This window comes from Arthrobacter sp. P1_A5, assembly GCF_056406825.1.
This window is the reverse complement of sequence record NZ_JBFTZL010000012.1, coordinates 1-47,635: the sequence shown is the minus strand read 5'-3', so window position 1 is coordinate 47,635 and position 47,635 is coordinate 1. Positions and strand designations below refer to the sequence as shown.

Genomic DNA, 47,635 nt, shown 5'->3' with positions numbered 1-47,635 from the left:
AGCGGGAGGCGAGCAGCCAGGACTGCACGTCCTTGAGGTCCTGGCCGTCTTCCGCCAGGTGGTGGCGGGTCCATTCACCCTGCTTGTCCAAATGCCAACTCGCCGTTTCGGGCACCATGTAGCGGTTGAGCAAGTCCAGGACATAGCTCGTGTCGTCGCCGCTCGTCAGCTGCACGAGGGCTTCAACCCGGCGGTCGAGGTTGCGGTGCATCATGTCGGCCGAGCCGATGTAAACCACCGGGTCGCCGGCATTGGCGAACGCGAAGACGCGGGAGTGTTCCAGGAAGCGGCCCAGCACGGAGCGGACCGTGATGTTCTCGCTCAGGCCGGGAACGCCGGGCCGCAGGGAGCAGATGCCGCGGACAATGACATCCACCTGCACTCCGGCCTGGGACGCGCGGTACAGGGAATCGATGATGGCTTCGTCCACCATCGAATTGACCTTGATCTGGACGCGGGCGGGGATGCCGGCCCGGGCGTTCCTGATCTCGGTTTCGATCCTGTCGATCAGCCCGGAACGGACCGAGCGCGGCGCCACGAGCAGCCTCTTGAACGTGGACTTCGGCGCGTAGCCGGAGAGCTGGTTGAACAGCTTCGAAAGGTCTTCGCCGACCTGTTCGTTCGCCGTCAGCAGGCCCAGATCCTCGTAGTAGCGGGCCGTACGGGGGTGGTAGTTGCCAGTGCCGATGTGGCAGTAGCGGCGCAGGCCGTCCACTTCCTGGCGGACCACGAGGGAGAGCTTGCAGTGGGTCTTGAGCCCCACGATGCCGTACACCACATGGACGCCTGCCTGTTCCAGTTTCCGGGCCCAGGAGATGTTCGCCTGCTCGTCAAAGCGCGCCTTGATCTCCACGAGCGCCAGGACCTGCTTGCCGGCCTCGGCGGCGTCAATCAGGGCATCGACAATCGGGGAGTCACCGGACGTGCGGTACAGGGTCTGTTTGATGGCCTGGACTTTGGGGTCCGCGGCTGCCTGTTCCAGGAACGCCTGGACCGACGTGGAGAAGGAGTCGTACGGGTGGTGCAGGAGGATGTCCCGTCGCCGCATGGCGGCAAAGACGTTGGCCGCCTTGGACGTTTCCGATTCGTTGAGGTAGCGCGAGGTGTGCGGGACGTGCTTGGGGTAGTGCAGGTCCGCCCGGTCGATCCCGGCAATCACCGAGAGTCCGCGCAGGTCCAGCGGCGCCGGCACGGAGTAGACCTCGGATTCCTCGACGCCGAGCTCGCGGATCAGCAGGGCACGGATGTTCGGGTTGATGTCATTGGTGACCTCAAGGCGGACGGGCGGGCCGAACCGGCGGCGCAGGAGTTCCTTCTCCAAGGCCTGCAGCAGGTTTTCGGCGTCGTCCTCTTCGACCTCGACGTCCTCGTTGCGGGTCACGCGGAAGATGTGGTGTTCCAGGACCTCCATGCCGGCGAACAGCTGGTCCAGGTGCACGGCGATCACTTCTTCGAGCGCGATGAACCGTGCCACCCGTCCCGGGACGGAGCCGGCGCGGGCGCCGTCGATGGAGATCAGGCGCGGGAGCTGGTCAGGGACCTTGACACGGGCGAAGAGCTCCTTGTCGCTGACCGGGTTGCGGACCACCACGGCGAGGTTCAGGGACAGCCCGGAGATGTAGGGGAACGGGTGCGCCGGGTCCACGGCCAGCGGCGTCAGGATCGGGAAAACTTTTTCCGCGAACATGGCGCTGAGCTGGTCCTTGGCCTGCGAGTCGAGTTCCTCCCAGTGCATCAGGTGGATGTGCTCATAGGCCAGCGCCGGACGGATCTGTTCGGCGTAGACCCGGGCGTGGCGCTGCTGCAGCCGGTGGGCCTCCTCCCCGATCTGCTCCAGGACCTGCATGGGGCTCAGCCCGGCAGGGGAGGGGACGGCGAGCCCCGTGGCGATCCGCCGCTTCAGCCCGGCCACCCGGACCATGAAGAACTCGTCCAGGTTGGAGGCGAAGATGGACAGGAAGCTGACCCGCTCCAGCAGGTACAGGTTGGGGTCCTCGGCCAATTCCAGGACCCGCGCGTTGAACGCAAGCCAGCTCAGTTCCCGGTCCAGAAACCGGTCGGGGCGGATGTCGCCTTCCGGTTCCGGGTTCGGCGCGAACTCCGGAATATCGATCCGGTCCTGCGTGGCGCGCGAGGCCGGCACTTCGGAGGAGCCAAAGCGGGCACGTACCGGACGCGCCCCCTTTTCCGGCGTTGCTGGTTCAGACGTGGATGTCCGGGCGGTATCCCGTGGCATGGTGTCTCCTCAATGCTGGCGCGATGTAGCTTCAACCTTACAAGCAATCATGGCCGGATGACCCCAGGTTTCGGCCCGGGCCGGGACGGTTATCCGCCGACTTGACTAACGCCGTCCGGCGCGGGAGCGGCGGCCTGTGCTGGCTGCTGCGGCAACGGCGCGTACATCACATCGACATCCCAGCGGGTGAATCCGAGCCGGCGGTAGAGGGCGACGGCGGGGGTGTTGTCGGCATCGACGTAGAGCATGACGGCGCGGAGCCCCAAGCCCTGGAGATGCCTGATGCCGGCGACCGTGAGGGCCTTGCCGAGCCCGGACCCCTGGGCATCGGGGGTCACGCCCACCACGTAGACCTCGCCCATTGCGGGGTGGTCGCCGTGCCGGGGGTGCACCTTGGTCCAATGGAATCCCAGGATCCGGTCCGCCGGGTCGACGGCCAGCAGGAAGCCCGCGGGATCAAACCACGGTTCGGCCATCCGGGCGTCCAGATCGGCCCGCGTCATGTTGCCTTGCTCCGGGTGGTGTGCGAAAGCGGCCTTGTTTGCGTCCAGCCAGCCGTCCTCGTCCCGGCCGGGCACGAAGGTGCGGAGCTGTACGCCGTCCGGGAGGTGCGCCTCCGGCAGGGCCGCTGCCGCCGTCATCAACCGCATCTTCCACAGCTCACGCACGGCGCCGTAGCCGTAGCGGGCTGCGAGGTCGGCCGCGGCCTCGTGGTTTCCGTGGGACCAGGCTTTCAGGCCGGCGAAGCCGCGGACTGTCCTCAGTTCGCCCAGCAGGCGGTCGCCCACGCCCTGGTTGCGGTAGCTGGGATGGACGGCGACCTCGAGGATGCCGGTGCCGTCGGGTTCCTCGATGACGACGGCGACGCCGGCCAGGTCCTGCGCCGTCGCGGGATCCAACTTGTCGTCAGGGGCATAGAGGGCCAGGGCAAGCACCGAGTGCTCGCCCGTATCGCCGGCGCGCAGCGTGACAAGGGTCTGTTCGGACAGCGGCGGATTGCCGTCGGACTCTTCCGCCGCGGCGACAAGGGCGGCGACGTCCCGCAGCAGCGCGGCGTCCACGGTTCCTTTTTCAGTGTGTACGGGCCAGTTTTCCGGGTGCGCAGGGCTCATGGTGCAAGGCTATCGGGTGCATGGGGGTCAGCGGCCGATTTTGTCGAACTGCGGACGGCCCCGTATAGTCGTTATCTCGTCCGGCGTTGAGCCAGATGCGAGGGGGATCCACCACTGGGGTGGCCTCGATACGTTCGACCCGTATGTCCTCCACTGAGAAGTACTGCTAGATACTGAGAAGTTTGTGCCGATGGTTTGGTGCACCAAGAAGGCCCCGGACTCTGGATTCCAGAGTCCGGGGCCTTCTGCGTTCAGGGCTTGTGTACAGTGCCTGCGTACCGGCGCCGCCGCGTCGTGGCGGCCGTGGCGCTCAGGCCTCGGTCAGTTCGTCCTCGGGCTGGCGGACCAGGGTCAGGCGGTAGCCGACGTTGCGGACGGTGCTGATCAGGTTCTCGTGGTCGGCGCCCAGCTTGGCCCGCAGCCGCCGGACGTGGACATCCACGGTGCGCGTGCCGCCGTAGTAGTCGTAGCCCCAGACTTCGGTCAGCAGCTGCTGGCGGGTGAACACCCGGCCGGGGTGCTGGGCCAGGTATTTCAGCAGCTCAAATTCCTTGAAGGTCAGGTTGAGCGCGGCGCCGTTGACCCGTGCGGTGTAGCTGGCCTCGTCAATCACGACGCCGGCGGCCCGGATTTCGGTCGGCACGTCCTCCTTCTCCGGAACGGCGCGCGCGACGCCGAGCCGGATCCTGGCCTCGACTTCTGCCGGGCCCGCGGATTCCAGGAGGATGTCGTCCACGGCCCACGCCGAGGAGACCGCGGCCATGCCGCCCTCGGTGAGGATCAGCATCAACGGGGCGCTGAGGCCGGTGGCCTTGAGCAGCTGGGTGAGGGAACGTGCGCCGACCAGGTCCTTGCGGGCATCGAGCAGGACGATGTCGCAGGGGTCGGTCTCGAGCAGGGCAGTGGGCTCGGCCGGAAGGATATGCACCCGGTGGTTCAGCAGTTCCAGAGCAGGCAGGACGTCCACGGATGTTCCCGTGCTGTTCGTCAATAGCAGGATGTGCGACATTGTTCCTCCAAGGGGTGTCCGCGCATCGTTGGGCGTCTTGTTGCTGATGTTGAGTATACCTAAGGGCCCCATTCCGGCCATGGTCCCGTCACCTCCGGCGCCTCCTTTTGCGACACATACCGTTCACATAGGGCAGGATTGAACCGTCAGGGCCCGCGGCCCGTCGAAATTGAGCCGAGTCGAATTGGGGTCCGCAGTGAGCGAAGGTCTGGCCATGCTGGGTCTGCCGATGGCGAGCAGACAGTGAAGCCGTGGAGCGTCGGGATCATCGGCCTGGCCGGTCTCGCGGCGATTGTCGCCGGAGCCTATGCCTCGCCTGAGGTCCTCCTGGCCGTCGCGGCGCTCGCCGCCGCCGGCATCGGTATCGGCTGGCCCTACTTTCTCGGCATCCCCGCCAAGAAGACGCTCGCGGTCTTGATTGGCCTGCCCGGCGTCGGGTCGGCAGTGGCTGCGACCTATCTCCCGGCTCCGGGCTTCCTGGACTGGACGCCGTCGTTCTTGGCCGTCGGGGTCATGGCAATCTTCGTCATGCAGCTGATCCGGGGCACCGGTCAGGCCCAGCGCCTCGAATCCACCCTGGGCTCGTGCGCGGGTGTCCTGCTCTCCTGCCTCGGCGCCGGCTGGATTGCGAGTTCGCGCTTCAACGGGGTCCGCGAAATGATCCTCGTGGCGGCCATCAGTTCGGCGATCGCGCTGCTGGCGGGGCTGATCCGCTGGCCGGACCGGATCGTGGCGCCGCTGGGCATCGTGAGCGCCGGCCTTGCCGGGCCGCTCGCCGGCCTGGTGTTCTCCGACATTGCCGTGCTGCCGGCGGCCCTCGTCGGCGTCGTCGTGGGGGCGGTGCTGGTGAGTTTCCGCCGCCTCGTCATCCTCAACGGTGAGGGCCTAAATGTTTTGGCGGCCGTGGGCATGGGGCTCGGGCCGGTTTCTGCTGTCGGTTCACTGGCCTACTTCATAGACAAACTACTCATCTACTAAGCGTTAGGATGGCATCATGTCCGTACTTGCATATGAGATCTTTTTCCTTGTCCTGCTTGGCGTGGCCAGCCTGTCCATGGCGTGGTTTGCCGGCTTTGTCGTGTACCGCCTCTTCAAAGGCCAGAAGTAAGACGTTCCAGACCCCGTAGCTTCCAGAGGTAGATGCTGTGCCGATTGAAATCCCTACTGATCTGACCCCCGAAATCGTTCCGCTGTCCTGGCTCATTGGTGAGTGGGAGGGCAGCGGCCGGCTGGGGGCTGGAGACGAGGACTCCGAGCACTTCCTGCAACACGTCTCGTTTACGCACAACGGCCTGCCGTACCTGCAGTACCGTGCCGAGAGTTGGCTGACCGACGACGAGGGCACCAAACTGCGTCCCCTCACCGTCGAGACCGGCTTCTGGGCGCTGGAGCGTAAGCAGCGCGAGGAGGACGGCGGCCCCGGCCTGATCCCGGCGGACATCGTCCCGGTGCTCAAGAGCGCCGACGAGGTGGAGGCCCTGCGCAACAGCGACGGCGGCTTCGACATCTCGGTCTCCATCGCCCACCCCGGCGGGATCTCGGAGCTGTACTACGGCCAGATCAAGGGCCCCCAGATCCAGCTCAGCACCGACATGGTGATGCGCGGCAGCCACTCCAAGGAGTACACGGCGGCCACCCGGATCTTCGGGCTGGTGGAAGGAAACCTGCTGTGGCGCTGGGACGTGGCCACCGGCAAGAATTCGACGGCGGGCGGCGGCCTGGAGGCCCACGCATCGGCCATCCTCGCCAAAGTAGGCTAATTACGCGGTCTCACTGATTTTTCCGTTGTCACCATCGACCCAGGAGAAATGCCGTGAACGACACAGTCACCAGCTCAGCCGGCAGCACAGCACCCGGCAGCGCCAGCTACGCCGACCTCAAGGCCGTGTTCTTCAACGGCACGCTCAAGAAGTCCCCGGACGTGTCCAACACCCAGGGCCTGATCGAGGTCAGCCGCCGGATCATGGAGAAGCAGGGCGTCACCACCCGCGTGATCCGCACGGTGGACCACGACATCGCCAGCGGGGTCTACCCGGACATGCGCGAACACGGCTGGGCCACCGATGAGTGGCCGGAACTCTACCCGGCCGTCCAGGAAGCGGACATCGTCGTCGTCGCGGGGCCTATCTGGCTGGGGGACAACTCCTCGCAGACCAAGAAGCTCATCGAGCGCCTCTACGCCCACTCCGGGCAGCTGAACGCGAAGGGCCAGTGGGCCTACTATCCGAAGGTGGGCGGCTGCCTCATCACCGGCAATGAGGACGGCATCAAGCATTGCGCCATGAACGTCCTGTACAGCCTCCAGCACATCGGCTTCACCATCCCGCCGCAGGCCGACGCCGGCTGGATCGGTCCCGTCGGGCCGGGACCGAGCTACCTTGACCAGGGGTCCGGGGGGCCGGAGAGCGATTTCACCAACCGCAACACCACCTTCATGGCCTGGAACATGCTGCACCTGGCGCGCATGCTCAAGGATGCGGGCGGCATTCCCGCCTACGGAAACCTGCCCGATGCCTGGAAAGCGGGCACCCGTTTCGACTTTGAAAATCCGGAATACCGCTAGGACCGGCCTGCCCCACAGTCCGGCGGAGCCAGATTGTCCCTGCCGGGGCCGGAACCTGCCGGGCCCGGAATACGCACAGAGCTAAGGACGTTCCTTTCAATATGACTATCAAAAGCCCCCTGTTGTCGCGCCCGGCCGCGGTTGAGGCCGGCGGCGCCGATGCCGGCGTCGCCGCCCACTACGGCGAGCCTCTCCGGGAGCAGCGGGCGCTGGCCGCCGGCACCGCCGTCGTCGATCTCTCACACCGCGGTGTGGTGACGGTCAGCGGGCCGGACCGCCTGAGCTGGCTCAACACGTTGTCCTCCCAGCAGCTCACTTCGCTGGCCCCTGGCCAGTCCACCGAACTGCTGTTGCTGAGCGTGCAGGGCCGGATCGAATTCGACGCCAGGGTGGTGGACGACGGCGCCACGACCTGGCTGATCGTCGAGGCAGCCGAGGCGGCCCCGCTCGCCGAATGGCTCAACAAGATGAAGTTCATGCTCCGGGTCGAAATCGCGGACGTCTCCGCCGACTGGGCCGTACTCGGCTCCACACACCGCATCCCGGAATGGGAGGCGCTGCAGGCCTGGCAAGACCCGTGGCCGCACGTCGGCGCCGGCGGCTACTCCTACGCTGTGGTGGGCGAGGACGCCCATCCAGGACTGGAACGGCCCTGGTTTGAGTACCTGGTCCCCGCGGACGAGCTGGTCGCGACCGTGGGCGACCGTGCCCTCGCCGGCACCATGGCGTCCGAAGCGCTGCGGATTGCGGCGTGGCGGCCCCGCTGGGGCGCGGAAACGGACGACAAGACCATCCCGCATGAGCTCGACCTCCTCCGCACTGCCGTGCACCTGGCCAAGGGCTGCTACAAGGGCCAGGAGACGATCGCGCGAGTCCACAACCTGGGCCACCCGCCGCGCCGTCTCGTGTTCCTCCAGCTCGACGGTTCCCAGCACACCCTGCCCGCGGCCGGCAGCGAGGTGCGTGCGGGCGAGCGGAAGGTGGGCACCGTGACCTCCGTGGCGCAGCACTACGAGATGGGCCCCGTCGCCCTGGCCGTGATCAAACGCTCCGTCGCCCCGGACGAGGTCCTGACCGTCGTGGACGGGGACGAGCCGTACTCCGCGGCCCAGGAAGTCATTGTGGCCCCCGACGCCGGCCAGGTGGTAGGCCKCCAGACCGGCTTCCTGCGGGGCACCCGATGAGCGGCGAGTCCAAAGTGAACGAGCCGGGCGCCGCGCCCGACGACGAGACACTCGCGCTGGCGCACGCGCTCTTCGACGCCGCCCGCGAGGGCAACTCCGCTCTGCTGGGCAGCTACCTGGCCGCCGGCGCCCCGGCCACGCTGACCACCTCCTCCGGCGACTCGCTGGTGATGCTGGCGGCGTACCACGGCCACGCCGGCACTGTCCGGCTGATCCTGGACCACGGCGGCGACGCCAACACGCCGAACGACCGCGGCCAGACCCCGCTGGCCGGTGCTGTCTTCAAGGGCTACACGGACGTGGCCCGGGAACTGCTGGACGCCGGGGCCGACCCGGACGCCGGCACCCCCACCGCGCGGGCCGCTGCGCAGATGTTCGCCCGGACGGACATCCTGGCCCTCCTCGGCTGACCAATCGCACCTGGGGCCGGGGCGCGGCCGGCCCGGGTTTGGGAGGATTGCCCTCAAATACTCCACGTGGAATAATCTTTAGTGGAGTAACTGCCGTTTAGGCCGAAGAGAACACTGCTAAACCGAGAAGGACTGCACCATGGCCCGGGCAACCGCATTGACACCCCTAGGTGTCGCCGCACTTTCCCTGCTCGTGGAAGAGCCGATGCATCCCTACGAGATGTACCAGCTCCTGATCGCACGGCACGAGGACCGGCTGGTCAAGGTGCGGCCAGGAACGCTTTATCACGCCGTCGGGCGGCTCGAGGATCGGGGGCTGGTCACAGCCACGGGAACGGACCGGGGAGGCAACCGTCCGGAGCGCACCACCTACACGATCTCGGCTGCCGGCCGCGAAGCGTTCACGACGTGGCTGCAGGACATGCTCGCCGCCCCGGTCAACGAATACCCGGCCTTCCCGCTGGCCATCTCCGAGGCCTACAACCTGCCCGCCGGCGTCGTCGTGGAACTCCTCGACCGGCGTCTTCAGGCGTTGGAGGAACAGCTCGGCTTCCTGGTCTCCGGCGAGGACCTGCTCGCGAAGAAGGGCGTGGAGCGCAAGTACTGGATCGATGTCCAGTTCCAGCTGAGCACGCTGCGCGCCGAAATCGCCTGGATCCGCAGCCTTCAGGACCAGCTCCGCTCCGGCGAACTGCCGTGGTGAACTCCGCGCAGGACCGCGGCCGGGACCCGGCCGCCCCCACACACAGCCCATCCACCGTTTCACACCAGCCCCTAAGGAACCGCATGGAAAACGTAGCCCGGCCATGGCCGGCACTCTGGTCCCTGGTGATCGGCTTCTTCATGATCCTGATCGACACCACCATCGTCTCGGTGGCCAACCCCAGCATTATGGAGGGCCTCAACACTGACATTAACTCGGTGATCTGGGTCACCAGCGCCTACCTGCTCGCCTATGCCGTGCCGCTGCTGATCACGGGCCGGCTCGGGGACCGTTTCGGTCCGAAGAAGCTCTACCTCTCCGGACTCGTCGTCTTCACTGTGGCATCGCTGTGGTGCGGCCTCTCCGGCAGCGTCGAGATCCTCATCGCGGCCCGTGTGGTCCAGGGACTCGGCGCGGCCATGATGACGCCGCAGACCATGGCCGTCATTACCCGGATCTTCCCCCCGGACCGCCGCGGAGCGGCCATGGGCATCTGGGGTGCCACGGCCGGCGTCGCCACGCTGGTTGGCCCGATCCTCGGCGGCGTGCTGGTGGACGGCCTCGGCTGGGAATGGATCTTCTTCATCAACGTTCCCGTCGGGATTGTCGGCTTCATCCTCGCCCAGCGTTTCGTGCCCTCGCTGACAACCCACCCGCACAAGTTCGATATTCCCGGCGTGCTGCTCAGCGCCCTCGGCCTGTTCCTCCTGGTCTTCGGCATCCAAGAGGGCGCGACGTACGACTGGGGCACCATCGCCGGCCCCATCACCGTCTGGGGCCTGATCATCAGCGGCATCGCCGTGCTGGTGGTCTTCGTCCTGTGGCAGAAGTTCAACACGGGTGAACCGCTGCTGCCCCTGTCCCTTTTCAAGGACCGGAACTTCTCGCTCGCCAACATTGCGATCACCACGGTGGGCTTCACCGTCACCGCGTTCAGCCTGCCGCTGATCTTCTACTACCAGATCGTCCGCGGACTGACCCCGACCCAGTCGGCGCTCATGATGGTGCCGATGGCGCTGATCTCGGGCGGCCTCGCCCCCGTCGTCGGCCGGATCATCGACAAGGTCAACCCGAAATTCATCACCGCGACCGGCCTGGTCCTGATGTCCGTGGCGCTGTTCTGGAATGCCCTGCTCATGCACCCGGACACCCCCATCTGGCTGTTCCTCCTGCCGAGCGCAGTGCTGGGCTTCGCCAATGCAGGCATCTGGGCGCCGTTGAGTTCCACCGTCACACGCAACCTGCCGCCGCGGCAGGCGGGAGCCGGCTCAGGCGTCTACAACACGACCCGCCAGATCGGCGCCGTACTCGGCAGCGCCGCCATCGCCGTCCTGATCCAGTCGCGGCTTGCGGCCGAGCTCCCCGCCCGGCCCGGAGCAGGCGCAGACGCCAGCCCGATGGGCTTCGGCGGGGCCTTGCCGGCGGAACTTCATGAAGGGTTCTCGACGGCGATGGGCCAATCCATCCTGCTGCCGGCGGCGGTCATTCTGCTCGGTGCTGCCGTGGCGCTGTTCTTCGCCAAGCCCAAGCCGGTCCAGGGCTGGGGCGAACCAGATGCTGCCGCAGCCACAGCCGCAGCAGCCGCCGCGGACCAAGCGGACGCGGACGAAGCCGACGCGGACAGGGCCGCAGCGGAGCGCGGCTAGCCTGGCGGCATCCGGATCAGCCCAGCAGCACGCTGGTCTGGATGCCGCCCGCAGAAAATCCCAGGCTCCGGGCCAGCGCCAGCGACCCCTTGTTGCTAACTTCTGAACGCCACTGCAGCGTCAGCCCGGCGGCGAGGGCCTCGTGGGCGGCTACCGAGGCGGCCAGCTTGCCCAGGCCGTGGCGCCGCCATTCGGGCGAGACCAGCACGCCCATATGGGCCAGCAGCCCTTCCCATTCCGCATACGCCCCGCAGGCCACCGGCGTCCGCCGCCCGTCTTCCAGATGCAGGACGGTGAAGCGGTGTTCCAGGTCGGCGAGGCCCACCTCGTTGACGTCGTCGGGCGGGCAGAACGTCTCCAGTTCGATCGCTTCCGGGTTCCCGTGCGAGACCGTCAACTCCCCGGCAGGCTGCTGCAGGGGGAGGTCGTCGGCGAAGAAGAGTGCCGCGGCGCCGAGCCCGTGGCCGCCGTGCCCGCGGGTGATGGTCAGCAGCGTCACGTGCTGGGCCAGTTCCTCGTCCGAGAGACCCTCGGCGGCGTCCAGCGCCCACTGCGGGCCCACCAGGGCGGAATTGCCGAACAGGCGGACGAACTGCAGGGACCGGGCTGTCTCATCCGCCCGGGTGAGCCTCACGCCGGCGGCAGCCGCGAAGGCGCCGTCGTCGAACCCCAGGCGGCGCGCCCATGCGAGCTGGACAATTTCTGCGGAACCGGGCTCAAGAGTCATGAATCAACCCTACCCACCGCGGCCGGGCGTCCGGTTGCCCCCTGCCTGGCTGCGGCGCTGCCCGCCCGGCTCTTCCCGGCGGGCCGCGCCGAGCCGGACCCCGCCGGTGTTGTCCCGCTTAGCCGAAGAGGACTGCGGCCTCGTCGTAGCGGCTCTGCGGTACGGACTTGAGGTTGCCGAGTGCGGCGTCGAAACCGACATGCACAATATCCGTGCCGTGCAGCGACACCATGGTGCCCCAGCGCTTTTCCACTACCGAATCGATGGCGGCCATGCCCAGGCGGGTGGCCAGGACCCGGTCGAACGCCGTCGGGACGCCACCGCGCTGGATGTGGCCAAGGACCGTCGCACGGGTCTCGATGCCGGTGCGGGCCTCCAGTTCGGGGGCAAGCATTTCGGCGATGCCGCCGAGGCGGGGCCGGCCAAAGGTGTCGAGGCCGCGCTCCGAATGCGGGGACTCCTGGCCTTCGGGCACAAACCCCTCGGCGACGACGAGCAGCGGGGCGCGGCCACGGTCGTGGGCGGAGACGACCCACTCGGCGATCTGTTCCATGGAGGCCTTCTGTTCCGGGATCAGGATGGCGTGGGCGCCCGAGGCCATTCCGGCGTGCAAGGCGATCCAGCCCACATGCCGTCCCATGACTTCGGCAATCATGCAGCGGTGGTGGGACTCTCCGGTGGTGCGCAGCCGGTCGATTGCCTCGGTGGCGATTTCCACGGCCGTGTCGAAGCCGAAGGTGTAGTCCGTGGCGTCCAGGTCGTTGTCGACCGTCTTGGGCACGCCCACGATTTTGAGGCCGGCGTCGGTGAGCCGCTTTGCGGCGGCCAGGGTGCCTTCGCCGCCGATGGCGATGATGGCGTCGATCCCGAGCCGGTCMATGTTGGCTTTGATGACCTCGGGACCGCCGCCGTTCTCAAACGGGTTGGTTCGGGACGTGCCCAGGATGGTGCCGCCCTGCTTGGCGATGCCGCGGACCATGGTGCGGGGAATTTCCACGATGTCGCCCTCGACAACGCCGCGCCAGCCATCCTTGAATCCTACGAACTGCTGGCCGTGGACCGCGATTCCTTTGAGGACGGCGCCACGGATGACGGCGTTCAGGCCGGGGCAGTCTCCGCCGCTGGTGAGGATTCCAATTTTCATGTCTTGGCTCAAATCCTGGTTTGAAGGGGTACAGGCAGAGCGCCACGCTGAGCTCACCCTAGAGTCTAGTGGCGGGTGTGGGGCAGGACACAAACGGTTACAAAAGGTGCCCCCGCCATGATGGCGGGGGCACCTTTTCGTGGTGCGGGGCAGCTACCGGGGAAGGTTGCCGCCGGGCCGGCCCGGCCTGTGAGTGGCCGGCCTGTGATTGGACGGCCGGTGACGGATGTCAGGGCCGGGAGGAACGCTTCGAGAGGAAGCTTTGGAGGACGATTGCGTTGCGCTGGTCCGGGAGGAGGAGCCAGGCCGCGAGGTAGACCACGAACGCCGGGCCAGGGAGCAGGCTCAGGAGCAGATAGGCGATCCGGACATAGGCCACATCAACGTTCAGTTTGGCGGCAACCCCGCCGCAAACGCCGCCAACCCAGCGCTGCGGACCACGTTTCAGGCCGAGGCCCCGGATGGTGTCGAAGAATTTATCCATGGCTCAAGACTTCCCTGTAGTTGACTTATTGTCACGCCTGCGCGCCGAGACCAGGCCGCCCACGACCAGGGCGCCCCCTGCCCCGATCATCAGGCCGATCAGCACATAGGTGCCGTTGAGGGCCACGAGGCCGAGCCGGGAAATGATGATCAGTGCGGCCAATGCCACCACTGTCAGTCCCCAGACCACTGTGCCCACCCGGGCGGGCGAACCCGCTTCGGGGTCGTGCCCGGCGTCGGCCAGCGGCGAGTCGTCATAGCTGCTCATGTCAGTTGCCTTCCTTGATGGTCACGTTGCTGACGGTGCCGGAGATCTCCAGGACCAGCCGGGCGCCCGGTTTTGCGGTGTTGTAGTCGCTTTGCTGCGTCGTCATGCCGCCGCGGTCCTGGTTGCCGTCGTGGAGGTTGCCCATGGTCATGTCCGCCTGGACGTGCACCGGAACGGTGGCGGGGATGACGACTGTGAGGTTGCTGGCCGTCGCGTCGATCGGAACTACGACATCGGAGCCCAGGGGCGGATTCAGCGCCAGCTTGGTCAGGTCCACGGTTCCGGCGCCGCCGGTGATCTCGAAGCCGCCTTGGGCCTGCTGAATGCTCGCCGGAGCCCAGTCGGCGTTCTGGAAGCGGAACCGGTCCCCGTGGGGGACCACGCTGAAAATGGCGCCGATCAGCAGGGCCACGACTGAGAAGAAGCCCAGGATCCCGGAGGTCCGGCCCCGCAGCCCTGCAAACAGGATCCCGAGGCCCAGGATGGCCGCGCCGAAGGCCCAGACCAGCGCGTTGCCGGCATCGCCGAGATCGATCACGTTGGCTGCGTCGAGGGCCTTGATGCTCCCGCCCACCAGGAGGGCGGAGCCGACGGTGATGGCGACCGCCGGAGCGCCCGGGCCAAGGTTGCGCGCGGCCGGTGCGGGCGGTGTGGCGCCGGACCCCGGTCCGTAGCCGTCTGGGGGAACAGGGCCGGGCGGTACTGGGCCGGACGCAATGGGTCCCGACGGCGGGGGCGGACCCCAGTCCGGACCGGTGCCGGTGACTCGAGAGCTGTCAGCCAGGTCGCCATATGTCCGGCCGCTGCCCTGCGGGAAGCTGCCTGCCGATGGCGGCCCGGCGGCGGTGCGGGGGCTAGCCGCAAAAGCCGCGGCGCCGGCCGGGCTGCCGGAGTCGTAATGCGACGGCATGGCAGTGGCCCCGTCCCGGATCTTGTTGCGTTGGGTCAGGTAGTAGACGAGGTAGATGGCCCCGCCCACCCAGAAGACGGTCCAGACGAAGGCGCCAAAGCCGAAGCGGTCCCAGCCCCAGACCCCGGTGCCCAGGCTGGGGAAACCGATGACCGAGGTGATGAGCGCGCCGGTCATGCCGGCCGTCCACCGCCCTGCGGCGGCCTCMTGGACGTGAATGCGGCCGTCGGGTTCGGGCAGCAAGGCCCAGGCCAGGCCGTAGGCGAGAACGCCAATTCCGGCGAAGACGGTCAGGACGATCAGGACGCCGCGGATAATCAGCGGGTCGACGCCGAGCCGGTGGGCTATGCCGCTGGCCACGCCGCCGATCCAGCGGTCGCGTCCGCGGTAAATGCCCTGGCTGCGGATCCAGTCGAAGAAATTCTGGGTTTGCCGGCCGGGCAACGGCCCATTCGGATCGCCGGGCGGGTAAAGCCGCGGCGGCTCCGGCGGCGCGCCGCCCGGCCCGGAGAAGGCCGGAGCGGGCTGGCCCGTGCCTGGAAGTTCGGGGACGGAACGTTCCGTGTGCGGAAGGTCTGCGGCGGGGCGTTCGGGTTCGGTACGTTCCGGTTCTGGAAGTTCCGATTCTGGAAGTTCGGGGCGGGATAGATCCGTGGCCGGCCGGTCTGCGGAGGCCGGGCCTTCATCGGGGTGCGGAGTGTGCGGGTTCATACTTCGATCCTTCCCGTTCCCGATGCCGGCCTCTACTGGGGAACACCCTGAACGGTCCCTGAGTGGCCCCCGGTTGGGCCCTCAAACGCGTCCGGGAAACCCCGATCCGTGCTTGGATTGAGGCATGACAACCGCGCCCGCCCGCCCGCCGCTGGTCCGCAGCAGCGACCGCGTGATTGCCGGCGTGTGCGCGGGCCTCGCCAACCACCTGGGCTGGCCGGTGCGCATGGTCAGGATCGGCATGGCAGTGGCCGCGCTCGCCGGCGGGGCCGGGGTGGCCTTCTACGCCTGGCTTTGGATCATGGTCCCCACGGCGGATGAAAACGCCCGGCGCACCGCCCGCCGCCCGGCGTCGCCCATCGCTCCGGCAGTGAGCTTCCCGGACACCCCGGGCGTCGCAAACCTGTCCGACGCCCCCGGCATGCCGGGAGCTCCCGGAACCAGTGGAACGCCAACGAAGGCGGCGCCGGGGTCCTGGCGGTCCAAAGTCTCCGGCATGCCCTTCGGCAAGGAGATCCTGCTGGGCGCGGGCCTGTTGCTGGCCGCCGGGATCCTGATCGCCCGGCTCGTTGGGGTTGACGTGCCGCTGGGAACCCTGATCCCGGTCGCTGCGATCCTGGGCGGTGCCGCGATCGCCTGGATGCAACTGGACGAGACCCGCCGGGCGGGGCTCGTGGACAAGACCAAAGCGGACCAGGCCGGCGGCTGGGCCCGCCTCGCGGCCGGGCTCGCCCTCGTCGTGGCCGGGGTGCTGGTCATGGTGTCCGGCTCGGGGTCCTGGGAACAGACCTGGCTCGCCCTCCTGGCCTCGGTGGCCGTGCTCGGCGGCGTGGCCCTGGTGCTCCTGCCATGGGGGCTGAAGTTCTGGCGCGACCTGGAAACCGAGCGCGCGGGGCGGGTCCGCGCCACCGAGCGTGCCGAGATCGCCGCCCACCTCCATGACTCCGTGCTGCAGACCCTCGCCCTGATCCAACGCCGGGCCGCCAACGAGCACGATGTCATCAGGCTGGCCCGCGCGCAGGAGCGCGAGCTGCGTGGCTGGCTGTACCGGGACTCCGACAAGGAATCCGGCCAGCTGTCCGACGGCATCAAGGCCGCCGCAGCCGAGGTCGAGGACGCCCTGGGAAACGCCGTCGAGGTGGTCAGCGTGGGGGACTGCGCCATGACCCAACGCCACGAGGCCCTCGTCCAGGCATCCCGAGAGGCCATGCTGAACGCCGCCCGGCACGGCGGCGGCGCCGTGTCCGTGTACCTGGAAGTCACCGACGCCGCCGCGGAAGTTTTCGTCAAGGACCGGGGCCCGGGCTTCGATCCGGATTCCGTTCCCCCGGACAGGCTCGGCGTCAGGGAATCGATCATCGGCCGGATGAACCGCCACGGCGGCACCGCCGCGATCACCAGCAGCCCGGACGGCACCGAAGTGCGGCTCCGGCTGCCCATCGCCGCCGCCTCTGCCGGAACTGCCGCGGCCGCCGCCAACAACGCCAACGGAGAGGCCAAACCGTGACCAGCCCAACGTCAGGAAACCCTGTGCAACGAAACCCTGTGCAAGGAAGCCCCGCCCCGATTCGAGTGGTGATCGTGGACGACCACGCCATCTTCCGCTCCGGGTTGAAGGCGGACCTGGACCCGGACATCGTCGTCGCGGGGGAGGCCGGAACGGTGGAGGAGGCAATCGCCGTCATCGCAGTCCAGCGCCCCGACGTCGTGCTCCTTGACGTCCATCTTCCCGGCGGCCGGGGTGGCGGCGGACGCGAGGTCCTGGCCGGCTCGGCGCCCCTGCTGGGCACCACGCGGTTCCTGGCGCTGAGCGTCTCCGACGCGGCAGAAGATGTGGTGTCCGTGATCCGGGCCGGCGCGCGCGGCTATGTCACCAAGACCATCTCCGGCGCGGAGATCAGCGGCGCCGTCCGCCGCGTGGCCGGCGGCGACGCCGTCTTCTCACCCCGGCTGGCGGGCTTCGTCCTGGACGCGTTCGGCACGGCCCCCGCGGACATCGCCGACGACGAGCTCGACAAGCTCTCGGCGCGGGAACTCGAAGTGATGCGCCTTATCGCCCGCGGCTACAGCTACAAGGAGGTGGCCAAAGGACTGTTCATCTCGATCAAGACCGTTGAAACCCACGTCTCGGCCGTGCTGCGCAAACTCCAGCTCTCCAGCCGCCACGAGCTGACCCGCTGGGCCGCCGAGCGCCGCCTCCTTTAACGACAAACGCTCCCGCAAGTCCGGCGCCTAAAACCCGGACGCTCCCGCACGTCCGGCGCCTAAAACCAGGGCGCTCCCGCACTTCAGGCGCTTTTAGGCCCGACGCTTCCGCAGGTGGTGCGGTAATGCGGCGGGCGCTCGTCCGTTCTGCGGGAGCGTCGGGAATGTATGCTGCAGGACCTGCGGGAGCGTCAGTAGGAATGGTGCAGGACCTGCGGGAGCGTTTGGTAGGTTACTACTTCGCCTTGCCGAGGAAGTCCTGCAGGCGGGCGACGCCCGTGGCCAGGTCGTCGTCGCCGAGTGCATAGGACAGGCGCAGGTAGCCGGACGGGCCGAACGCCTCGCCGGGAACCACAGCCACCTCGACCTCGTCCAGGATCAGCGCCGCGAGTTCGGCAGAGGTGGCCGGCCGCACCGGGCCGTTCGCAGACGGGAACTCCTTGCCCAGCAGCGCGCGGACGTCCGCGTACACGTAGAACGCGCCCTTCGGCGTCGGGCAGTCAACGCCGTCAATCGCGTTCAGACCCGCGACGATCGCCTTGCGGCGGCGGTCGAATGCCACCTTCATCTCATCGACGGCGGTCAGCGGCCCGGACACAGCAGCGAGGGCGGCGACCTGGGGGATGTTGGASACGTTCGASGTSGCGTGCGACTGCAGGTTGGTGGCGGCYTTGATGACGTCCGCSGGSCCGATCATCCAGCCCACGCGCCAGCCGGTCATSGCRTARGTCTTGGCGACGCCGTTGAGGATGACCACCTTGTCGCCGAGCTCGGGCACCGCGGTGGCGATCGAGGTGAACGGCACGCCGTCGTAGGTCAGGTGTTCGTAGATCTCGTCGGTGACAACCCACAGGCCCTTGGACGCTGCCCACTGGCCGATCTCCTTGACCTGCTCCGGCGAGTACACGGCGCCGGTGGGGTTGGAAGGGGAGACGAAGAGCAGGATCTTGGTGCGCTCGGTAAGGGACGCTTCCAGCTGGTCCACGGTGACCAGGTAGCCCTGCTCCGGGCCAGCGAAGACCTCCACCGGCACGCCGCCGGCCAGCCGGATGGCCTCCGGGTACGTGGTCCAAAACGGGGTCGGAACAATGACCTCGTCGCCCGGATCCAGCAGGGTGGCGAAGGTGTTGTAGACGGCCTGCTTGCCGCCGTTGGTCACCAGCACCTGGGACGCCGCCGCCTGGTAGCCCGAATCCCGGAAGGTCTTGTCCGCGATGGCCTGCTTCAGTTCGGGGAGCCCGCCGGCGGGGGAGTAGCGGTGGTATTTCGGTTGGCTGGCGGCCTCGATGGCGGCCTGCACAATGTAGCCGGGGGTCGGGAAGTCGGGTTCCCCGGCACCGAAGCCAATGACCGGACGGCCGGCTGCCTTCAGCGCCTTCGCCTTGGCATCGACGGCCAGAGTGGCGGATTCGGCTATGGCGGAAATGCGCTGGGAAATGCGGGCAGCAGACATGGGCGGGTCCGTTCTTCGCTTGCAGCTGGAAGGCTGGATATGGGATTCGACGAAATCTACTCTATGCTGTTCAGCGGATCCCCCGGGGTGCCTGAACCCGAATGTGACTGACGGCTGTCAGTTGGTTTTCGCAGGCACGCAGGGGTCCGGAAGAGGGCCGGTTCGACGTAGGCGCAGTTGTTGCGTAGACTGGTTCTCCGGTGTTGAAAACACGATGATGGCCTGCGCCTCAGGGAAGCCTGTGGGACGCATCGGCCGGAGCGGTTTTTCTCCCCGAAGGGTAGTGGCGCAATTGGTAGCGCAGCGGTCTCCAAAACCGCAGGTTGCAGGTTCGAGTCCTGTCTGCCCTGCGCATGCTGTTCCGGATTATCCGGAACCAGCGCAGCAACCATGGTTCAGTTCAGAGCCGGGTATCCGATCATTGCGAGGATGAGTGAGGACCAGGTGACCGAAACAGCTGCCAGCAGCTCCAAAGGCCGCCCCGCCAAGAATGCCGCCAAGCCCGGCTTCTTCGCTCGTATCGCGATCTTCATCCGCCAGGTCATTGGCGAACTGAAGAAGGTCGTCGCACCGACCCGTAAAGAACTGATCAACTACACGCTCGTGGTACTGGTGTTCGTGACCATCATGATGGTGATCGTCACCTTGCTGGACCTGGCCTTTGGGACCGCGGTCAGCTGGGTCTTCGGCGGCAGCGCCCCCACGGACAGCTAAGGCGACCGGTCCGCAGACTGCGTGGATGCCCCGGGAAACCGGAGATTCCGCGGGGTGTGCGGAATTGAGTCATTTAAATAGGCATGTTAGGCAATGAGGAAGCAGGAGACCAAGTGTCTGAGCAGGAGCTCGAGGTAACTGAGACTGAGCTGGATAAGAGCCAGGACGCCGCGGTGGAAGCCGCGGAAGAGTCCGAGGCTGTGTCTGCTGCGCCCGAATYCGACGTCACTGACGAGGCCGTAGCCACGGAAGAAGAAGCGGCAGACGACGCCGACGCTGATGCAGCCGACGCTGATGAGGCTGACACCGACACTGATGAGGCTGACGCCGACGCGCTGGCAGCGGCGGCCGCCAAGGCCGACGTCGACCCCGCGGACGAGTTCAAAGCCAAGCTGCGCCGCCAGGAGGGTGACTGGTACGTCATTCACTCCTACGCAGGCTACGAGAACCGCGTCAAGGCCAACCTTGAGACCCGCATCCAGACCCTGGACATGGAAGATTACATCTTCGAAATCCAGGTTCCGATGGAGGAAGTCGTTGAGATCAAGAACGCCCAGCGCAAGGTCATCAACCGTGTCCGCATCCCCGGTTATGTCCTGGTCCGCATGGACCTGACCGACGCTTCCTGGGGCGCCGTCCGCCACACCCCCGGTGTCACCGGCTTCGTGGGCAACGCCCACAACCCGGTCCCGCTCCGCCTCGATGAGGTCTTCTCCATGCTCGCGCCGGTCTTCGAAGAAGAGCAGGCCGAGAAGGGAAAGCCGGTCAAGCACGCCGCCGCACAGGTCGACGTCGACTTCGAGGTTGGCGAGTCGGTCATCGTCAAGGAAGGCCCGTTCGAGACCCTCCCCGCCACGATCTCCGAGATCAAGATCGATTCCCAGACCCTCGTGGTGCTGGTGTCCATCTTCGAGCGCGAGACTCCGGTCACCCTGGCGTTCAACCAGGTCAGCAAGATCTAGCTGTTCCCTAAGAATTCGCCCCGGGCTGCCCGCTTAGCAGCCACGGAGCGGCCGGCCGCCTTGCCATGGCGGCCACCAACCTGAGGCACGCTCCTGTGCCCCAGGACGTATTTGAGAGAAGGACCTACATTGGCTCCCAAGAAGAAGGTCACCGGCCTCATCAAGCTGCAGATCCAGGCAGGTGCCGCTAACCCGGCCCCGCCGATCGGTCCTGCGCTCGGCCAGCACGGTGTCAACATCATGGAATTCTGCAAGGCGTACAACGCTGCGACGGAAGCCCAGCGCGGCAACGTTATCCCCGTGGAAATCACGGTCTACGAGGACCGTTCCTTCACGTTCATCACCAAGACCCCGCCGGCTGCAGAGCTCATCAAAAAGGCTGCAGGCGTCGCCAAGGGTTCGGCTACCCCGCACACCGTCAAGGTTGCCAAGCTGACCCAGGCCCAGGTCAACGAGATCGCCACCACCAAGATGGAAGACCTCAACGCCACCAGCCTCGAAGGCGCAGCGAAGATCATCGCCGGCACCGCCCGCTCCATGGGTATCACCGTCGAGGGTTAATTCCCCACCGCTGATGCGCCGGGATCGGGAAACCGGTCACGACGCCGTCAGCACCGCCGGCCAGCCGGCACCACCTAAACAATGAACAGCGGAATTCCGGAACGGATACACCAGCCGGAATGCCGCCTGTGGCAGGGCCCAGCGCGGTCCGCAGACCACAACTGCACAAGGAGAAATAAGCAGCATGGCAAAGCGCAGCAAAGCATATGAGGCAGCCGCGGCCAAGATCGACGCGGAGAAGTTCTACGCGCCGTTCGAGGCAGTGACGCTCGCCAAGGACACCAACCCGTCCAAGTTCGACGCCACCGTTGAGGTCGCTTTCCGCCTCGGCGTTGACCCGCGTAAGGCCGACCAGATGGTCCGCGGCACCGTCAACCTGCCGCACGGCACCGGTAAGGTCGCCCGCGTCCTCGTCTTCGCAACGGGCGACAAGGCTGAGGCTGCAATCGCGGCCGGCGCCGACTTCGTTGGTTCCGATGACCTGATCGAAAAGATCGCCGCCGGCTGGACCGACTTCGATGCCGCCGTCGCCACCCCTGACCTCATGGGCAAGGTTGGCCGCCTCGGTAAGGTCCTGGGTCCGCGTAACCTGATGCCGAACCCGAAGACCGGCACCGTGACCGCTGACGTCGCCAAGGCCGTCAACGACATCAAGGGCGGCAAGATCGACTTCCGCGTCGACAAGCACTCAAACCTGCACTTCATCATCGGCAAGGTTTCGTTCGACGCCATCAAGCTGGCCGAGAACTACGCAGCCGCACTGGAAGAGGTCCTCCGCCTCAAGCCGTCCGCTTCCAAGGGCCGCTACATCCAGAAGGCCACCGTGGCGACCACGTTCGGCCCGGGCATCTCGGTTGACCCCAACGTCACCAAGGTCCTGACCGAGGTCTAGTCCTCACCGGATCCACGGAACTGCGGCGTCGCTGACGTCGCCGGTTCCAGCCAAAGGCCGTCCCGCAACTGCGGGGCGGCCTTTTGCCGTCCTGCGCCGGGACCCGTGGCGTGCGCAAAGCTTGGCATCCGGGACCCTTGGTGCCGCCGGACTTGCCGGTTAGGCTGTCCCGGTGACTACGCCGTCGTACCTCATCGAGGAACTCTCCCTGCCCGCCAGCCTTGATGCCGCTGACACCGATGCCGCTGACACGGCGGAGTTCCTCGAATTCATGGAACTCTGCGATGAGCTCATCCTGCAGACCTGGGGCAACCTGGACCGGGCATCGTCCGCGGCGGCCCGCCTGCAGTACTGGCGGGACACGGCGTACACCCGGCTGCGGCTCTTCTTCGTCCGCGTCGACGGGCGCATGGCGGCCAACTCCTGGGTCCGCTGTGAACTGCAGGAGAATCTGGGCAGTGCACTGCTGCACGTGGGCGTCCTGGATGCCTTCGCCGGGCGGGGGATCGGCCGGGCACTGCTGGTGCACGCCGAGGCGCTGGCCGCCGCCGACGGGCGGCCCATCCTGCAGACCTTCACGGAGCACCCGGCCGATTTCGACGTCGATGGCACCAACCTCATCAAGCCCGCCACGGGGACCGGAGCGCTGCCCGCCGGCGCGCCGGGTGTCCGTTTCGCCGGAAAAGCCGGCTACCGCCTGGAGCAGGTCGAACGGTTCAGTTCGCTCGACGTCCCGACCGCCGCGGACCTCGACGCCCTGGAACGGGACGCCCTGGCCCGCGCGGGGGACTATGAACTGCTGCACTGGACCGACTCCTGCCCGGAGGAACATGCCGCCCAGCTCGCGGTGCTCATGTCCCGCATGAGCACCGACGCCCCCTCCGGAGCGCTGAGCTACGAGGCGGAAATCTGGGACGTCGCCCGCGTCCGCCACGTCGAGGACACCTGGCGGCGCGCCGGCCAGTCCGCCCTCGTGGTGGCGGCACAGCACCGGGCCAGCGGCGAACTGGCCGCCTATACCGTCCTGCAGACAACAGCCGACAAGCCATGGCTGGCCAACCAGGACGACACCCTCGTCGCGGTGGGCCACCGCGGCCACCGGCTTGGCATGCTCATCAAGATCCGCAACCTGCGCCTGCTGCGGGAGTCGTACCCCGCGGTCCGGCGCGTCCTGACATACAACGCCGCCGAAAACGACCACATGCTCGGCATCAACRTSGCGCTGGGCTTCAAGCCGGCGGGCTACGACGGCGAGTGGCAGCGGACCGCTGCCGCCGCGGGCGCAGCCACCGGCAGTGAGATCCGGAACTGACCGGGCGCCGGCTGGGGCAGAAGCTGCAGGGCGCCGGCTGGAGCGGAAACTGCCCGGCGTCACCAATGGAACAGCGGCCCAAACCAGCATATGCTGGCGGTTGAAAGCCCGGTTTGAGCCGGGCCGTACCGATGGTGGGTGGCACAACGGCTGGGAAGATGCCCTCTATGGCAAACGATGTACGGATTGAGCAGCTGTGGATCCCCGATTCCCTTGACGCGCCCGATGCCGCCGACTTTCTCGCCGCGATCGAGGTGGGGCGCAGGGTCCGGATGCAGACCTGGGKCACCGACGACCTCGCCTACGCGCCGCAGGAAAAGCTGCTTGAGATGGCGGACCCCTACGAACGTCAGGTGATCCTCGTCGCCAAGATCGACGGCGTGATTGTCGGGACGGCGGACATCGCCCTGCCGCTCGTGGACAACCTCGATCTCGCCGAATTCACGCTCGACATCCTGCCGGAATTCCGGCGCCAGGGCGTGGGGAGGCAGCTGCTGGCGGCCGCCGAACATTTCGCCCGGGACGAGGGCCGACACACGATCCTGATCGACACCAACCACCCGGGATCAACCCTGACGGACCCGGAGGCCGAACAGCTCGTGCCCGGCAGCGGCGTCGGGTTCGTCCCGTTGGGCAGCCGTGACGTGGAATTTGCCCGCCATACCGGCTACACCCTGCAGCACATAGAGCAGTTCAGCTCCTGTGCGTTGCCGCTGGACACCAAGCTCGTCGCCGACCTCGAGGCCGAGGCCGAGGAAGCCAATGCCGGCCGCTACCGTCTGCACCACTGGACGGACCGGTGTCCTGACCAGTGGCTCGAGGCCGTCGCCGCGCTGGAAAACCAGGCAGGCGAGGACGAAGTGCCGGGGCCGGATGCCCAGGAAATGGTGTTCGACGGCGGCATCCTCCGGGAAGCGGAGGAAGTCACCATAGCCCAGGGCCGCCGGACGGTGGTCACCGCCGTCGAGCACATCGCCAGCGGAACGCTCGTGGGCCTGACCACCATCAGTGTCCTGGCCCTGCGCCCGGACGTCGTCTTCCAGGACGACACGGTGGTGCTGCAGGAACACCGCGGCAACAAGCTCGGGCTGCTGATCAAGGTCGCCAATATGGAACGGCTCAGCGAACAGTTCCCGGACGCCCGGGTCCTGTACACGTGGAACGCTCCGGAGAACCGCTACCTGCTGAAGGTCAACCAGCAGCTCGGCTTCACGACGGCGGGAGTGACGGGTCTCTGGCAAAAAGAACTCCCCAACTTCGGACCGGCTGTCAGCTGAGGTCCCGGGCCGACGTCGGGCGCTGAAGTCTTTCGCTGAAGTCCTGCGCTGCCCCTGCCCGCCGGGCCCGATTTGGAACACGCGCGCCGTGTCCCGTAAGCTTGGAGGACCAAAGACCGTCGGTTGTTGGAAATCCACTCTCCCAAGCAAGACTCACTTCTGCAGTCGCGCCGGGAGAGCGCAGTGGATTTCCGGACGAAGGACCCTGAACATAGGGCGGCCGGCGCAGGTGAACGAAGCAAAGCTCCGCGGTCATGGACCGCGTCGAGACAAGCCCCGTGCATCTGCGCGGGGCGTTTTTTAGTTTTAGCTCTTTTGAGCGGGGACCCGGACGTACCGGCACTATCCCCGGAAGGAGGGTTATGGCAACGCCTAGCAAGGTTTCAGCAGTAGCTGAGATCACTAACGATTTCAAGGAATCGAACGCCGCTGTCCTGACCGAATACCGCGGGCTCACCGTTGCACAGCTCAAGCAGCTGCGTGTCTCTCTCGGCCAGGAAACCAAGTTCTCGGTCGTCAAGAACACCCTGACCGCCATTGCAGCCAAGGAAGCTGGTGTCGAAGCATTCGACGGTCAGCTCGCCGGCCCCACTGCAATCGCGTTCATCAAGGGTGACGCAGTTGCAGCTGCCAAGAGCCTGACGGATTTTGCCAAGGCCAACAAGCAGCTGGTCATCAAGACCGGTTACTTCGAGGGCAAGGCACTGAACGCCAGCGAAGTAGCTGCCCTGGCAGCACTCGAGTCCCGTGAGCTGCAGCTCGCCAAGGTTGCAGGGATCCTCAAGGCTCCTGCTGCCGCTGCTGTACGCATCATCGACGCACTGCGCCTCAAGCTTGAAGAAGAGAACGGTGCCCCGGCAGCAGCCGAAGCACCCGCCGCTGAAGAAGCTCCCGCAGCAGATGCAGCAGCCGAGGCCGAAGCACCGGCCGAAGCCGCAGCCCCCGAAGAGAACTAGTCCTCTTCTCCATAAGACTCCGGTGTCACAGCGAGCCTCAGGGCCGCCGCGCACCATTATAGGAAGGACGCCACACCATGGCGAAGCTCACCAACGAAGAGCTCATTGAAGCTTTCAAGGAACTGACCATCATCGAGCTCTCCGAGTTCGTCAAGCTCTTCGAAGAGACCTTCGAAGTTACTGCTGCTGCTGTTGCCGTTGCCGGCCCCGCCGCTGCTGCAGAAGAAGCTGAAGAGAAGACTGACTTCGACGTCATCCTCGAAGCTGCTGGCGACAAGAAGATCGCAGTGATCAAGGAAGTYCGCGCCATCACCKSCCTGGGCCTCAAGGAAGCCAAGGACCTGGTTGACAGCGCTCCCAAGGCTGTTCTCGAAGGCGCCACCAAGGAAGCTGCCGAGAAGGCAAAGGCTCAGCTCGAAGAAGCTGGCGCCCGCGTTACCCTCAAGTAATACCCGCCGTCCGGATCAATCGCGGTCCGCACTGCTCAAAGGAAACCCCGTCCACTCAGTGGGCGGGGTTTCCTGCGTTCCCGGACCGGAAACCCGAATCGCCCGGGCCGGAAGCCGGCGCCGGTGAACGATACCCAAGGATTCGGCAAAGTTTTTCTGATACCCCTGTCGCACTTGATGGCGCGACCCTAGACTTTGGATTTGTGCCCACCGGCCCCCAACGCTCAGGAGTTCACCCACAATGACGGACCCGAACACTTCCCCCTCCCGCCGCGCCATGCTCGCCGCAGCCCTCGTGGGTGGCGGCGCGGCCGCCGCCGCGCTGGCCGGAGCCCCGGCGGCGCAGGCCGTCGCCGGCGAAGCCAGTGGCAGGGCGACTGCCAAGAATCAGTTCACCCTGACGGTGCTCGGCACCACGGATCTGCACAACAACGTCTTCAACTGGGACTACTTCAAGAACGTCCCCTATGCCGACGCCGCCGGGAACAAGATCGGGATTGCCCAGGCCGCGACCCTGATCAACGCCATGCGGGCCGAGCGCGGCGCGGCCAGCACCCTGACCATAGACGCCGGCGACACCATCCAGGGCACGCCCCTGGCCTACTACTTCGCCAAGATCTACCCCATCTCGGCAACCGTGAAACACCCCATGGCGCTGGCCATGAACGCGATCGGCTACGACGCCGTGGGGCTGGGCAACCACGAGTTCAACTACGGCATTGGGCTTCTGCGCACCTGGGAGCGGCAGCTGGACTTCCCGCTGTTGGGCGCCAATGTGCACGACGCCGTGTCGGGCGGGCGAGCCTTCACCCCCTACGTCCTGAAGCGGATCAAGACGGACAGCGGCTGGCTGACGGTCGGCCTCGTCGGCCTGGTGACGCCGGGCTGCGCACTCTGGGACCGGGACAACGTCGAGGGCAAGCTCGATTTCAACGGCATCGTAGAAGAGGCCAGAACCGTCATCCCGCAGGTGAAAGCATCTGGGGCCGACGTCGTGATCGTCACGAGCCATTCGGGGGCGACTCCAGGGTCCTCCTACGGTGACGCCCTGCCCTTTCCCGAGAACGCGTCCACCCAGCTGGCAGAGGAAGTCCCGGGCATCGACGCCATCCTCGTCGGGCACGCCCACCTGGAGATCCCCGAGCGCTTCGTCACGAACAAGGCCACGGGCAAGCAGGTGCTCCTGACCGAGCCGCTCAAGTGGGGCATGCGCGTCTCCGTCATGGACCTCGAACTCGTCAAGGAAAAAGGGCAGTGGACCGTCACCGCGGCGCATTCGCTCCTTTTGGACGCCAAGACCGTCGCCCCCGATCCCGCYGTCGTCCGGGCCGTTCAGGCCGGGCACGAGGCCACGGTGAACTACGTCAACGAGGTCATCGGAACTTCCACGGCGCCGCTCAGCACGGCCACCGCCTGCTGGGAGGACTCCGCCGCGATCGACGCCATTAATTACGTCCAGGCCAGCACAGTCAAGGCCGAGCTGGCCAACACTCCCGCGGCAGGGCTGCCCGTATTGTCCATTGCGGCGGCGTTCTCCCGTGCTGTGGACGTCAAGGCCGGGCCGCTGACCATCCGCGATGTCGCAGGACTTTACATCTTCGACAACACGCTGCTCGCCATCAAGGTCACCGGCGCGCAGGTCAAGGCATACCTGGAGTGGTCCGCCCAGTACTTCAAACCGGTGACCGCCACCACGGCCAGGGCCCAGGACGTCACCAACGCTGTGACGGCTACGGCCCCGAACGGCACGCCCGACTACAACTACGACGTCGTCTACGGACTGGACGCACCGCTGAACTATGAGATCGACCTCGCCCGGCCGGCGGGGGACCGGATCGCCAAGCTCAGCTACGGCGGCCAGCCGCTGGCGCCCGAGCAGGAATTTGCTTTGGCCATCAACAACTACCGGCAGAGCGGCGGAGGCAACTTCCCGGCCGTGAAGAACGCGCCGGTGCTCTCGAACAGCCAGCAGGAGATCCGGCAGCGCATCATCGACTATGTCGTGGACCGCGGCACCCTGGACGTCGCCGTGTTCAGCCAGGCCAACTGGCGGCTCACCGTCAACGGGACGCCACTGACGGTCACCGCCTAACCCCAACTCCAACAACAAGGCGGGGTCACTTTGCGCCCATCCCGGCGGTCGGGATGGGCCGGAAGTGACCCCGCGTTGCTGTTAACCCGGGCGGGCTAGTTGGGCTCAGTGATGTCGGCGACGACGGCGCCCAGCGCCGCCGTCAGGGCGTCCGCGTCCACGAACGCGCTGTAGCCATGTTCGCCGGCGCCCATGGAGATCCGACGGCCCGTGATGGTCTGGTCGGCGTAGACGGGCCAGGGGCGGATGCTGCCGAGCGGCGTGATGGTCCCGCGCTCGTACCCGGTGGCCTCGAAAGCCGTATCCGCCGTCGGCAGCGAGAGCTTGTTGACGCCCAGCAGCGCCCGCAGCTTGGGCCAGGAAATCTGCCGGTCGCCGGGGACCAGTGCGAACAGGAAACTGCCGTCCTTGTGCTTGACCACGAGCGACTTCACGATATCCGCGGGCCGGATCCCGAGGATACCGGCCGCCTCCTCAAGGCTGCGGGCGGCGAGGCGTTCGACGATCTCCACGTCCAGCCCCCGCGCCGCGGCGTCGGCGAGGAACCGTTCGCGGCCGCTGGTTGTTTTCTGCTCTGGCATCGCGTCAAACCTTCCTGACTCCTGTCGGCGGCGCCCGGTCCGCCCGGCCGCCCAGTGGTCCGGGCCCGCCCCGCCCGCCGGTTACCGGATTTAGTCGCGGTACAGCAGCAGCGCTTCGCCCTGGCCGCCGCCGCCGCACAGGGACACGGCCGCCTTGCCGGTACCCCGGCGCTTGAGTTCGTGGGCCGCGTGCAGGGCCAGCCGGGCCCCCGAGGCCCCGATCGGGTGGCCCAGGGCGATGGCCCCGCCGTGGATGTTGCACTGCTCCAGCGGATAGTTGAGATCCTTCAGGGACTGCACCGCGACAGAACCGAAAGCCTCGTTGATTTCGATGAAGTCGAGGTCCGCGGCGGACCAGCCGGCTTTGTCCAGGGCGTTCTTGATGGCGTTCGACGGCTGGGAATGCAGCGAGTTGTCCGGCCCCGCGACCTGGCCCGGTTTGCCGACCACCGCCAGGTACTCGAGACCGTTGTCCTCGGCGAACTTCCGGCTGCTCAGCACCAGGGCGGCAGCGCCGTCGGACAGGGGAGAGGAGTTGCCGGCGGTGATGGTTCCGTCCGTGACGAACGCCGCGCGCAGACCGGCCAGCGATTCGACGGTCGTGTCGGGCCGGATGCCCTCGTCGGAGGTGACGGCGATCGGATCGCCCTTGCGCTGCTTGACGCTCATCGGGGCGATCTCGCCGTCGAAGACGCCGTCCTTCGCGGCCCGGGCGGCACGCTGGTGCGACTGGGCCGCCACCTCGTCCTGGGAGGCCCGGTCAATGCCGAGGGTCAGGTTCTTGCTCTCGGTCGACAGTCCCATGGACTGCCCGTCGAAGGCGTCGGTCAGGCCGTCGTGCGCGGCCACGTCCAGGGCCTGGACCGTGCCGTACGCCCAGCCCTGCCGGGAACCGGGCAGCACGTGAGGTGCGCGGGTCATGGACTCCTGGCCGCCGGCGACCACCACCGTGGCGTCCCCGCTGCGGATCATCCGGGCGGCGTCGATCACGGCGGTGAGGCCCGAGAGGCAGACCTTGTTGATGGTCACCGTCGGCACGTTCCAGCCGATGCCGGCGCCGATGGCGCTCTGGCGCGCAGGGTTCTGGCCCGCGCCGGCCTGCAGGACCTGGCCGATGATCACGCTGTCCACCTGGTCGGCCTTGACGCCGCTGGCGGCCAGGGCCGCGCGGATGGCGTGGGTGCCGAGCTCGACGGCGGTGAAGCTGGCCAGCTGCCCGTTCAGGCGCCCCTGGGGGGTGCGGGCTGCGGCGAGAATGACAACATCGTTGTTGTCTGCAGGATTGCTCATGGTGTTTTCTTCCGATCTACTTCGACTTATGTCTACGTTATCGTGAGCCCCGTCACCTATCCATTCGGCCCCGGATCCGGCCCGGTCCGGGCCACGGTCCCGGCCGCTGACCCGCTCACCCCGGGCGCTGCCCGGGGCAGCTTGCGAATGGTTCCGCCAGGAGCCCGGGAAAATTCCGCCAACCTTCGTGCTTGCAATCCCGCCGGAAGTGGGGTAGACAAGTAGGTTGCTTTGCCGTATCGTAGATATTTGCGTCTTCCCTGTTTACCTTCAGCCTTCATATAGCGGTGGGCTTAGCCTGACAGCTGTTCCATCAATGTGCCGTCTACCACGTGCACCAGCTATGGACAGCGCGGGTCCCGGGTCATATAGCGGAACCGGACTGGTAGCGCTGCGGAGTCATTCTGCAGAGTGCATAACGGGGGAGATCTGACAACGCCTGAAGGTCTGTGGAAGGATCCCTCTTGGTCGCCTCGAGCACCTCTAATGTAAACAACGCTACCGCTATCAATGCCGACAGCACCGACGGTGCAACCCGCCGGCTCTCATTCGCAAAGATTCACGAACCCCTTGATGTTCCGAATCTGCTCGCCCTGCAAACCGACAGCTTTGACTGGCTGGTCGGGAACGAACGCTGGCAGGCGCGCGTTGCGAAGGCCGTCGAAGAAGGCGACCTCAGCGTCGCCACCTCCTCGGGTCTGTCCGACATCTTCGAAGAGATCTCCCCGATCGAAGACTTCCAGGGCACCATGTCCCTGAGCTTCTCCGAGCCGGAGTTCGCTGACCCCAAATACACCATGGCTGAGTGCAAGGACCGGGACGCAACGTACTCGGCTCCGCTGTACGTCAAGGCCGAGTTCATGAACAACAACACGGGCGAAATCAAGCAGCAGACCGTGTTCATGGGTGACTTCCCGCTGATGACCGAGAAGGGCACCTTCGTCGTCAACGGCACCGAGCGTGTCGTCGTCTCCCAGCTGGTCCGCTCGCCGGGCGCCTACTTTGAGCGCACCGCCGACAAGACCAGCGACAAGGACATCTTCACCGCGAAGATCATCCCCTCCCGCGGCGCCTGGTTCGAGCTTGAAATCGACAAGCGCGACCAGGTCGGTGTCCGTCTTGACCGCAAGCGCAAGCAGTCCGTCACCGTGCTGCTGAAGGCCCTCGGCTGGACCGAAGGCCAGATCCTCGAGGAATTCGGCCAGTACGACTCCATGCGCGCCACGCTGGAGAAGGACGCCACCGAGACCCGCGAAGACGCGTTGCTGGACATCTACCGGAAGCTGCGACCGGGCGAGCCGCCCACGGTTGAGGCTGCCCAGTCCCTGCTGGACAACCTGTACTTCAACTCCAAGCGCTACGATCTGGCCAAGGTCGGCCGTTACAAGATCAACCGCAAGCTTGGCATCGACCGCTCCCTTGGCGACAAGGAAGCTTCGGTCCTGCACGTTGAAGACATCGTGGCCATGATCAAGTTCCTGGTTGCGCTGCACGCCGGTGAGAAGACCCTCATGGGCAAGCGCGACGGCCAGGACCACGAGCTCCGCGTCGAGATCGATGACATCGACCACTTCGGCAACCGCCGCATCCGCGCCGTCGGCGAGCTCATCGAGAACCAGGTCCGCACAGGCCTGTCCCGCATGGAGCGCGTCGTCCGCGAACGCATGACGACCCAGGACGTCGAGGCCATCACGCCGCAGACCCTGATCAACATCCGTCCCGTCGTGGCAGCCATCAAGGAGTTCTTCGGAACTTCCCAGCTGTCCCAGTTCATGGACCAGAACAACCCGCTCTCGGGTCTGACCCACAAGCGCCGCCTGTCCGCGCTTGGCCCGGGTGGTCTGTCCCGTGACCGTGCCGGCATGGAAGTTCGTGACGTGCACCCGTCCCACTACGGACGTATGTGCCCCATCGAAACTCCTGAAGGCCCGAACATTGGTCTGATCGGTTCGCTGGCTTCCTACGGACGCATCAACCCGTTCGGTTTCATCGAAACCCCGTACCGCCTTGTCGCCGAGGGTGTCGTCTCCGATGAGGTCAAGTACCTCACGGCCGACGACGAAGCCGAGGTCCTGATCGCACAGGCCAACGCACCGCTCGACGAGAACAAGCGTTTCGCGGAAGAGACCGTCCTGGTCCGTGCCCGCGGTGGTGGAGGCGAGCCTGTGCTGGTTCCCGCCGCCGACGTCGAGTTCATGGACGTTTCCCCGCGCCAGATGGTGTCCGTGGCTACCGCCCTGATCCCGTTCCTCGAGCATGACGATGCCAACCGTGCACTCATGGGTGCCAACATGCAGCGCCAGGCCGTGCCGCTGGTCCGTTCCGAGGCACCGTTCGTCGGTACCGGCATGGAGCGCGCCGCAGCCGTCGACGCCGGCGACGTTGTCATCGCCAAGAAGGCCGGTGTGGTTACCGAGGTCTCCGCTGAGCTGGTCATCATGCTCAACGACGACGGTACGGAAACCAACTACCGCATCAACAAGTTCGCCCGTTCCAACCAGGGCAACTGCTACAACCACCGTGTCCTGGTAAGCGAAGGCCAGCGCCTGGAGGTCGGCGGCATCATCGCTGACGGCCCGGCAACGGACCAGGGCGAGCTCGCCCTCGGTAAGAACCTGCTCGTGGCATTCATGTCATGGGAAGGCCACAACTTCGAGGATGCCATCATCCTGTCCCAGCGCATCGTGGCCGAGGATGTCCTGTCCTCGATCCACATCGAGGAGCACGAGATCGATGCCCGCGACACCAAGCTTGGTGCCGAGGAAATCACCCGTGACATCCCGAACGTGTCTGAGGAAGTCCTGGCAGGCCTGGACGAGCGCGGCATCATCCACATCGGTGCCGAGGTTGAGGCCGGCGACATCCTGGTTGGTAAGGTCACCCCCAAGGGCGAGACCGAGCTGACCCCGGAAGAGCGCCTGCTGCGCGCCATCTTCGGTGAGAAGTCCCGCGAAGTGCGCGACACCTCCCTGAAGGTGCCGCACGGCGAGTCCGGCACCGTGATCGGTGTCCGCGTCTTCGACCGCGACAACGACGACGAGCTGCCCCCGGGCGTCAACCAGCTGGTGCGCGTCTACGTCGCTGCCAAGCGCAAGATCACCGACGGCGACAAGCTCGCCGGCCGCCACGGCAACAAGGGTGTTATCTCCAAGATCCTTCCGATCGAGGACATGCCCTTCCTTGCCGACGGCACCCCCGTTGATATCGTCCTGAACCCGCTGGGTGTTCCGGGCCGCATGAACGTCGGCCAGGTGCTGGAAACGCACCTCGGCTGGGTTGCCAAGACCGGCTGGAAGATCGAGGGCGAGCCCGAGTGGGTCAAGCAGCTGCCGAACCTGCCGCGCGAGAGTGGCCAGACCACTGTGGCGACGCCGGTCTTCGACGGTGCGCGTGAAGAGGAAATCACGGGCCTGCTCGATTCCACCAACGTCACCCGCGACGGCGACCGCCTGATCAACTCCTCCGGCAAGACCCGTCTGTTCGACGGCCGCTCCGGCGAGCCGTTCCCGGATCCGATCTCGGTCGGCTACATGTACATCCTGAAGCTCCACCACCTGGTGGACGACAAGATCCACGCCCGCTCCACCGGCCCGTACTCCATGATCACGCAGCAGCCGCTGGGTGGTAAGGCACAGTTCGGTGGCCAGCGCTTCGGTGAAATGGAAGTGTGGGCGCTCGAGGCTTACGGCGCCGCGTACACGCTCCAGGAACTGCTGACGATCAAGTCGGATGATATCCACGGTCGTGTGAAGGTCTACGAAGCCATCGTCAAGGGCGAGAACATCCCCGAGCCGGGCGTTCCTGAGTCCTTCAAGGTCTTGATCAAGGAAATGCAGTCGCTGTGCCTGAACGTGGAAGTGCTTTCCACGGACGGAACCACAATTGAAATGCGTGACTCTGATGACGCAGTCTTCACGGCTGCGGAAGAACTGGGCATCGATCTGTCTCGTGCAGAGCCCAGTTCCGTAGAAGAGGTTTAGCGGGGGGTTTACGACGGCGGGTTCGCACTCGCCGTCRTAAGCCACCTCCCTCTTCCCGTAACCCAAGACTTCAGAATTTAGAGAACAAGAGAGAACAGGGACCATATGTCCAGCGAATCCTCCTTCGGCCTCATGCAGATCGGCCTCGCCACCGCGGAAGACATCCGTGGCTGGTCGTACGGCGAGGTTAAGAAGCCGGAAACCATCAACTACCGCACGCTCAAGCCCGAGAAGGACGGCCTCTTCTGCGAGAAGATCTTCGGCCCGTCCCGCGACTGGGAATGCTACTGCGGCAAGTACAAGCGCGTGCGCTTCAAGGGCATCATCTGCGAGCGGTGTGGCGTTGAGGTCACCCGCGCCAAGGTCCGCCGTGAGCGCATGGGCCACATCGAGCTCGCCGCCCCGGTCACGCACATCTGGTACTTCAAGGGCGTTCCCTCCCGCCTGGGCTACCTCCTTGACCTGGCACCGAAGGACCTCGAAAAGGTCATCTACTTCGCCGCCTACATGATCACGAGCGTCGACGCCGACAGCCGCCACGAAGAACTGCCCAACCTCCAGGTTGAGCACGACATCGAGAAGAAGCAGCTGATCGACAACCGCGACTCGGACATCGCCACGATCGCCCGCGACCTTGAGAACGAGCTTGCCCGTCTCGAAGGCGAAGGCGCGAAGGCTGCCGACAAGAAGAAGGCCCGCGACTCCGCTGACCGCCAGATGGCGAACGTCCGCAAGCGTGCCGACGCCGAAATCGAGCGCCTCGAGCAGGTCTGGGACCGCTTCAAGAACCTCAAGGTCGCAGACCTGGAAGGTGACGAAGGCCTGTACCGCGAACTGCGCGACCGCTACGGCATGTACTTCGAAGGCTCCATGGGCGCCGAGGCCATCAAGAAGCGCCTTGAGAACTTCGACATGCAGGCCGAGTCGGACATGCTGCGCGACATCATCGCCAACGGCAAGGGCCAGCGCAAGACCCGCGCCCTGAAGCGGCTCAAGGTGGTCAACGCGTTCCTGACGACCAACAACAGCCCGCTCGGCATGGTGCTGGACGCCGTCCCGGTGATCCCGCCGGAACTGCGCCCGATGGTCCAGCTGGACGGTGGCCGCTTCGCGACCTCCGACCTCAACGACCTCTACCGCCGCGTGATCAACCGSAACAACCGCCTCAAGCGSCTGCTYGACCTCGGTGCKCCGGAGATCATCGTCAACAACGAGAAGCGCATGCTTCAGGAAGCTGTTGACAGCCTCTTCGACAACGGCCGCCGCGGCCGTCCGGTCACCGGACCGGGCAACCGTCCGCTGAAGTCCCTGAGCGACATGCTCAAGGGCAAGCAGGGCCGTTTCCGCCAGAACCTCCTCGGCAAGCGCGTCGACTACTCCGGCCGTTCGGTCATCGTCGTCGGCCCGCAGCTGAAGCTGCACCAGTGTGGTCTGCCCAAGCAGATGGCCCTGGAGCTCTTCAAGCCGTTCGTGATGAAGCGCCTGGTGGACCTCAACCACGCCCAGAACATCAAGTCGGYCAAGCGCATGGTGGAGCGTTACCGTCCGCAGGTCTGGGACGTCCTCGAAGAGATCATCACCGAGCACCCCGTGCTGCTGAACCGTGCACCTACCCTGCACCGTCTCGGCATCCAGGCGTTCGAGCCGCAGCTTGTTGAAGGCAAGGCAATCCAGCTGCACCCGCTGGTTTGTGGCGCGTTCAACGCCGACTTCGACGGCGACCAGATGGCAGTCCACCTGCCGCTGAGCCCCGAAGCCCAGGCCGAGGCCCGCATCCTGATGCTCTCCTCGAACAACATCCTGAAGCCGTCTGACGGCCGCCCGGTGACCCTGCCGTCGCAGGATATGATCATCGGTCTCTACCACCTGACCACCAAGCGTGTCGGTTCAGCTGGCGAAGGCCGGATCTTCTCCTCGGTCGCGGAAGCCATCATGGCCTACGACCTTCACGAGCTGCACCTGAACTCCAAGGTCAAGATCCGGCTCGAGGGCTTCGTGCCCTACGCCGGCTGGGAAGCCCCGGAGGGCTGGGAGCCCGGTCAGACCACACTGGTCGAGACCTCGCTCGGCCAGGTCATCTTCAACCAGACGCTGCCCGCGGACTACCCGTGGGTTGAGAACGTTGCCGACAAGGGCGAGCTGTCCACGATCGTCAACGACCTCGCCGAGCGCTACCCGAAGGTGATCACGGCGGCAACGCTGGACAACCTGAAGGATGCCGGTTTCTACTGGGCCACCCGCTCCGGCGTGACCGTTGCCATCTCCGACATCGAGGTGCCCACGGACAAGCCGCGGATCCTCGCCGGTTACGAGACCATGGCCGCCAAGATCCAGGGCCAGTACGACAAGGGCCTGATCGACGACGACGAGCGTCGCCAGGAACTGATCGAGATCTGGAACAAGGCAACGAACGAGATCGCCCAGGCGATGCGTGACAGCCTGTCCCCGATGAACACGATCAACCGCATGGTGTCCTCGGGCGCACGTGGTAACTGGATGCAGGTCCGTCAGATCGCGGGTATCCGTGGCCTGGTGGCCAACCCTAAGGGTGAAATCATCCCGCGTCCGATCAAGTCCTCCTACCGCGAGGGCCTCTCGGTGCTGGAATACTTCATCGCCACGCACGGTGCCCGTAAGGGTCTGGCTGACACCGCCCTGCGTACCGCCAACTCGGGTTACCTGACCCGTCGTCTGGTGGACGTGTCGCAGGACGTCATCGTCCGCGAAGAGGACTGCGGTACCGAGCGCGGCCTGATGACGGCCATCGCGGTGGCCGACGCCAACGGCGTCCTCGTCCTGGACGAGAACGTCGAGAACAGCGCCTACGCCCGCACCCTGGCAGTCGACGTCGTCGACTCCAAGGGCAAGGTCCTGGCAGCTGCCGGCACCGACTGCGGCGACGTCGTCATTGCCGAACTGTTCGCAGCCGGCATCACCGAGGTCAAGGTCCGCTCCGTACTCACCTGTGAGTCCAGCGTCGGCACCTGCGCCCTGTGCTACGGCCGTTCGCTGGCCACTGGCAAGACCGTCGACATCGGTGAGGCCGTGGGCATTATTGCCGCGCAGTCCATCGGTGAGCCGGGTACCCAGCTGACCATGCGTACGTTCCACACCGGTGGTGCTGTTTCCGCCAGCGGTGGCGACGACATCACCCAGGGTCTGCCCCGTATCCAGGAGCTCTTCGAAGCCCGTACTCCGAAGGGTGTCGCACCGATTGCTGAAGCAGCCGGCCGCATCACCATCGAAGAGTCCGAGCGCCAGATGCGCCTGGTCATCACCCCGGATGACGGATCTGAAGAGATCGCTTACCCGGTGCTGCGCCGTTCACGTCTTCTCATCGAAGACGGCGATCACGTCAGCGTTGGCCAGAAGCTCATCAACGGCCCGGTCGACCCCAAGCAGGTGCTGCGCATCATGGGTCCCCGCGCCGCGCAGAAGTTCCTGGTGGACGAAGTCCAGGGCGTGTACCGCAGCCAGGGCATCGGTATCCACGACAAGCACGTCGAGGTTATCGTCCGCCAGATGCTGCGCCGCGTCACGGTCATCGAGTCCGGCGAATCGGATCTGCTGCCCGGCGAGCTCGCCGAACGCAGCCGTTTCGAAGAGGCCAACCGCCGCGTTGTGTCCGAGGGCAAGACGCCGGCATCCGGCCGTCCCGAGCTCATGGGCATCACCAAGGCGTCCCTGGCGACCGAGTCCTGGCTGTCCGCAGCTTCCTTCCAGGAGACCACCCGCGTCCTGACGCAGGCGGCCATGGAAGGCAAGAGCGATCCGCTGCTCGGCCTCAAGGAAAACGTCATCATCGGTAAGCTCATCCCGGCCGGCACGGGTCTCCCGCGCTACACCGAGGTCACCGTGGAACCCACTGAAGAAGCAAAGGCCAACCTGTTCACCGGCCCCAGCGCATTCAGTGACTTCTCCTACGACTCGCTGGGCGGCGACGGAGCTCCCGAGTTCCACGCCATCCCGCTGGATGACTACGATCTCGGCAGCGACTTCCGCTGAGCTGAGTGACTGACAGGCCCCGTTCCCACCTCGGTGGGGGCGGGGCCTTTCCAGTGGTAAGCCCCGCCGATTAAGGGCTGGGACCCGTCCGTGTTAGACTTGAGACTAATTGTTATTGTGGCAGTGGATGAGTGCGCCGGTTTGAGTCAGACAGCTTGCAGCTGAAAGATTCAACCAGGACGACGTTTCCGGTTTGCAGGGTTCTTGTGCAACGTATGCCACATTTTCGCATGCCTAGGGGCAGTTCGGGTCGAAAGTCCTTGGACCCCGGCGTGCGGTCCGACTATTAAGGCTTCGCCTCAGCTGCTCTGGAGAGAACTTCAAAGCTCGGGCGGCGAGGCGCAGCGACAAGAGAGCGGCCGCCAACGGCCGCTCCGGATAAAACGGAGAACACGAGAGTGCCTACGATTAACCAGCTGGTCCGCAAGGGCCGCACGCCTAAGGTCAAAAAGACCAAGGCTCCCGCGCTTAACGGCAGCCCGATGCGCCGCGGTGTTTGCACCCGCGTTTACACGACGACCCCGAAGAAGCCGAACTCGGCTCTGCGTAAGGTTGCTCGCGTGCGCCTCAACGGCGGCATTGAAGTCACCGCATACATCCCCGGTGTGGGCCACAACCTGCAGGAGCACTCCATTGTGCTCGTCCGCGGCGGCCGCGTGAAGGACCTTCCGGGTGTCCGCTACAAGATCGTCCGTGGCGCCCTCGATACCCAGGGTGTCAAGAACCGTAAGCAGGCTCGCAGCCGCTACGGCGCAAAGATGGAGAAGAAGTAATATGCCTCGCAAGGGTCCGGCCCCCAAGCGGCCGCTAGTTCTAGATCCCGTTTACGGCTCCCCGCTGGTCACCCAGCTCATCAACAAGGTGCTGGTTGACGGCAAGAAGTCCACCGCAGAGCGCATCGTTTACGGTGCACTCGAGGGTGCTCGCGCCAAGTCCGGCGGCGACCCCGTTGCAGCCCTCAAGAAGGCCATGGAGAACGTCAAGCCTTCACTTGAGGTCCGCTCCCGCCGTGTTGGTGGCGCCACGTACCAGGTTCCCGTTGAGGTCAAGCCGGGCCGTTCCACGGCCCTCGCCCTCCGCTGGCTGGTTGGCTACTCCAAGGCCCGCCGCGAAAAGACCATGACCGAGCGCCTCCAGAACGAAATCCTGGATGCCTCGAACGGTCTCGGTGCCGCTGTGAAGCGTCGCGAAGACACCCACAAGATGGCCGAGTCCAACAAGGCCTTCGCACACTACCGCTGGTAATACTTCCCGGACGCCGCCGGCTCGACTGAGCCGGCGGCGAACGTGCAGTCCATCCGAAAGGGAGACACCGTGGCACAGGACGTGCTTACCGACCTTAGCAAGGTCCGCAATATCGGCATCATGGCCCACATCGATGCCGGCAAGACCACTACTACCGAGCGCATCCTGTTCTACACGGGTGTGAACCACAAGATCGGCGAAACGCACGACGGCGCTTCGACGACTGACTGGATGGAACAGGAAAAGGAACGCGGCATCACCATCACGTCTGCCGCCGTGACCTGCTTCTGGGAAAACAACCAGATCAACATCATCGACACCCCCGGCCACGTTGACTTCACGGTCGAGGTTGAGCGCTCCCTGCGCGTCCTCGACGGCGCAGTCGCCGTGTTCGACGGCAAGGAAGGCGTGGAGCCGCAGTCCGAGACTGTTTGGCGCCAGGCTGACAAGTACAACGTTCCGCGCATCTGCTTCGTCAACAAGATGGACAAGCTCGGCGCTGACTTCTACTTCACCGTCGACACCATCATCAGCCGTCTCGGTGCCAAGCCGCTCGTCATGCAGCTGCCGATCGGCGCCGAGAACGACTTCATCGGCGTCGTCGACCTCCTCTACATGCGTTCGCTGGTCTGGCCCGGCGACGCCAAGGGTGACGTCACCATGGGTGCCAAGTACGAGATCCGCGAGATCCCTGCTGACCTCCAGGCGAAGGCCGAAGAGTACCGCGCAACGCTCATTGAGACCGTTGCCGAGTCCTCCGAGGAACTCATGGAGAAGTACCTTGAGGGCGAAGAGATCAGCATCGATGAGCTCAAGGCCGGCATCCGCAAGATGACGATCAACTCTGAGATCTACCCGGTCTTCTGTGGTTCTGCATTCAAGAACCGCGGCGTCCAGCCCATGCTCGACGCTGTGGTGGACTACCTGCCGAACCCGCTCGACGTCCCGCCGATGATCGGTCACGATCCCCGCGACGAAGAGAAGGAGCTTACCCGTAAGCCCTCCTCTGAAGAGCCCTTCTCCGCACTGGCGTTCAAGATCGCCGCGCACCCCTTCTTCGGCCAGCTGACCTTCGTCCGCGTGTACTCCGGTCACGTGGAAGCAGGCTCGCAGGTGGTCAACTCCACCAAGGGCAAGAAGGAGCGCATCGGCAAGCTGTTCCAGATGCACGCCAACAAGGAAATGCCCGTCGACGGCGCTACCGCCGGCCACATCTACGCAGCGATCGGCCTCAAGGACACCACCACGGGCGACACCCTGTGCGATCCGGCCAACCAGATTGTCCTCGAGTCCATGAGCTTCCCGGAGCCCGTGATCTCGGTTGCGATCGAGCCGAACACGAAGGGTGACCAGGAGAAGCTCTCCACGGCCATCCAGAAGCTCTCCGCTGAGGACCCGACCTTCCAGGTCTCCCTCAACGAGGACACCGGCCAGACCATCATCGCCGGCATGGGCGAGCTCCACCTGGACATCCTGGTGGACCGCATGCGCCGCGAATTCAAGGTCGAGGCAAACGTTGGCAAGCCGCAGGTTGCTTACCGCGAAACCATCAAGCGTGCTGTAGAGCGTCACGACTACACGCACAAGAAGCAGACCGGTGGTTCCGGCCAGTTCGCAAAGATCCAGATCGCGATCGAGCCGCTGGACACCTCAGGTGGCGAGCTGTACGAGTTCGAGAACAAGGTCACCGGTGGCCGCGTTCCGCGCGAGTACATCCCGTCGGTCGACGCCGGCATCCAGGACGCGCTTAACGACGGCGTCCTGGCCGGTTACCCGGTTGTCGGCATCAAGGCGACGCTGATTGACGGCGCTTACCACGATGTTGACTCCTCGGAAATGGCGTTCAAGATCGCCGGCCGTATGGCTTTCAAGGAAGCCGCACGCAAGGCGAACCCTGTCCTGCTCGAACCGCTGATGGATGTCGAGGTCCGCACCCCTGAGGAATACATGGGTGAAGTTATCGGTGACCTCAACTCCCGCCGTGGCCAGATGCAGTCCATGGAAGATGCCCAGGGCGTCAAGGTTATTCGCGCACACGTCCCGCTGTCCGGCATGTTCGGCTACATCGGTGACCTGCGCTCGAAGACCCAGGGCCGCGCTGTGTACTCCATGACGTTCAACAGCTACGCCGAGGTCCCGAAGGCAGTCGCCGACGAGATCATCCAGAAGAACCGCGGCGAGTAGTCCCCAGGACGCCTCGCAGCAACAAGAAACTCGGGTGCGTCTCCGCCAGCGGAGACACATCTGGTGCAGGCGGCCGGACTCCGGTCAGCTGTAGTCCGGCCAGGCCGGAGTTCGGCCGCCTGCACGAACAGGCTCTAGGCACTAGCATTAGTACCTGAATCTGCAATTTCATCAATCCAAAGCCCCCCAAGTAGACTTACTGGAGTTTCTGCCGCGACAAGCGCGGCCGAAGGGTAAGTCAATTTGAAAACGTTCTAGGAGGAACCTGTGGCAAAGGCAAAGTTCGAGCGGACTAAGCCGCACGTTAACATCGGTACCATTGGTCACGTTGACCACGGTAAGACGACGCTGACGGCCGCCATTTCCAAGGTGCTGTACGACAAGTACCCGACTCTCAACGAGAAGCGTGACTTCGCGTCGATTGACTCTGCTCCCGAAGAGCGTCAGCGCGGCATTACCATCAACATCTCCCACGTTGAGTACCAGACCGAGAAGCGCCACTACGCACACGTAGACGCTCCGGGTCACGCTGACTACATCAAGAACATGATCACCGGCGCTGCTCAGATGGACGGTGCAATCCTCGTGGTTGCCGCCACTGACGGCCCGATGGCTCAGACCCGCGAGCACGTTCTGCTCGCCCGCCAGGTTGGCGTTCCCTACCTGCTGGTCGCGCTGAACAAGGCTGACATGGTTGACGACGAAGAGCTCCTCGACCTCGTTGAAATGGAAGTTCGCGAGCTGCTCAGCTCGCAGGGCTTCGATGGCGACGAGGCTCCGGTTGTTCGCGTTTCCGGCCTGAAGGCGCTCGAAGGCGACCCCGTCTGGGTCAAGTCCGTTGAGGACCTCATGGCTGCTGTCGACGAGTCCGTTCCGGACCCCGTACGTGACCGTGACAAGCCCTTCCTGATGCCGATCGAAGATGTCTTCACGATCACCGGCCGTGGCACCGTTGTTACGGGCCGCGCCGAGCGTGGAACCCTCGCCATCAACTCCGAGGTCGAGATCGTCGGCATCCGCCCGGTCCAGAAGACCACGGTTACCGGTATCGAGATGTTCCACAAGCAGCTCGACGAAGCATGGGCCGGCGAGAACTGTGGCCTCCTGCTCCGCGGTCTGAAGCGCGACGATGTCGAGCGTGGCCAGGTTGTCGTCAAGCCGGGTTCCATCACCCCGCACACCGACTTCGAGGCTAACGTCTACATCCTCTCCAAGGACGAAGGCGGACGTCACAACCCGTTCTACTCCAACTACCGCCCGCAGTTCTACTTCCGCACCACGGACGTAACCGGCGTTATCACCCTGCCGGAAGGCACGGAAATGGTTATGCCCGGCGACAACACTGAGATGACCGTTGCGCTCATCCAGCCGATCGCAATGGAAGAGGGCCTCGGCTTCGCTATCCGCGAAGGCGGCCGCACCGTTGGTTCAGGACGCGTCACCAAGATCATCAAGTAATTACTTGCCGATCTGATGCTTTGCCCCTGATCAGCCAGCCGTCTGGCAGCTGACCAGAGGATCGGGAACAGCCCCGCTGCACTTGCAGCGGGGCTGTTCCTTTTAAGTTCCTGATACCTTTGCAGGAAGGGAAGGGAGTTCACCATGGGCTGGTTCATTTTTCTACTGATCGCCGCCGCGGTCGTCGTCGCGTTCTTTTGGGCGAAGAGGCACTTCCGCCAGGAGATCGAGCGCGCCAAGCGCATCAATAGGTCCAACCGCAACCAGTAGCGGGGCCGGGCGGGGCTCAGGCCCGGCGTGCCCGCGCGAGGGCCTGGTACCAGTAGTACGAGTCTTTCGGGGTGCGCTTGAGGCTCGTGAAATCGACGTGCACCAGGCCGAAGCGCTGCGAGTAGCCTGCCGCCCATTCGAAGTTGTCCATCAGCGTCCAGACGTAATAGCCGAGCAGTTCGACGTCGTGTGCCACGCCCCCGGGGGAGGTGGCCTCGACCGCCTGGCTGAGGTGTGCAGCGAGGTAGCTGATCCGGCCGGCATCGGGAATGGGGCCGGTGACGTGGTCGGGTTCGGGGAAGCTCGCCCCGCTCTCGGTGATGTAGAGCGGCGGCAGCGAAGACCCGTACCGGTCCTTCAGCTCCCGGAGCAGGATCCCCAGGTGGTCCGGAGCGACCGGCCAGCCGAATCCCGTGCGTTCGTACTCCGGGAACGCGGCCATATGGAACGGGACTTTCAGCATCGCCTCCGCGGTTGCCGAGGGGCTGTCGACGCCGCGTCCCGTGGCCACCTTCACGGGGTAGTAATAGTTCAGGCCGTAGAAATCCAGCGGCTGGTGGATCGTGGCCAGGTCCGCGTCGCTGATGCTCCGCATTGAACGGAACCACGGCCGGGCGATCAGCGGCAGCCGGGGAAAGCGGCCCAGGAGGATCGGGTCAGCGTAGAGCCGGTTCAGCACGAAGTCGAACACCCTGGCCAGCATCCTGTCTGTTGGCGAACCGGAAGCAGGCCGGACCGGGGAATGCAGGTTCGCGACCCCGACGGCGCCGGCGACGCCCTCCGCGCGCAGCGCCTGAACCGCCAGCCCGTGCCCCAGGAGCTGATGCCGCACCGACGGCAGGGCATCGAAGAGCAGGCCGCGGCCGGGCGCGTGCACGCCCAGGGCGTAGCCGTTCAGGGTAACTGAGGCGGGCTCGTTCAGCGTCACCCACTGCGCCACGCGGTCGCCGAACCGCTTGCCGGCGGCCGCGCTGTACTCGGCGAACCGTTCCGCCGTCGAACGGTTCATCCAGCCGCCCCGGTGCTCGAGGGGCAGCGGCGTATCCCAGTGGTAGAGAGTGGCCATGGGGGAGATGCCGGCGGCGAGGAGCCGGTCGATCAGGCGGTCGTAGAAGTCCAGCCCGGCCGCATTGAAGCGGCCGCTGCCCTCGGGCTGGACCCGCGGCCACGAGATCGAAAAGCGGTAGGAATCGATCCCGAGATCGCGCATCAGTTCGATGTCTTCCTCGGCGCGGTTGTAGTGGTCGCAGGCCACGGCGGGGGAGTGCCCATGCAGGATGTTGCCGGGCTTTTCGGCAAAGGCGTCCCAGCCGGAGGGTCCGCGGCCGCCGGCGGCAAGGCTGCCCTCGATCTGGAAGGCCGCGGAGGAAACACCCAGGGTGAATCCGGGGCTCAGGCGTGCGGCGAGGGCCTGAACTGCTACAGAGTCCTGCACAGTCATGCCCCTATCATCCATTCGACGGCGATTCAGGACAATGGCCCTCCGGTAGTGATTGCACTACTGCGACTGCAGTACGTTGCCTGTTCGGCTGCACGGCTGCACGGTTGCGCTTGCAGTACTGTGATTGCACTACTGCGATTGCAGTACTGTGGCTGCAAGGCCGTGCAGAGGGGCTGATTCGCTTCTGCCCGCAAATTCCGGCATACTAGATGAGTTGTTCAAGCGCTCTTTCGCGTCCCGATCCGGATAATGCCGGATGCCAGGGTCCAAGTRAGAGACCAAACATAACCCACTCCCCATGGAATTGCGGACGCGTACGTGTGAAAACATGCGACACGCCCGACCGCGGGGGTCGGTTGCGTCGGCAGGTTGAGGAACCCGGATCCTTCCGGATTCAGCTTGTGCGGCGGGTGGTAGTCACGACTTCAAATGCTTCGGCAGCCATACAACTAGTAAGTGAACAGGGCAGCCCTAATCAGGGGAAGCACAGACTGAAAGAGAGTCAGGCGACATGGCGGGACAAAAAATCCGCATCCGGCTGAAGTCATATGACCACGAGGTCATTGACGTTTCAGCACGGAAGATCGTTGAGACGGTCACGCGCGCAGGCGCAACTGTAGTTGGCCCCGTGCCGCTGCCGACGGAGAAGAACGTTTACTGCGTTATTCGCTCTCCGCACAAGTACAAGGACAGCCGCGAGCACTTCGAAATGCGCACGCACAAGCGTCTTATCGACATCATCGACCCCACGCCCAAGGCTGTTGATTCGCTCATGCGTCTCGACCTGCCGGCCGACGTGAACATCGAAATCAAGCTGTAGGGAGGTGCTGAGAGACTATGACCGCAACCCGTAACGTAAAGGGCCTGCTGGGCACGAAGCTCGGCATGACCCAGGTCTGGGACGAGAACAACAAGCTCATCCCCGTCACTGTGGTCCAGGCTGACTCGAACGTCATCACGCAGCTGCGCAACGCAGAAACTGATGGCTATGTCGCCGTTCAGATCGGCTACGGCCAGATCGATCCCCGCAAGGTCACCAAGCCGCTGGCTGGTCACTTTGAAAAGGCAGGCGTCACGCCTCGCCGCCACGTCGTAGAACTGCGCACTGCAGATGCTGACTCTTACGAGCTGGGCCAGGAGCTCTCCGTAGAGCTCTTCGAAKCCGGCCAGAAGATCGACGTCGTTGGCACCACCAAGGGTAAGGGCTTCGCCGGTGTTATGAAGCGTCACGGCTTCCACGGCGTTGGAGCTTCCCACGGTGCCCACAAGAACCACCGTAAGCCCGGTTCTATCGGTGGCGCATCCACCCCGAGCCGCGTCTTCAAGGGCATGAAAATGGCCGGCCGCATGGGCGCCGTTCGTCACACCACGCTGAACCTCACGGTCCACGCGGTTGACGTCGAGAAGTCGCTGCTCCTGATCAAGGGCGCCGTTCCCGGCGCCCGCGGCCAGGTCGTACTCGTACGCACCGCCGTGAAGGGAGCCTAGTTCAATGACTAGCACTGTCAAGGTTGACCTGCCTGCAGAGATCTTCGACGTACAGACCAACGTGCCGCTGCTGCACCAGGTCGTCGTTGCCCAGCTCGCTGCTGCTCGCCAGGGTACCCACAAGACCAAGACCCGCGCCGAGGTTTCCGGTGCAGGTCGCAAGCCGTTCAAGCAGAAGGGCACCGGCCGCGCCCGTCAGGGTTCCATCCGTGCTCCTCACATGACCGGTGGTGGCGTTGTCCACGGCCCCACGCCGCGTGACTACAGCCAGCGCACCCCCAAGAAGATGATTGCTGCTGCACTGCGCGGCGCACTCTCGGACCGCGCCCGCAACGGCCGCGTCCACGTCGTTGCTGACCTGGTTGCCGGCTCCACGCCGTCCTCCAAGGAAGCACTGGCAACCCTGCGCGGAGTTTCCGAGCGCAAGAACCTGCTCGTTGTCATTGAGCGCGCCAACGATGTTGCTGCACTGTCCGTGCGCAACCTCGAGGAAGTTCACGTTCTGTACGCAGACCAGCTGAACACCTACGACGTTCTCGTTTCCGACGACGTAGTCTTCACCAAGGCTGCCTACGAAGCATTCGTTGCTGACAAGGTTGCAAAGAACGAGGAGGATGCCAAGTGAGTGCAGCCACCATCAAAGACCCGCGCGACGTCGTGCTTGCACCCGTTGTCTCGGAAAAGAGCTACGGCCTGATCGACGAGGGCAAGTACACCTTCCTGGTGGACCCCCGCTCGAACAAGACCGAGATCAAGCTGGCCGTGGAGAAGATTTTCTCCGTCAAGGTCGAATCGATCAACACCATCAACCGTGCCGGTAAGCGCAAGCGCACCAAATTCGGCTGGGGTACCCGCAAGAACACCAAGCGTGCAATTGTGAGCCTCAAAGAAGGCACTATCGACATCTTCGGCGGTCCGCTTTCATAGCGGAGACCACTTTAACGAGGAAATAAATTATGGGAATCCGTAAATACAAGCCGACTACCCCGGGCCGTCGCGGCTCGAGCGTAGCGGACTTCACTGAAATCACGCGGTCGACGCCGGAAAAGTCGTTGGTACGTCCCCTCCCGAAAAAGGGTGGCCGTAACAACTCCGGTAAGATCACGACCCGTCACAAGGGTGGTGGACACAAGCGCCAGTACCGTCTGATCGACTTCCGTCGCCACGACAAGGACGGCGTCAACGCCCGCGTTGCCGAAATCGAGTACGACCCGAACCGCACGGCTCGGATCGCCCTCCTGCACTACGTTGATGGCACCAAGCGTTACATCATCGCCCCGAACAAGCTGTCCCAGGGCGACTTCGTAGAGGCCGGCGCCGACGCTGACATCAAGCCCGGCAACAACCTTCCGCTGCGCAACATCCCGGTCGGTACCGTAATCCACGCAGTCGAACTGCGTCCGGGTGGCGGCGCCAAGATGGGCCGCTCCGCCGGCGCATCGATCCAGCTCGTTGCAAAGGAAGGCCGTTTCGCCCAGCTGCGTCTGCCTTCCGGCGAAATCCGCAACGTTGACGTGCGCTGCCGCGCAACCGTCGGCGAGGTCGGCAACGCCGAGCAGTCGAACATCAACTGGGGCAAGGCCGGCCGTATGCGGTGGAAGGGCGTTCGCCCGAYCGTCCGTGGTGTCGCCATGAACCCGGTTGACCACCCCCACGGTGGTGGCGAGGGTAAGACGTCCGGTGGACGTCACCCCGTCAACCCGAACGGTAAGCG

The 47,635-nt window shown here is 65.3% G+C and carries 42 protein-coding genes and 1 tRNA gene; 31 read left to right on the top strand and 12 right to left on the bottom strand.

What is annotated here, in order from left to right; genetic code table 11:
• The 3 genes from AC1D1S_RS04545 to AC1D1S_RS04535 all read right to left on the bottom strand — a co-directional run.
• On the bottom strand, window positions 1-2,236 hold a 2,236-nt coding region (locus AC1D1S_RS04545; protein ID WP_476993840.1), incomplete at its 3' end, for an RNA degradosome polyphosphate kinase.
• A gap of 89 nt (window positions 2,237-2,325) precedes the next feature.
• The gene (gene mshD, locus AC1D1S_RS04540; RefSeq protein WP_476945741.1) at window positions 2,326-3,348 is read right to left on the bottom strand and encodes a mycothiol synthase; all 1,023 of its coding nucleotides are present in this window, start codon (window positions 3,346-3,348) and stop codon (window positions 2,326-2,328) included.
• 310 nt (window positions 3,349-3,658) lie between these two features.
• Window positions 3,659-4,357, bottom strand: a complete 699-nt coding sequence (locus tag AC1D1S_RS04535; RefSeq protein ID WP_028276526.1) for a winged helix-turn-helix transcriptional regulator — start codon at window positions 4,355-4,357, stop codon at window positions 3,659-3,661.
• Between the two features lie 243 nt (window positions 4,358-4,600).
• Here AC1D1S_RS04535 and AC1D1S_RS04530 point away from each other — a divergent pair, with 243 nt between their 5' ends.
• The 7 genes from AC1D1S_RS04530 to AC1D1S_RS04500 all read left to right on the top strand — a co-directional run bounded on the left by AC1D1S_RS04530 (window position 4,601) and on the right by AC1D1S_RS04500 (window position 10,863).
• Window positions 4,601-5,335, top strand: coding sequence for a permease (locus AC1D1S_RS04530; RefSeq protein WP_223913795.1), 735 nt, complete (start codon window positions 4,601-4,603; stop codon window positions 5,333-5,335).
• A 167-nt stretch (window positions 5,336-5,502) separates the two neighbouring features.
• Complete coding sequence (locus AC1D1S_RS04525) at window positions 5,503-6,117, top strand: nitrobindin family protein (RefSeq protein ID WP_079550149.1); 615 nt, start codon at window positions 5,503-5,505, stop codon at window positions 6,115-6,117.
• Between the two features lie 53 nt (window positions 6,118-6,170).
• The gene (locus AC1D1S_RS04520) at window positions 6,171-6,920 is read left to right on the top strand and encodes a flavodoxin family protein (protein ID WP_476945742.1); all 750 of its coding nucleotides are present in this window, start codon (window positions 6,171-6,173) and stop codon (window positions 6,918-6,920) included.
• Window positions 6,921-7,021: 101 nt separating this feature from the next.
• Complete coding sequence (ygfZ, locus tag AC1D1S_RS04515; RefSeq protein WP_476993839.1) at window positions 7,022-8,104, top strand: CAF17-like 4Fe-4S cluster assembly/insertion protein YgfZ; 1,083 nt, start codon at window positions 7,022-7,024, stop codon at window positions 8,102-8,104.
• A complete protein-coding gene (locus AC1D1S_RS04510) occupies window positions 8,101-8,514 on the top strand; it encodes an ankyrin repeat domain-containing protein (RefSeq protein ID WP_043435923.1) in 414 nt (137 codons plus the stop codon). The genes ygfZ and AC1D1S_RS04510 overlap by 4 nt, the downstream gene beginning before the upstream one ends.
• A 139-nt stretch (window positions 8,515-8,653) precedes the next feature.
• A complete protein-coding gene (locus AC1D1S_RS04505; RefSeq protein ID WP_476944008.1) occupies window positions 8,654-9,217 on the top strand; it encodes a PadR family transcriptional regulator in 564 nt (187 codons plus the stop codon).
• An 83-nt stretch (window positions 9,218-9,300) separates the two neighbouring features.
• Window positions 9,301-10,863 (top strand): MFS transporter, encoded by a 1,563-nt coding sequence (locus AC1D1S_RS04500; protein WP_476944007.1) that lies wholly within the window; start codon window positions 9,301-9,303, stop codon window positions 10,861-10,863.
• 16 nt (window positions 10,864-10,879) lie between these two features.
• On the opposite strand, the gene AC1D1S_RS04495 is transcribed toward AC1D1S_RS04500, so the two are convergent.
• From AC1D1S_RS04495 to AC1D1S_RS04475, 5 genes are all read right to left on the bottom strand, one after another.
• The gene (locus tag AC1D1S_RS04495) at window positions 10,880-11,590 is read right to left on the bottom strand and encodes a GNAT family N-acetyltransferase (protein WP_028276531.1); all 711 of its coding nucleotides are present in this window, start codon (window positions 11,588-11,590) and stop codon (window positions 10,880-10,882) included.
• Window positions 11,591-11,708: 118 nt separating this feature from the next.
• Entirely contained in the window at window positions 11,709-12,734 is a 1,026-nt protein-coding gene (locus AC1D1S_RS04490; protein ID WP_476993838.1) for a 6-phosphofructokinase, read from the bottom strand.
• A gap of 229 nt (window positions 12,735-12,963) precedes the next feature.
• Window positions 12,964-13,218, bottom strand: coding sequence for a PspC domain-containing protein (locus tag AC1D1S_RS04485; protein ID WP_028276532.1), 255 nt, complete (start codon window positions 13,216-13,218; stop codon window positions 12,964-12,966).
• A 3-nt stretch (window positions 13,219-13,221) separates the two neighbouring features.
• Window positions 13,222-13,485 (bottom strand): hypothetical protein, encoded by a 264-nt coding sequence (locus AC1D1S_RS04480; RefSeq protein WP_028276533.1) that lies wholly within the window; start codon window positions 13,483-13,485, stop codon window positions 13,222-13,224.
• Between the two features lies 1 nt (window position 13,486).
• Window positions 13,487-15,106, bottom strand: coding sequence for a PspC domain-containing protein (locus AC1D1S_RS04475; protein ID WP_476993837.1), 1,620 nt, complete (start codon window positions 15,104-15,106; stop codon window positions 13,487-13,489).
• A 124-nt stretch (window positions 15,107-15,230) separates the two neighbouring features.
• Between AC1D1S_RS04475 and AC1D1S_RS04470 the strand changes: the two genes are divergently transcribed.
• Together AC1D1S_RS04470 and AC1D1S_RS04465 are read left to right on the top strand one after the other, a co-directional pair.
• Entirely contained in the window at window positions 15,231-16,613 is a 1,383-nt protein-coding gene (locus AC1D1S_RS04470) for an ATP-binding protein (RefSeq protein WP_476993836.1), read from the top strand.
• Window positions 16,614-16,678: 65 nt separating this feature from the next.
• Window positions 16,679-17,311 (top strand): LuxR C-terminal-related transcriptional regulator, encoded by a 633-nt coding sequence (locus AC1D1S_RS04465; protein WP_243181155.1) that lies wholly within the window; start codon window positions 16,679-16,681, stop codon window positions 17,309-17,311.
• A 235-nt stretch (window positions 17,312-17,546) separates the two neighbouring features.
• On the opposite strand, the gene AC1D1S_RS04460 is transcribed toward AC1D1S_RS04465, so the two are convergent.
• Window positions 17,547-18,764, bottom strand: a complete 1,218-nt coding sequence (locus AC1D1S_RS04460; RefSeq protein WP_243181093.1) for a pyridoxal phosphate-dependent aminotransferase — start codon at window positions 18,762-18,764, stop codon at window positions 17,547-17,549.
• 277 nt (window positions 18,765-19,041) lie between these two features.
• Between AC1D1S_RS04460 and AC1D1S_RS04455 the strand changes: the two genes are divergently transcribed.
• The 10 genes from AC1D1S_RS04455 (at window position 19,042) to AC1D1S_RS04410 (ending at window position 27,979) form a co-directional block, all read left to right on the top strand.
• Window positions 19,042-19,114, top strand: a tRNA-Trp gene (locus AC1D1S_RS04455).
• A 79-nt stretch (window positions 19,115-19,193) separates the two neighbouring features.
• Window positions 19,194-19,478 (top strand): preprotein translocase subunit SecE, encoded by a 285-nt coding sequence (gene secE, locus AC1D1S_RS04450; protein WP_026266472.1) that lies wholly within the window; start codon window positions 19,194-19,196, stop codon window positions 19,476-19,478.
• 113 nt (window positions 19,479-19,591) lie between these two features.
• Complete coding sequence (gene nusG / locus AC1D1S_RS04445; RefSeq protein ID WP_476993835.1) at window positions 19,592-20,440, top strand: transcription termination/antitermination protein NusG; 849 nt, start codon at window positions 19,592-19,594, stop codon at window positions 20,438-20,440.
• Window positions 20,441-20,569: 129 nt separating this feature from the next.
• Complete coding sequence (gene rplK, locus AC1D1S_RS04440) at window positions 20,570-21,001, top strand: 50S ribosomal protein L11 (protein ID WP_018773647.1); 432 nt, start codon at window positions 20,570-20,572, stop codon at window positions 20,999-21,001.
• 184 nt (window positions 21,002-21,185) lie between these two features.
• The gene (gene rplA, locus AC1D1S_RS04435; RefSeq protein WP_091251962.1) at window positions 21,186-21,893 is read left to right on the top strand and encodes a 50S ribosomal protein L1; all 708 of its coding nucleotides are present in this window, start codon (window positions 21,186-21,188) and stop codon (window positions 21,891-21,893) included.
• A gap of 172 nt (window positions 21,894-22,065) precedes the next feature.
• Window positions 22,066-23,205 (top strand): GNAT family N-acetyltransferase, encoded by a 1,140-nt coding sequence (locus tag AC1D1S_RS04430; RefSeq protein ID WP_476993834.1) that lies wholly within the window; start codon window positions 22,066-22,068, stop codon window positions 23,203-23,205.
• Between the two features lie 167 nt (window positions 23,206-23,372).
• The gene (locus AC1D1S_RS04425) at window positions 23,373-24,482 is read left to right on the top strand and encodes a GNAT family N-acetyltransferase (RefSeq protein ID WP_476993833.1); all 1,110 of its coding nucleotides are present in this window, start codon (window positions 23,373-23,375) and stop codon (window positions 24,480-24,482) included.
• Between the two features lie 362 nt (window positions 24,483-24,844).
• Complete coding sequence (gene rplJ / locus AC1D1S_RS04420) at window positions 24,845-25,438, top strand: 50S ribosomal protein L10 (RefSeq protein WP_028276542.1); 594 nt, start codon at window positions 24,845-24,847, stop codon at window positions 25,436-25,438.
• A 77-nt stretch (window positions 25,439-25,515) separates the two neighbouring features.
• Window positions 25,516-25,887: a 50S ribosomal protein L7/L12 gene (rplL, locus tag AC1D1S_RS04415; RefSeq protein ID WP_476993832.1), complete on the top strand. Its 372-nt coding sequence runs from the start codon at window positions 25,516-25,518 to the stop codon at window positions 25,885-25,887.
• A gap of 241 nt (window positions 25,888-26,128) precedes the next feature.
• Entirely contained in the window at window positions 26,129-27,979 is a 1,851-nt protein-coding gene (locus AC1D1S_RS04410; protein ID WP_476943997.1) for a bifunctional metallophosphatase/5'-nucleotidase, read from the top strand.
• A gap of 95 nt (window positions 27,980-28,074) precedes the next feature.
• Here the strand turns inward: AC1D1S_RS04410 and AC1D1S_RS04405 are convergent, their stop codons facing one another.
• The gene (locus AC1D1S_RS04405) at window positions 28,075-28,560 is read right to left on the bottom strand and encodes an aminoacyl-tRNA deacylase (protein WP_476945748.1); all 486 of its coding nucleotides are present in this window, start codon (window positions 28,558-28,560) and stop codon (window positions 28,075-28,077) included.
• A 90-nt stretch (window positions 28,561-28,650) separates the two neighbouring features.
• Complete coding sequence (locus tag AC1D1S_RS04400) at window positions 28,651-29,850, bottom strand: acetyl-CoA C-acetyltransferase (RefSeq protein ID WP_459385405.1); 1,200 nt, start codon at window positions 29,848-29,850, stop codon at window positions 28,651-28,653.
• Window positions 29,851-30,314: 464 nt separating this feature from the next.
• On the opposite strand from AC1D1S_RS04400, the gene rpoB reads away from it, so the two are divergent.
• From rpoB to AC1D1S_RS04365, 7 genes are all read left to right on the top strand, one after another.
• Entirely contained in the window at window positions 30,315-33,830 is a 3,516-nt protein-coding gene (gene rpoB, locus AC1D1S_RS04395) for a DNA-directed RNA polymerase subunit beta (protein WP_028275121.1), read from the top strand.
• Window positions 33,831-33,935: 105 nt separating this feature from the next.
• A complete protein-coding gene (locus AC1D1S_RS04390; protein ID WP_476993831.1) occupies window positions 33,936-37,835 on the top strand; it encodes a DNA-directed RNA polymerase subunit beta' in 3,900 nt (1,299 codons plus the stop codon).
• Between the two features lie 398 nt (window positions 37,836-38,233).
• Window positions 38,234-38,608: a 30S ribosomal protein S12 gene (gene rpsL / locus AC1D1S_RS04385; RefSeq protein ID WP_018773658.1), complete on the top strand. Its 375-nt coding sequence runs from the start codon at window positions 38,234-38,236 to the stop codon at window positions 38,606-38,608.
• A 1-nt stretch (window position 38,609) separates the two neighbouring features.
• Window positions 38,610-39,080, top strand: a complete 471-nt coding sequence (gene rpsG, locus AC1D1S_RS04380; protein ID WP_011692813.1) for a 30S ribosomal protein S7 — start codon at window positions 38,610-38,612, stop codon at window positions 39,078-39,080.
• 69 nt (window positions 39,081-39,149) lie between these two features.
• Window positions 39,150-41,264: an elongation factor G gene (gene fusA / locus AC1D1S_RS04375; protein WP_028275119.1), complete on the top strand. Its 2,115-nt coding sequence runs from the start codon at window positions 39,150-39,152 to the stop codon at window positions 41,262-41,264.
• Window positions 41,265-41,531: 267 nt separating this feature from the next.
• Complete coding sequence (tuf, locus tag AC1D1S_RS04370) at window positions 41,532-42,722, top strand: elongation factor Tu (RefSeq protein WP_018773660.1); 1,191 nt, start codon at window positions 41,532-41,534, stop codon at window positions 42,720-42,722.
• A 144-nt stretch (window positions 42,723-42,866) separates the two neighbouring features.
• Window positions 42,867-42,992: a hypothetical protein gene (locus AC1D1S_RS04365; protein WP_256860042.1), complete on the top strand. Its 126-nt coding sequence runs from the start codon at window positions 42,867-42,869 to the stop codon at window positions 42,990-42,992.
• 16 nt (window positions 42,993-43,008) lie between these two features.
• Here the strand turns inward: AC1D1S_RS04365 and AC1D1S_RS04360 are convergent, their stop codons facing one another.
• A complete protein-coding gene (locus AC1D1S_RS04360; RefSeq protein WP_476993830.1) occupies window positions 43,009-44,433 on the bottom strand; it encodes a GH1 family beta-glucosidase in 1,425 nt (474 codons plus the stop codon).
• Between the two features lie 511 nt (window positions 44,434-44,944).
• On the opposite strand from AC1D1S_RS04360, the gene rpsJ reads away from it, so the two are divergent.
• The 5 genes from rpsJ to rplB form a co-directional block, all read left to right on the top strand.
• Entirely contained in the window at window positions 44,945-45,253 is a 309-nt protein-coding gene (gene rpsJ, locus AC1D1S_RS04355) for a 30S ribosomal protein S10 (RefSeq protein ID WP_003803825.1), read from the top strand.
• Window positions 45,254-45,270: 17 nt separating this feature from the next.
• Window positions 45,271-45,921, top strand: coding sequence for a 50S ribosomal protein L3 (rplC, locus tag AC1D1S_RS04350; RefSeq protein WP_476993829.1), 651 nt, complete (start codon window positions 45,271-45,273; stop codon window positions 45,919-45,921).
• Window positions 45,922-45,925: 4 nt separating this feature from the next.
• A complete protein-coding gene (rplD, locus tag AC1D1S_RS04345) occupies window positions 45,926-46,546 on the top strand; it encodes a 50S ribosomal protein L4 (protein ID WP_028275117.1) in 621 nt (206 codons plus the stop codon).
• On the top strand, window positions 46,543-46,848 hold the full coding sequence (rplW, locus tag AC1D1S_RS04340) for a 50S ribosomal protein L23 (protein WP_018773664.1): 306 nt from the start codon (window positions 46,543-46,545) through the stop codon (window positions 46,846-46,848). The genes rplD and rplW overlap by 4 nt, the downstream gene beginning before the upstream one ends.
• A gap of 29 nt (window positions 46,849-46,877) precedes the next feature.
• A partial coding sequence (gene rplB / locus AC1D1S_RS04335) for a 50S ribosomal protein L2 (RefSeq protein WP_476993828.1) occupies window positions 46,878-47,635 on the top strand: 758 nt, incomplete at its 3' end.

Coding starts and splice junctions, on each gene's coding strand:
- mshD (WP_476945741.1), bottom strand. CDS start 3,348: ATGAGCCCTGCGCACCCGGAAAACTGGCCCGTACACACTGAAAAAGGA.
- AC1D1S_RS04535 (WP_028276526.1), bottom strand. CDS start 4,357: ATGTCGCACATCCTGCTATTGACGAACAGCACGGGAACATCCGTGGAC.
- AC1D1S_RS04510 (WP_043435923.1), top strand. CDS start 8,101: ATGAGCGGCGAGTCCAAAGTGAACGAGCCGGGCGCCGCGCCCGACGAC.
- AC1D1S_RS04505 (WP_476944008.1), top strand. CDS start 8,654: ATGGCCCGGGCAACCGCATTGACACCCCTAGGTGTCGCCGCACTTTCC.
- AC1D1S_RS04500 (WP_476944007.1), top strand. CDS start 9,301: ATGGAAAACGTAGCCCGGCCATGGCCGGCACTCTGGTCCCTGGTGATC.
- AC1D1S_RS04495 (WP_028276531.1), bottom strand. CDS start 11,590: ATGACTCTTGAGCCCGGTTCCGCAGAAATTGTCCAGCTCGCATGGGCG.
- AC1D1S_RS04485 (WP_028276532.1), bottom strand. CDS start 13,218: ATGGATAAATTCTTCGACACCATCCGGGGCCTCGGCCTGAAACGTGGT.
- AC1D1S_RS04480 (WP_028276533.1), bottom strand. CDS start 13,485: ATGAGCAGCTATGACGACTCGCCGCTGGCCGACGCCGGGCACGACCCC.
- AC1D1S_RS04470 (WP_476993836.1), top strand. CDS start 15,231: ATGACAACCGCGCCCGCCCGCCCGCCGCTGGTCCGCAGCAGCGACCGC.
- secE (WP_026266472.1), top strand. CDS start 19,194: ATGAGTGAGGACCAGGTGACCGAAACAGCTGCCAGCAGCTCCAAAGGC.
- rplA (WP_091251962.1), top strand. CDS start 21,186: ATGGCAAAGCGCAGCAAAGCATATGAGGCAGCCGCGGCCAAGATCGAC.
- rplJ (WP_028276542.1), top strand. CDS start 24,845: ATGGCAACGCCTAGCAAGGTTTCAGCAGTAGCTGAGATCACTAACGAT.
- AC1D1S_RS04405 (WP_476945748.1), bottom strand. CDS start 28,560: ATGCCAGAGCAGAAAACAACCAGCGGCCGCGAACGGTTCCTCGCCGAC.
- AC1D1S_RS04400 (WP_459385405.1), bottom strand. CDS start 29,850: ATGAGCAATCCTGCAGACAACAACGATGTTGTCATTCTCGCCGCAGCC.
- rpsG (WP_011692813.1), top strand. CDS start 38,610: ATGCCTCGCAAGGGTCCGGCCCCCAAGCGGCCGCTAGTTCTAGATCCC.
- AC1D1S_RS04365 (WP_256860042.1), top strand. CDS start 42,867: ATGGGCTGGTTCATTTTTCTACTGATCGCCGCCGCGGTCGTCGTCGCG.
- AC1D1S_RS04360 (WP_476993830.1), bottom strand. CDS start 44,433: ATGACTGTGCAGGACTCTGTAGCAGTTCAGGCCCTCGCCGCACGCCTG.
- rpsJ (WP_003803825.1), top strand. CDS start 44,945: ATGGCGGGACAAAAAATCCGCATCCGGCTGAAGTCATATGACCACGAG.
- rplD (WP_028275117.1), top strand. CDS start 45,926: ATGACTAGCACTGTCAAGGTTGACCTGCCTGCAGAGATCTTCGACGTA.